Genomic DNA, 57671 nt, shown 5'->3' on the forward strand with positions numbered 1-57671 from the left:
CGGAGGTTGCGCCTTATTGGACATTTTTTTGTTGGTGCGAATCAAATCGGTGGTGGTTGACAACTCTTCGGCACTTTGCGACAAATTGATGCGTCCGCCAGAGAGCTCATACAAATGCTCAAAAATCACTTGATCGGTGACGGTATCTTTGTTCCAACTCAAATACGATTTTTTCATATGGTTGGCGATAACCATGATCAAAGCACTTTTGAGTTCACCCTCTTCCCACGAATTGGCTACATCGATCATTGAGGTGATGTTATTGCCATAAAAGCGGTACTTAGGATTCTTCTGGGGATACGGCAGCGGATCGGGCTTGAGGTTAATGACTTCGCGCGTGGGGATAGGATAAGGCGAATCGACATCCAATTGAAAATCGGACATGATAAAAATTTGATCCCACAATTTGTGTTGAAAATCGGGCACATCGCGCAAATGCGGGTTTAAGGTCCCCATCACGTTGATCACATACCGTGCGGCGCGGTTTCGTTCGTCACGGTCTTGAATAGCGACTACGTGATCGATTAATTTTTGCAAATGACGGCCGTATTCGGGAATGAATAAAGGCGATCGTTCGGCGTTGTATTCGAGGTGTTGCACGGTATCGTGTGCATTTTCCTTGATGTATTTTGGTACCATACTAAAGGGATATAATGCCTTCAACGGTAGAAACTTCTAAGTATTTCGCAATCACAGCGTCGGGAGATTCCATGACGACATTGACCGAAATACTGGTGAAATTACCGTTTTTAGACTGTTGGGTTTTAATGACGGCTCCGAGGTTGTCGAAGGCGTTCTCTACCGCCTGAATTTTTTGGGTATCGGTAGGGACAATAAATTTGTATAAATACACACTCGGCCAAGTAGAAGTGGTTTGCAATTCCTCTTTGAGGCGAATGTAAAAAGCTTCCGTTTTTTTATCCATCATCATTAAATAAGGGCAAATATACGCTATTTGAGGTTAGTTTTTCAATGCTTTTCGAGGGAATTACACCTCTTTATATAAGGCCAAAAAAATCTTTTTTTATCCCTTTGTTCTCGCTGCGTGAGGGATGGAGGGATTGTTGAAGCTCGCCCGAGGAACGAGGGCAGCGACTCCCGACAGCCCGGTCCCGACGGTAGGTATCCCGAAAAATCGCACGAATCGTTCCTTCGGGACACGCCCAAAACAACCTTATCTACAACGAAAATTTGATGTTTTTCGTATGCAAATGCGAGGACAATTCGATACATTTGCGGCTTATTTTGTGTAAAAAAATGAAACCTCAACTTATTGTCATCACGGGTGGGCCGGGCACTGGAAAAACAACCATTATTGAGCACATGGTCGCCGATGGGCATTGTTGTTACCCTGAAATATCGCGTCAAATTACGTTGGAGGCGCGTGAACAAGGGATTGAGCAACTGTTTTTGGAGCAGCCTTTGTTGTTTAGCGAATTGTTGCTTGAGGGTAGAAAAAAACAATACGTTTCGGCTCAGGAGGAAACGCAAACCCCTATTTTCCTCGACCGTGGGATTCCTGATATTTTGGCGTACATGCATTATATTGGGGACAGTTACCCGGCTTTTTTTGAGGAGGCTTGTGCGGGACACCGGTATGATAAAGTGTTTATTTTACCGCCGTGGGAAGCCATTTATGTAAGTGATGAAGCGCGCTACGAAAATTTTGAACAGGCGCAGTTGATTTACCGTCATTTAGAAGAAACCTACCGCCATTTTGGATACAGTCCGATTGAAGTTCCCGTGGGTCCTGTAGCCGACCGGGTGGCATTTATCCTGAATGCATTGTAATATTCCTGTATCTTTGTGTTGCTCGTTTGCAAAATGATCCATGAGTAACCTACATGATATTCTAAAACACTATTGGAATTACGAGGCGTTTCGCGAACCGCAGGAGGCGATTATTGAATCGGTTTTGGCGGGTCGAGATACGTTTGCGTTATTGCCGACGGGCGGAGGAAAATCGTTGTGTTACCAACTGCCTGCGTTGGTCCGTGAGGGGATTGTCTTGGTGATTTCGCCTTTGGTTGCATTGATGAAAGACCAAGTGCAGCAGTTACAAATGCGCAACATCAAAGCGATGGCGTTAACGGGGGGCATTCCCACAGAAGAACTTATTGATGTGCTGGACAATGCACAATTTGGAGGATACAAACTTGTGTATTTATCGCCCGAGCGGCTGCAAAATGAAATCGTCCTTTCGCGGCTAAAAACTTTACCTATTCACCTGATTGCCATTGACGAGGCGCATTGTGTATCGCAATGGGGTCATGATTTTCGTCCTGCCTATTTAAAGATTGCGGACTTGCGAATTCATTTTCCCAAAGTTCCATTTTTGGCGCTAACGGCAACCGCAACGGCGCGGGTACAAGCCGATATCATAACGCAATTGGCTTTGGAGCAACCGAATGTCTTTTCAAAGTCCTTTGCCCGAGAGAATTTGGCCTACATGGTCTATGCACCAGAGGACAAATTGCAGTTTGCCAAAAACGTATTGTTAAAATATCCTGGGCCTTCCTTGGTGTATGTTTCCAACCGAAAATCGTGTTTGCACACGGCGCAGCAGTTGGAAGCTATGGGCATCTCGGCGACGTTTTACCACGGGGGATTATCGCCGGCCGAAAAAGAACGGCAAATGGGTTGGTGGATGGAAGAAAAAAAACAGGTCATGGTGGCCACAAATGCCTTTGGAATGGGCATTGATAAGGCAAATGTTCGTACTGTTTTTCATTTTAACCTACCGCCCAATTTAGAGAATTATTACCAAGAAGCGGGGCGTGCAGGGCGCAATGGTTCGAAAGCCTATGCCATTTTGTTGGCTAATGCCTCCGATCGATTGCAGGCAACGCAACAATTTTTGGGTGTCTTACCCGACAAACCGTTTTTATCGCAAGTCTACCAAAAGTTATGTGCCGACTTGCAAATTGCTTACGGAGAAGGCTTAGACGAAACGTTTGGTTTTAATTTACACCGTTTTTGTGTCAAATACAATTTACCCGTAGCGCGCACGTATCAAGCACTACAATTTTTGGATCGGCAGGGCATTTTGAATCTTTCCCAGGAATTTTCAGAGAAGCTAACCCTACAATTTATCGTTCCTTCCAAAGAGGTGATACGCTATAGTAGTTTGCATCCTGAACAAGAGACGATTATCGTCACTCTTTTGCGCACGCATCCCGGGGTGTATGATCAAATGACTGCCATCAATTTATCGGTGGTGGCGCGAAAATCGGGCGTTACAGAAACCAACGTATTGGCGGTATTGCATCAGCTTCAGTTGCAAGGATTGGCGACGGTACATTCGAAAACCAATGATGCCCAACTTACCTTTACGACCATTCGAGAGGATGCGCATACGATAAATCGCGTGAGTAAATATTTAATTGCGCAAAACGAATTAAAGGCATCCCAGTTAAAATCGGTGTTGGCCTATGCAGAAAACACGAGCCAATGCAATCAACGCTTATTATTGGACTACTTTGGTGAAAAAGAAGCGGCCGATTGCGGACACTGTTCGACCTGCATTGCGCCCCGAAAAAAGACCCTGGAATTGGGCGATCTCCCTGAGGCCTTATTGCGATTGTTGCAACAACGCCCGTTTAGTTCAAGAGAATTACAAGAAATACTTTCACAACCCGAAGAGGCGCTTATCTTTGCACTTCAATCGTTGTTGGAAGCCGAGCGCATCCGTTTACTTCCCGACAACACTTATTCATTGCGCAACTAATGGAATCATTACGAATCGTATTTATGGGAACGCCCGAATTTGCCGTCGGGATCTTGGAGGCTATCGTTGAACACGGATTGCAGGTCGTGGGGGTGGTTACTGCTGCCGACAAACCTGCAGGTCGTGGACAACAGCTTAAATTTTCGGCAGTCAAAACCTATGCCCTGGCGCAAGGGCTGCCTTTGTTGCAACCTACCAACTTAAAAGACCCCGATTTTATTGCGGCGTTGGAGGCTTGGGAGGCAAATGTGCAAATCGTGGTGGCGTTTCGTATGTTGCCTGAGGTTGTATGGCGTTTGCCGAAATGGGGCACCTTTAATTTGCATGCCTCGTTATTACCACAATACCGGGGAGCGGCGCCGATCCATTGGGCTATTATCAATGGGGAGACCGAAACGGGAGTGACGACCTTTTTTATCGATGATAAAATAGATACGGGAGCCATGATACTGTCGAAAAAAACAGCGATTGGTCCCGAGGAGAACACAGGAAGTTTACACGACCGCTTGATGGTATTGGGAAAAGAGGCGGTGCTAGAAACCTTGGAGCGCATTGCACAAGGCGATGTGGCCACAGTTCCCCAGAAGGAAACGGGTGATCTAAAGACTGCTTACAAGTTGAATAAAGAAAACTGTCTCTTGGATTTTCATAAAAAAGGAAAAGAGTTGTACAACCAAATCCGAGGGTTATCGCCCTTCCCTACTGCTTGGTGTCATGTGATTGATGGGGAAATGCGTTGGGCCGTTAAACTATATGAAGCGGTTTTTGTTGAAACCCCACACAATGAAAGGATTGGACAGTGGAAAACAAGCAAAAAGGAAATTGAAATTGTGGTAACTGATGGGTACTTAAAAATAAAAGTCCTGCAATTTCCAGGCAAGAAAAAAATGACCGCCCAAGAGGTATTGAATGGCATGCAATTTAGTTCGGAATGCCGTGTGGAGTAATTGGGAGACCCTATAAACACTAGATTCGGATGCTTTTGGCGGCTGTTTATCAACAAATAAATTGAGTTATCAACAAATTAATCGAAAATACGTGTAATCAGTTGCATGCTGTGGATTTTCTACTAAATTTGTTATGATTAACAATTAAGTTTAACCAACAATTAATAACTATTATTATGAACAAGTCAGAATTAATCGATGCAATTGCTGCTGATGCTGGAATTTCCAAAGCAGCTGCTAAATTAGCTTTAGAGTCATTTTTAGGAAATGTAGGGGCTACTTTGAAAAAAGGTGGAAGAGTTTCATTGGTAGGTTTCGGTTCTTGGTCTGTATCTAAAAGAGCAGCTCGTGAAGGAAGAAACCCTCAAACCGGTAAAACAATCAAAATTGCTGCTAAAAATGTAGTGAAGTTTAAAGCAGGTGCTGAATTAGAAGGTTCTGTAAACTAATTTCTGTTACCCGATATCATCAAAAATCACGGTTTCGACCGTGATTTTTTTTTGAATAACCATTGACATGCCAAATATTTTTGTACTTTTAGTTAAAATTGCTTAATAATGTCAACCGAAAGCCTACAAAAAGGACAGTTATTAATTGCAGAGCCTTCCATCATTGGGGATCTTTCCTTCAATCGGTCGGTTATTCTGTTGGCAGATCATAATCCTGAGGGATCGGTGGGTTTTATTCTTAACAAACCCCTGACGTACGCTTTACACGATTTAATCCCTGACATTTCGGCTTCGTTCACGATATATAATGGTGGGCCAGTAGAGCAAGACAATCTTTATTTTATTCACAACATACCCGATTTGTTACCCAATAGTATTGAAATTTCTGAGGGGATTTATTGGGGAGGTGACTTTGAACGTACCAAAGCCTTGCTTAATGATGGTACCATCCAAAAAGACAACATTCGCTTTTTCTTGGGGTACACCGGCTGGGGGGCACAACAATTGGAGCAGGAACTCGAATCGCAGTCCTGGATAGTTTGTGCTAATAGTTACAAGCAAACTATTTTAAGTAAGTCCTCCCGTGATTTTTGGAAAGAAAAAATTTTGGAACTCGGAGGAGACTACGTATTATGGTCCAATGCGCCTGAAAATCCTATTCTAAACTAACTGATTTAGTTGTAACGTCCATGCTTGTGCTTGCGTGGTCACAAACTCTTTTTTACGGTAATGGGTTATAGATCGAATACCTTGAATGGCATTGGTGTAGAACAATTCGTCGGCATTTTGTAATTCAAAAGGGGATATCGGAGCTTCTTCCACTTCCCATTCGGGTTGGGCCTTTACCATTTTTAGCACTTGTTTTCGTAGAATACCATTTAAACAGCCTTCACTGAGCGGCGGGGTAATTAATTTTTTCCCTTGGAGCATGAAAAGATTTCCATTCAACACTTCAGCCACCCGCTTTTGCTCGTTGAGTACTATACATGTATCTAACTCGTTCTCTTGTGCATAAACGGCTCCAACAATATTTAATAACCGGTTGGTTGTTTTTAGTGTGGACAATAAGTGGTTGGGAACATGAAAATCTTTAAACAAATCGGCGGTACAGGGCGTTTCCTCATGAATAAAATGAGCGGTAGCTAAAGGCGTGGCTTCAATCCAAAACGAAACCGCATTGGTTGTAGGAGTGTAATAACCGCCTTCATTACGATACACCGTCAGGCGCACCCGAAAAGCACCTTCTGGAGCAACGACACTTTTCAACTGCGATTCAAGATATTCCATGGTAAAGGTGCTGGGAATGCGCATTCGTAAAATACGCATAGAAGCCATCAAACGAAAGTAATGATCTTCCCAAAAACAAGGAATTCCGTCAACGACCCGAAGGGTTTCAAACAAAGCATCACCGTATAAAAATGCACGATTAGAAGATGAAAAAACGGTGGTATGATCGACTAAAGTTCCGTTGAAATTAAGCATAAAAAATCCCTCTTTTTTGGAGGGACAAATATAGGAAGTAAAAGACAATTACACCGAACCAATTACATGCTTCAAATCGGAAACTTGATTTTCCCACAATTGTTTGGACTCATCGACCTCATCTTCTTCGGCAAAGTCGACTACCATCAGGGAAACGTCTTTGGTGATTTCATCTTCCAAGATACGTAACTCAAAAAAATACTCGGTATCTTTCTTTTGTTCATCTACCCATTTAAAGCGAACCTTCTCTCCCGTTTTTTTGGAAGCCAATCGGGCATGTTCTTCGGTATCTTCCCAGTGAAACGTAAAAAATTCACCCCGCGAATTCACGGTATCGGCAAACCATTCCTGTAATCCAGAAGGGGTTGAAATATACTGATAAAGTAACTGAGGTGAGGAATTTATGGGGAACTCAATCTCGTAGCGTACTTTTTGTGCCATAATCTATTTTTTTTTTTTCGAAATATATAATTAATTTGAGAAATTTCACTTTAAAAAAAATATTTTTTTTTGAAAGGAATAATTTGCAGACATTCATATTAATTATATATTTGCACCCGCATTGACAAACGGGTTAATGCACGTCCTGGCGAGGTAGCTCAGTCGGTTAGAGCGCAGGATTCATAACCCTGAGGTCGGGAGTTCAAATCTCCCTCTCGCTACAAAAATGAAAGTAATGAAATCAACGGTTTAGGTACTCTAAACCGTTTTTTTTATGTCTAAAATATTTTTACATTTACAAAAAGTACACGATTTAGTACACGATTTAGAACACTATTCCCCAATTAATCAATCGAAAAACTTGTTGAAACAAAAAGACTTTACTGCTCCAAAAATCTTTACAGGCGGTGTAAATATTCTGTTATGGAATCAACTTAGTGAGTCAGAAAAAGCAAAAGCTTTGTCAAAAAGTTGGTACATATATTATAGTTTCAGAGATGCAGAAACTGGCAAACTAAAAAGAATGCCAAACATCAAAGGCAATGTAAATAAGCTAAAAACTAAAAAAGAAAGAGTTGAATACTTGAATGCAATGAGTGTTGCACTAGAATTTTTACTTGAAAAAGGTTTCAATCCTAACACAAACAATAATATTGAAGAGCTACTTAATAAAAAGCAGTCCGAAGCTTCAAAAGGAAACAATACTAGCATTGCAATTCCCAAAGAAAACATTGCAATTCCCAGCAAAACCATTGCAATACCTGCTGAAAACATTGCAATAACAAATAAAACCATTGCAATACCTCAAGAAAATATTGCAATTCCCGAAACTCTAACAATTAAAGAAGCTTTTGAATTTGCATTAAACTTAAAGAAGAACACAATTAGAGATACTTCATATAAAAACTTTGAATTAAGAGTTAGAAAATTCAGAAAGTCTTTGGATGAAAATAAACCGATAACTTTCATAACCAAAAAAGTTATTAATGATTACCTGAATGACGTATTGGTAAATTCAAGTGCAAGAAACAGAAACAATACAAGAGCAGATTTAAGTTCGTTGTTTCAAGTTTTAGAGGACAATGAAATAATTGCCGATAACGTAGTCAAAAAAATAAATGTGTTAAAGTCAAATCCTGAAAGAAATAAGACTTACACCTCTGAAATGCAGAAAGACATTTATTCTTTTCTTGAAGAAAATGATAAGTTACTTTTACTATTTATAAAATTTGTGTCATATAACTTTTTAAGACCTATTGAAGTTTGTGAATTGAAAATTAAGGACATTGATTTGATAGGTAAAAGACTTTATTTGAGAACCAAAAACAAAGCAGTAAAAATCAAAATTATACCAGAAATTTTGCTGAATGATTTACCCGATTTATCAAATTTTGTCCCTGAAAGTTTTCTCTTCACTCCTACTGGCTTTGGCCAAGATTGGGTTACAGAACCAAACAATAAAAGAGACTATTTCTCAAAACGATTTAAAGAAGTTGTAAAAACACACTTTAACCTGAATAAAGATTACGGAATGTACAGTTTTAGGCACACTTTCATCACTAAACTGTATAGAGAAATGCGAAAAACTAGCTCTCAATTTGAAACTAAAAGCAAATTAATGTTAGTTACTGGGCATTCTACAATGACCGCTCTTGAAAAATATTTAAGAGATATTGATGCAGAATTACCAGAGGATTATTCAAACTTACTTCGATAAGTAATTTGCTAAATTCTTACTAAAATCATAGTATTTTTCTATTATATTTACAGTTCAATATTAAATAAGAGCCTTTAATGGAATTTAAGTTAGAAAACCTTAATTATCAAGACATCGCAATACAATCAGTAGTCAAAATTTTTGATGGTACTGATAAAAATAATTTTGATAATTCTTGTATTGAGGGCATTCGTTCAAACACAACAAAACTTACAACTGTTGATATTGAAAATAACATTAAAAGTGTATTACTAGAAAACGGTATTTCAGAGGAAATTGCAAAGCTTTCAAATGAACGAGATATTTGTGTTGAAATGGAAACAGGAACAGGTAAAACACTTGTTTACATCAAAACTATTTTTGAACTCTTTAAAGAATACGGTTTTACAAAGTTTATAATCTTAGTTCCATCTGTTGCCATTCGTCAAAATATTATTGGAACGTTCAAAGCGTTTGAAAAACAACTAGAAAGCATTTACGGTTTTAAACCCGATGCCTTTGAATATGACAGCAAAAAACTTCAAAAAGTTAGTCAGTTCATCGAGGAACAATATCCTCAAGTAATGATAATGACTTTGGCTTCATTCAATTCAGAGGATAAAATTTTGAACCAAGCACAAAGAGAGGATTTATTCAATAATATTCCTTTTATTGAAGCCATTGGAAAAACCAATCCTATAATTATAATGGATGAACCTCAAGAGGGAATGGATACTGATAATTCCATAACTCAAATTGCAAAACTTAATCCATTGTATAAAATTCGTTATTCGGCTACTCACAAAGTTGTTAAGAATTTAATTTATAGACTAACCCCTTATGATAGTTACAAAGAGGGTTTAGTTAAGAAAATTGAAGTTTTGACAGTAACCGAAAAAAACGATGAAGCAACTTTAAAAATAGAGTTGGTAGACATACAATTTGGAAAGGGAGACCCAAAAGTAAAACTGAAAGCTTGGCATTTGAGCAAAACATCAAACAAAATTGAATTTAAAGTTAGTGGTTGGCTTTGCAATGGAGATAATTTGGGAGAAAAAACAAATAATCCTAGTTATCTGAATTATTCAATTTCTAACATCAACAAAAGTTTAAAAACTGGAAAATGGACTGTTACCTTTTCTAATGGTGCAGAAATTTTAGAAAAACAAATTTCAGGCACTTTAGAGAATATTTGGGCTTTGCAAATAGAGTGGTTAATTCACAGACATTTTGCAAAATCACAAAAATTAGCTCCAAAAGAAATTAAATGCCTATCCTTAATATTCATTGATAGGGTTGCAAACTACATTGGAGAGAAACCAGTAATCAAAAATCTTTTTATTGAAAAATATAAAGCGGTTTATCCCGAATATCACAATGGAAACACTCCAACTGATGAACATATACAAAGCGTTCAAGGCTATTATTTTGCGCAAAAATCAAGTGGCGAATTTGCAGACAATGAGGGCGGAGTAAAAGAACAAGCCAAAATTTATGAATTGATATTAAGAGGTAAAGAAGAACTTCTTACTTTATCAAATCCTGTTCAATTTGTGTTTTCTCACTCGGCTTTGGGAGTTGGTTGGGATAATCCAAATGTTTTCAACATTGCAACGCTTAATAATTCCTATTCAGAAACTAAAAAACGTCAGGAAATTGGTAGAGGATTGCGTATTTGTGTAAATCAAAAAGGGCAACGGGTATATGATGCGATTGATGTTGAAGATAGTGAGCGTATAAACCAACTTACGGTTATTCCAAATGAAACCTATGAGACATTTGTAACACAATATCAAGAAGAAATTAAATCGGTTTATGGCACTACGAATGCAGGTGCAGGAATGACACACAACCATAAAGGAACTCAAACCGATGAAGTAAAATTCAAACGAAATACAAATGAGACTATTGACAAAGCTTTCAAAAAATATTGGACTGCTTTAGCTAAAAAAACAGAATACACAGTCAATTTTGATGAAGAGCGTTTGATTAATACCGCTGTTGAAGAGATAAATAAAATTACAATCCCTGATTTTGTCATTGAAGCATCTAGCTTTTTAATTGATTCTATCAATGAAGAGGGCAAACAAGACACATTTCAAGGTTCAGAAAATGTAAAACAAAAAACAAATTTCACTCCACTAGATTTAATTGAAGAGTTAAGTGAAAATACAGGATTGAGTTATGCTTCAATGTTCAAAATATTTGAACAATTGACCAATCTTAAAGAAGTGGTTAAAAATCCACCTAGATTTATTCACGAAGCTTCCGCAATCATTCGCAATGCTGAATTAGATGAAATGATTAGAGGATTAAACTATGAATTAACAGGAGATAGTTTCCCATTTGAATTTAATGACTTTGTAAAAAACATATCAGACAAAGGGTATGTTGCAACCCCTAACAAAGGAGTATTCGACAAAATGCTAATTGATAGTGATGTAGAAAAAAAGTTTTCATTGGATGCTGATAAAGATGTGGAAGTAGTTTGTTTTCTGAAACTTCCAAGTTGGTATAAAATAAAAACACCGATTGGAGATTATGAGCCTGATTTTGGTTTAGTAATGAAGCGTAAAAACCTTAAAGACGGCAATGAAAATGAGTTTTATTTTGTGATTGAAACCAAAGGAACGAATGACATCAATGACAAAAAAGCTTTAAAAGAAAGCGAGATTTACAAAATAAGATGTGCTATAAAGCATTTTGAAAAATTGGGATTAGAGGTACAATACAAAGCTCCAGTAAAAGAGTATAGTTACTTCAAAACAGAAGCAGATAAAACAATAAATTCTATTATATAAAAACACCATTTTCCCGACATCAGGAAAATGATAAAAATATATTTTAACTAAAACTTTTGTAATTATGAAAAGTGAAGAAATTATGGCGTTGTTCCAACAATTTGAAGCAGTTGCATCTGAATTGGAGGGTATCGAATGTTGGAGTGCAAGAGAATTGCAAAAGCTTTTAGGATATAGTAAATGGGAAAACTTTGAAAACGTTATCCAAAAAGCAAAAGATGCTTGCAATAATGCAGGCGAAGATATAAACAACCATTTTCCCGACATCAAGAAAATGGTTTCTATTGGTTCTGAAACCGAAAGAGCCATTGACGATATTGCTTTAACTCGTTATGCTTGTTATTTAATTGCTCAAAATGGAGATAGTAGAAAAGAAGAAATTGCTTTTGCTCAAAACTATTTTGCGGTTCAAACTCGTAGAGCAGAAATTATCGAGCAACGTTTACTTGAATTTGAAAGAGTTAAAGCGAGAGAAAAACTAACTCAAACCGAAAAACAACTTTCAGGAATTTTATTTGAACGTGGAGTTGACAGCAAAGGTTTTGGATTAATTCGTTCCAAAGGAGACCAAGCATTATTCAAATTGTCAACCATTCAATTGAAAAAGAAAATGGGAGTTCCTGACAATAGACCTGTTGCAGACTTTCTTCCTACTATTAGCATAAAAGCGAAAGACCTAGCGGCTGAAATGACTGGATTAAATGTGCAAAGCAAGGACTTGAAAGGGATAACGAAAATAGAAAACGAACACGTCGAAAATAACAAGGCGGTTAGAAAAATGCTGACACAAAGAGGAATTGTTCCAGAGAATTTGCCACCTGCCGAAGATGTTAAAAAGATTCAACGCAAGTTAGATGGCGATGACAAAAAGATATTGAAAGATTCAAAGAAACCAAAAAAATAAATGGAAAGCATAAACGACTTCATGCCAAATAGCAACGATTGGAATAGCGAACGTTTGCAAACCCTAAAACACCTATACCCTGATTGGTTTACTAATGAGGGCAATTTGAATATTGATGAAATTAAAAAAGCAGTCAATCCAAGTTTGATTAATGAAACTGAACGCTATGAATTTCGTTGGTTTGGTAAAAGCCAAGCCAAACGCAATGCTTTCACGCCTAGTAATGCAACGTTAGTGTTTGATGAAGACCGAAGTATCAACCCAGATAATAGTGAAAACCTAATTATTGAAGGCGAAAATCTTGAAGTTTTAAAGCTATTAAGTCAAAGCTATCGTGAAAAAATAAAGTGTATTTACATTGACCCACCATACAATAAAGATAAGGATTTTGTATATTCTGATGTGTTCTCTCAAGATAAAAAGAGCTATTGGGAAGATTCCCAGTATATGGAAAACGGGGTAATAATTGATACAAATTCTGAAACAGATGGCAGATTTCATAGTAATTGGCTGAACATGATGTATAGTCGTTTACTAATTAGTCGGCAACTATTAAAAAATGATGGTGTAATATTTATTTCATTAGACAATAGTGAGATACATCACTTGAGAAAATTATGTGATGAAGTTTTTGGAGAAGAGAATTTCATAGAATGCATAACTTGGAATAAAAGAGTTCCAAAAAACGATAAAGGTATTGGTAATATACACGAATATATCTTAATCTATGTTAAAGATGCTTTGATAAAGCATGAATTTACAATGCGAAAAGGAGGTTTAGACGATGTTACAAATCTTATTTCAAAATTGAAAAAACAAAAGATTGCAATTCCTGAAGCAGAAAGTCAAATTAAGAAGCTATATAAAAAAAATGATTTTGATAGAGGGATAACTTTATATAATTCTCTTGATGATAATTATAGATTGTGGGGTAAAATAAATATGAGTTGGCCAAACGCTGATACTTTTGGCCCTAGATATGATGTTATACATCCAAAAACAGGAATGATTGTAAAAGTGCCTGATAGAGGTTGGAGATGGAAAAAGGAAACATTTGATGAAGCAGCAAATTTTAAAGATGGAAAATATCAAAATGTAATTGAATTACATGATGGTAGTTACATGTGTGGTAAAATTTGGTTTAGTAAAGACGAAAATACTCAACCAAGTTCAATAACATATTTTGATGAAGTAGAGAGTTTTTTATTGAGGTCAATTATTTCAATGAAAAGCGATGGAGGCATTGAACTAGAAAAAATATTCGATGGGAAAAGCTATTTTTCCTACCCTAAGCCTAGTTCTTTAATACAGTTATTAATTGGCTCTATTAAATCTGATGACAACGATATTTTTCTTGATTATTTTGGAGGTTCAGGAACTACAGGTCATGCAATTTTTAAATTAAATTCTGAAGAGAACTCTAATAGAAAATTTATACTAATCCAAATGCCTGAAGCAACCTCCGAAAAAAGCGAGGCATATAAAGCAGGTTACAAGAAAATTAGCGATATAACTATAGAACGGAACAAAAGAGTTATTCAAAACATCATTAAAGAAAAAGAAAGCAAACAACCTGATTTATTTACAGGCGACAAAAAAGAAGATGCCTTGCAAGGATTAGGTTTTAAAGTGTTCAAATTGCAAAAGTCAAATTTCCCTAGAGTAGATTTTGCACCTGACCCTGAAAAGACAGAAGAAGAAAATATTGAATTACTCAAAACCTACATTGCAAATAAGGAATTGCAATTAGTCAATGCGTTCAACAAACCAGAACTTTTAACCGAGATATTACTGAAAAACGGTTATAATCTTAATCACAAACTGGTTTTGCAAACCCAGTTTGCAAGCAATGAGGTACAACTTGCAAGCGATAACGAAAAAGAAACTTTGATTTGCCTTGACGTGGTTATTAATCCTGAAACAGTTGACTATTTCAAAACCAATACTGATAAGAAATTCATTTGTTTGGAACGTGCGTTAGATACCACCAAAAAATACAACTTGAAACATTATTTAGGAGATAAATTTAATGCGTTTTAAGTGTGGAAAATGAAATTACAATTTATTTCGATGAACCAAAAAAATTTGAAGCTTCAAACATTAGACCTTTAAATGGTTTAGCTGGATTGTATTTTATTTTTAGTAAGTCAATTGATATTCAATACCCTTTTGCAAAATCCAAATTACTATATATCGGAATGAGCGAAAAAAAAACAAACAGCATCGGGAGTAGGTTACTTAGTCATTTTGAAGGCAAATCAAAGAATGTTGGATTAATAAATTATAGAAAAATTGAACCATTATATTTTACATACATAAATTTTGAAATATTGCAAAATGTATGGAAATTCAGAATTGAAGATTTGGAAAGCCACTTCATATCAAATTTTGTTGAAAATTATGGTGTTTACCCTATTTGCAATAACAAAACTGGACTTACAGTTTTAGACAAAAAGCAGTCAGGTAATTTAAAAATAGATTGGAAATATTTTAAATAAAAAAGTATGGAAGAGAATGTAAAATCAGGGGAAGAGATTGTTAATGATTTTTTTAGTTCAATTGAAGAGATTAAGGGTGTTGATGTAAATATTGCAAAGATGTTGGCAACACTTTATAAAGATGGAAAATTGACTGATGTAAATGTAAAAAACGAACTTCAAAAATTAAGAGAGCAAGATGGCAACAAAGATTAATGAAATTAGTTTAAAGGGGATTCGAGGTGCAAAAGACACATTGAAACTTCCTCTAAATGGAAAGTCTGCCCTATTATATGGAGATAACGGAACTGGAAAAAGTAGTATTTCAGATTCGTTGGAATGGTTTTTTACAGATAAAGTTGATCATTTAAACAGTCTTGAGATTGACTTAAAAGAAGCTTTGAGAAATGCGAAGATTGATGCTTCGGAAACATCCGAAGTAAAATTATCTTTCACAAAAAACAAAGTTGATGCTACAAAAAGCATTTATTATAAAAAAACCAAACTAGTTTCTGAATTTAATAATACATCCGAAGATTTTAATAAATTCTATACAAACACGAAAAATGAGAACCTTATTTTGAGGTTCAAAAAACTAACCAATTTTGTTGACAACACAAAGACTGAAAAACTAAAATATCTTTCTGAAATTATAGGATTTTCGGAAGTGTCTAAAAAGAAAGAAGTTTTACAAAAGTGTTACAACGCAGTAAAATCAGAAATAACAAAGCAAAACTTTGAGGGTCAAAAAAGTAATTTGCAGAGAGTTTTGATTGAAAAAATTGGTGCGTCAATAAGTCAGGAACAAAACTTTATTGATAAACTTAATGAAAAAATAAAGCCCCTAAATGTTGGTTTTGAAATAAAAACTTTAGAGGATATTGACAAAGTATTAACTCATCTTACTAGTCCTGAAAACAATAAACTCAATTTAGAATTAGCTTTTTTAGAGAGCATTCAAAATAGTTTGACCCTCTTAAAGTCTGAAATTGGATTTATTAATTCCGAATATGGCAAGTATTATTTAGAGTTTGAAAAAATTGCATTAGATGTGCAGAGCATCATGCAAACATTTTTTAAAGAGTTACTCAATTCTGGTAAAAATGTCATTGCTAAATATCACAAAGAAGATAGTTGTCCATTATGTTTGCAACCTAAAAATATTGAAGAGTTACAATCTGAATTAAGTAAAAGGTTAGAAGAAATTGAGGAATCTTCAAAGAAGTTAAATGATTTTAATAAATCTAAAACTTTAGTTTCTGAAATTGCATTGGAAAGAGCCAAAAGAATAGATGTTCTATTACTAAATCCCGATATAAACAATAAAGAAAATGAAGTATTAAAAATTGAAGTTCAGAAAATCAAAGACAAAATAGGTGCTTTCCAAATTGCCAGTACAATTAAAGTAACTTCTGGAGAAAAAATATCTGAACCTGAAAAAATTAACCTAGTCGAAAGCGATTTTGATTTTCAAGCAAAAATTTCGGAAAGGATAATCAAATTAAAAGAAGCATTAAAAAACAATTCAACTATTCTCTATAATGAAATTTCATCTTCAAAAGAAGCATTTTTGAATATTCGTTTAATTGAAAAGCAAAAAAGCATCCTTGAAAATCAGCAAAATTCATTGAAAATTATTTATGATGAATTTATAAAAAAGCAAAAGGAAGGACTTGAAAATTTTATAACTACATTTTCGGGAAAAATAAATGAATTTTATCAATTTATGAATCCCAACGAACCTTTTCAAGAGATAAAAATTGTTACAATTGGCGAAGACGATGAATTAAATGGTTTGACCATTGAATACAAGTATGAAGGGAACTGGGTATCTCCACCTCAAAAATATTTTAGCGAATCACACCTCAATTGTTTTGGTTTGTCATTCTTTTTAGCTTCAGTAATTGCATTTAACAAAGAAAGCAAGTTTGTAGTTCTCGATGATGTTATTTCAAGTTTTGATTCAACTCACAGAAAAAAGTTTGCTGATTTGATTATCGAAAAATTTAATGATTACCAATTTATTGTATTAACGCATGAAAGAGAATGGTTTGAAAATATGATTAAACCATTGGCAAAAAAGAAAGGTTGGTATATCAATGAAATAAAATGGTCTGAGGATAAAGGAACTCATTTTGACGAAACACCAAGTGAATTAAAAGATTTCATTGAGCATAATTTATCTCAAGGAATATCTAATGGAATGGGTAATCCTATTAGAAGGTATATGGAGCAAAAACTAAAAGATATTGCATCAAATACAGATACTAAAATGGTTTTTAGATTCAATGAAATTAATGAGCATAGAATGTGTTATGAATTAATTACTAGCTTGAAATCTACAATAAAAATTACTAATAAGGATTTATTAGTTACTTATCCAGTAATCGATAGAATAGAAAATTCTGCTCAAATCGGTAATACATTATCACATGATAATCCACTTGATTCAAAAATTGGAGATTTAAAAGCTATATGGTCAGATATTTTAGAGTTTGAAAAAATATTCTATTGTCAAGAAACAGAATGCAAAAAGCCTAAAGTTTCATTAAAAAATTATGACCCCGTTTTAAAAACAATTAGATGTGGTTGTGGAAAAACAAGTTACAATTGGAAAGTATAAATTTTCTAATGGGAAACCCTATTTTATAGTTGAAAATGTCTGAACTGAACTCAAAATATAATGAATTGATTAATGAGATATTTAGAAATTTTATATTCTACCTACCCCTATCAATTCTTGATATGGAAGCGTTTAAAACACTTCCAGAGGAGAGCCAATCAGTTTTTAATAGGATAACATACATTGATGATGATATGAATTTCATTTATGAAAACAGTCTTGATTTACCAACATTACTAATAAAGTCCGGCAAGTTAAGAACCAATTGTTTTAAGCTACTTGAGTATAAAGAGGAACTAAGTGAAAGTAGCTTCAATTTCTTATCTGAAAACTACCTAAAACAATTAGAAACTTATACTTTCCTTTCAAATCAATTATCGTTTTACTTTGATAAAAACTCCCCAGTTAAAGATTCTAGCACCAAAGCGTTGTTTAATTGTCAAAATCTAAACTTTAATAATCATCTAGCTGAATTTGAAAAAATAACTGGTCTCAAAGCTCAAACTTTCAATCAACAAATTTTCATTCAAGAAGTAAAGGAAACACCTGTATTTAAAAAGTTTTCAGTTAGTATCCCTCAAAAGGAAAAACATTTTAGGGATTTTATTTCTCACGAAAAAAACACAGAAATTGAAATAGCCATTTTAAAGAAGTACCCAACTTTTAAGGGTAAAAAATTGAGGTATATCATAGAATTTCTAATTGAAAAGAAATTGCTAACTATTACTTACGGTACGCAAACTGAATTATATGATGCTTTAAAAAGAACATTTAATTGCAATATCGGTACTTACCCCTCTATTTTTGGCTATAAAATAAATGAAAATAAAGATTCTGATTATTCGAGAATAACGAATGAATTAGAAACAATACTCAATAAATACTTTTAAGTTCTGTAAACTTCTTTAAACTTTTGTAAAGTGTTGTAATTCCATTACTTTCAAGCGTTAAGATTAAATTCCTACTCACATACCACAATAGATTTGCAAAAAAATCTATGTGTTATGAATGATAATCTCGATAATTTTAAAGAAGAAATAAAGAAAGAATTAGCTTCTGATTCCAACTCTATTTTTGAAATAAAATCTGCAAATCAATTTATTGAAATTGCTAAAAACAGACCAATCCCCAAAATGTTATTTGGCGAATTTTGGTTTGAGGGAGAAATATGTATTTTATTTGCCGACACTAATTTAGGCAAGTCCATTTTGGCGGTTCAGATTGCTAACAGTATCAGTACTGGAATTTCCACTTGTGGTTTAAAATTAGAATGCCCACCTACTCCAATTATCTACTTTGATTTTGAACTTTCAGACAAACAGTTTGAAAACAGATATTCTGAAAACTTCACAAATCATTTTTCATTTAGTCCAAACTTTTTGAGAGCCGAAATTAATCCCGATTATTTTGAAGATAAACGATTTAAAACCTTTGAAGAGTTTCTATTCTATTCACTTGAAAAATCTATCATTGATTTTGGTGTCAAGGTTTTAATTGTTGACAATATCACGTATTTGAAGAGTGATAATGAAAAAGCAAAAGATGCTTTGCCTTTGATGAAATTTTTAAAGGACTTAAAAAACAAATATGGACTATCGATTTTAGTTCTAGCGCACACGCCAAAAATTGACACTTGCAAACCTATAACCAAAAACCATTTATCAGGAAGCAAAATGTTAATGAACTTTTGCGATAGCAGTTTTGCAATTGGAGAAAGTCATCAAGAAATTGGATTAAGATATATTAAGCAAATCAAGCAACGTAACTGTGAACAGATTTACGATTCTGAAAATATTATCGTTTGCAGAATTGAAAAAGTTAATAGCTTTTTACAATTCAGTTTCAACGGTTATGATTCAGAAAATGAGCATTTAAAAAAATTAAATGTTGGGGATGCAAATGAGCGTAATTCAAAAATACTGGAACTGTTTGAAAATGGTATTTCAAAATCTGAAATTGGAAGACAATTAGGCATTTCAGAAGGTACAGTAAGAATCATTTTAAAGAAAAATAATCTTTAAAATGACTGCCAATACAGTATATGAAGTTTTTCTAGCACTTTCCCCAGAGGAGAGGGAGAAATTTATTGTATTGGTCAAAGGACAAGAAGAAAAACCCAAATACGACTTTAGGAAGAAAAGAAGAAAAAAAGTCAAATTTACTAAAGAGGATGCTATTGAATATTTACTAGCAACCGTTTTCAAACCCAAAAACTAACCTCGTAATTCTCGTAATGGTCGTAAATACTTCGACTACTACGAGGATTACGAATATTACGAATAGATATGAATGAGTATAAATATTCATTAGATAAGTCGAGTAAAAAGTTTGTTTGCCCTAAATGTGGTAAGAGAAGATTTGTTAGGTATCTAAATCAAATTTCAAACGAGTATCTCGAAGAAACTTTCGGAAGATGCGACAGAGAAACAAGTTGTGGCTATCATAATAATCCAAAACAAAATGAGTGTATTGCAATAGTAAATATTGAGAGAATAAATTTAATTCCTGATTTTATTGACCCTCTACTAGTAAAGCAATCTTTAAAAAAATATGGCAATAACAATTTTGCAAAATTCCTTCACAAGAATTTTGCAAAAGATGAAGTTGAAAATTGCATCGCAAAATATAACATAGGAACTTCAAAACATTGGGAGGGTGCAACCGTATTTTGGCAAATCAATCAAACTCAAAAAGTTCACACCGGAAAAATAATTTTATTTGATGAAGATACAGGTAAAAGAGTTAAAAATCCTTTCCCACATATTAATTGGGTTCATAAGAAAATCAAAAAGGATAAATTCAACCTCAAACAATGTCTATTTGGGTTGCATCTCAATAAAACTAGGGTTGCAACAACGTTGCAATATCATTGCAATACAATTGCAATTGTGGAATCTGAAAAAACTGCAATCATAATGAGCCTATTTATTCCCGAATATTTATGGATGGCAACAGGAAGCAAACAAAATTTAAAATTGCAATTGTTAGAACCAATCAAAAACGAAAATATTGTGGTTTATCCAGATAAAGGAGAATTTAACGACTGGAATATAAAAGTAACCGAATTGCAAAGACAAGGTTTTAAAATCAAATGTAGTTCCGTAGTTGAAAATTCAGATTTTGAAACAGGAACAGATTTAGCGGATATTTATTTTGCAATGAAAAAGAATACACCCAAAAATAACATTGCAATCGTATCATCAGATACTGAAAAGAAAATCCAAAGACTGTCAAAAATAAATCCCTCTATAATTTCACTCATTGAAACTTTTGACCTAATTGATGAAAAAGGAAATGGGATATTTTGCAGGATTATGGAGTATTAATAAACATTCGTTGATATTCCTGAGGATTCTAACGCCTATTCAGGTTGCTTTGAGAGGCGTAGCAAGGCTTCTGCGGTTGAGATTTAGCGTTGATGAGACACTTGTCCATTTTGCAAATAGCGTTGATTAACCAAAAATAATATTGCAATCCGCCCAATAAGTATTAACTATCTAAAAATGTTCATTTCCTCATTGTAAATTGGACTTTGTATATTTAAGAAATTTAAAACACTGTGAAAAACATAATTCTGCGACACTGTTTTATTAGGTTTCAGTTGCTTAGAACCGTCAGATACCCAAACAATAAAAGGAATATCATATTGTTCCTTAGGTGCAATACTTATGGGTAAACCATGCATGTATAGATTATTTTCACCTAAAGATTCCCCATGGTCTGAAACAAAAATCATAGCGCTATTATAATCAGGTAGTTGCTTTAAATTTTTAATTAATTCGGATAAAATATAATCGGTGTAGACAATAGTATTGTCATAAGCATTGATTAATTCCGTTTGCGAACAATTTCCTAATTCAACACTATTGCAAACGGGTTTAAAAGACTCAAATTGAGGTGGATATTTCTTGCTGTATGTAGGTCCATGACTTGTACTTGTATGCAATACTATCAATATTTTATTTTTTGTACTTGCAAGTATTTGTTCTTTTAGTCCTGTCAGAAGAATTTCATCATAGTTACAACCTTCTCCTTTACAGTTTGGTTTTAAAGCATCCCTGTTTTGATAATTTTTTATATGGACTGGCGGTTCTCCCCAATTGGTGGTTCGCCAAATAACGGCTACATTATTTCTGTATAAGTAATTCGGTAAAATCTCATATAATTTATTAGAATCAGTGTGTTCTAAAATACATTTTACCCCTGCGGTGGTATAAGTAGCACAGGATGTAGCGTTGAAATGAAATAAGTTAGATGTTTTGGAAAGCAGTGGATTTGTGTTTTTATTATATCCATATAAAGAAAAATTTTCGCTCCTTGCTGACTCTCCGATTACTAATACTACAACCGATTTCTTGTTATCTTTTATCGTAGCATTTGGTAATAAAATTTCTTTTTCATTTGCTTTATGTTTATGAATATAAAAAAGAGAAATGTTTACCGTATAAGACCAAGGCATTGCAAGCCCACCTAATTTTTTTGAATTTTTATCAATCCATAACCAATTGCTTCCATTAGCAAAAACTAAGGTTAGAATAAATAAAAGGGCAAGCGAAGAAGTGATTAAAAATCTCCTTAGAGTTACATTTATAATTTTGACCTTAATGATATAAACGCCAGGAATGACACCCAAAAGAATTATGTATAAGATTAATTTAATAGAAAAAAAGCTACTGGACTCATGATAGTTGGTATTGAGTATATTTCCTATCATACTTTCGTCTATTATTACCCCGTAGGTATTAATAAAGTAAACTGCAATTGCGTTGATAATAAAGAATAAGACTAATAGAAATTTCCCAACAACACGCGATAGAAAAAAAATCAAGTAAAAGACAAATGCATTTAAAAGCAGCATTAGAATCATTAAACTGACAATAATAATAATGCCGTTCCAACTTTTATAATCGAGATTAGTAAAAACAAAAGCGTAAAAAGGATAGTGAAACAATAAAACATTAAGCAAACTCAATAGTAAAGCGAAGTGTGTTATTGTCCGTTGATTTTTTAACTTAATCATTTTAGGCAGTTTATTTTTAAAATGTTTTCATAAAGCCAATTCCCAATTGCTTACCATTATAAAAAGGCGCAATAGCTGACACACTATTTTTTTCTTTGGTTTTGAATATTTTTTCTTGTACCCATGGATTTATCCAATAGGCAACTTTTGTGCTTAAAATTCCAATTCCAGCTCCAGCTACTACATCAGTTAACCAATGTTTGTCGTTGTAAATTCTGAATGCTCCTGTACCAGTAGCTACAATGTATCCCGAAATACCATACCAAATGGAAACATCTTTGTATTCTTGCCAAAGGAATTCAGCTCCTGCAAATGCTGTAGCTGTATGTCCGGATGGGAAAGAGTTGAAAGCGGAACCGTCAGGGCGTTCTACTTTTGTAATGGATTTCAAACTTAGTACAGAAGCTGACATTAGTAAATATGAAGTTCCCAAAATGATAGTTCTGTCTTTAAGGTTATGTTTACCTTTTATTCCAAAAGCATTAAGACCATAAACTGATAAAGCTGGTGCATATTGCGAGAAATCGTCAATGGTTATTTTTTCATCAATGTTTTCATTAACTTCTTCTTTTATTTCAGTATTGAAAAGTTTTAATTGATCACTTTCAATACCAATTACTCCATATCCTATCAAAACGGATGGAATGATAAGTTGTTTGAATTTGAATTTATGCGTGCTGTCTATTTTCGGAATAGTATCTGTATCAATTTTCTTCTCTTGCGCACTTTCAATCTGGTTCTGTGCATGTAATGTAGCTATGCTTAATAATGAAAATAAAATGGTTTTAAACATGGTAAATAATTTAAAGGGTTACACGTAGTTTTATACCATTATGATTTCATTGTTAAGATTAGTATTCCGCCAATAATCATCAAGCCACCTACAGCGATACGCCAAGTAAATTGCTCATTTAGAAATATAAAAGAAAGTACTAGTGTGATAATTATACTTCCTTTATCGATTAATGCCACTTCAGAGACTGTTCCTATTTTTATTGCTCTATAATAAAAGACCCAAGAAATGGTAGTTGTTAGCGCAGAAACACCCAACAACAAAATATCTTTCTGGGTAAGATTAGAGAAATCTTTATAATTGTTAAAAACAATGATGTTAAACCAAATAAATACAAATACGAATGAGGTTCTAATTGCTAAACCTGTGTCGGAAGCAACATTTTTTAATCCTGCTTTGGCAACTACTGAAGTTAATCCAGCGAATACCATTGCAATTATGGCAAAAATCTGGTACTGTTTCATTTACGGTCATTTTAAAACATAGAAATCAAAATTTCAGTCCTTTAATCATTTATTATCTTGTCTTCAAACCTTGATTAAATTTTATTTGAGTAATTTATTGGTGAATAAATAATCGGCTGTTTGATACCAAGAAATTGTTTCGTCAAGAAATTTCTTGTTCATTGGTAATGGTTTTAAACTATTGTCTACTTTATTCCATTTATAAAATGCTTGTTTTTTCTGGTCGGATAGAATCATTACCTGGTCTTTTTTCATTAGGACTAATTTTCTATAGGTTCCTAACAAAGCTCGTTCTTCGAAATTTGATTGTAATACATCTTTTCCAAAGAAGTCACTTTGATAACTCCAATTCATTAATGAGAAAAATGTTGGGAAAAGGTCTATTTGAGAACATAGTTTATTTACTTTTTGGTTACTATGTTCGGGAAAATTTACTATAAATGCCGGGATGTGATAATTGGCAACATCTATTTCATCTTTACCAGCACTACTGGCGCAATGGTCGGCAATAATAATAAATACCGTATTTTGGTACCAAGGTTTATTTTTTGCTTTTTCAAACATTCTTTTCAAAGCATAATCAGTGTATTTTACTGCACCTTCACGACCAGTTCCTGATGGAATATCTATTGCATTGTCAGGATAAGTATAAGGACGGTGGTTGGAAGTTGTCATTACAAAATTGAAAAATGGTTTATTGTTTTTATAGTGTTCATCAGCCACTTTTAGCATTTTAGTGTAAATGTCTTCATCACAAATACCCCAAGCATTTTCGAAGGTTACTTCATCATCATTTATATTGCTCCTTGTTGTCTTAATTTTATCACTCAAGACACTACCGCGACCACGATCATAAATTGTAAATCCGTTTCCACCGAAATAGGCGTTCATATTATCAAAATAACCATCGCCACCATAAAAGAAATTAGAGTTATATCCTTTGCTTTTGAAAACATTGGAAACGGTGTATAGGTTTTGATTTTCGGGACGTTTCACGATACTTTGCCCTGGTGTTGGTGGAATGCAAAGTGTCATTGCCTCCATACCTCGAACAGTTCTTGTGCCTGTTGCGTATAAGTTATCAAAGAAGATACTTTTTTGAGCTAAACTGTCTAAAAATGGTGTTATGTTTTCTTTATTACCAAACTCTTTCATAAAGCTACCACTTAAACTTTCAACCAAAATGAAGACTACATTTTTCTTACTCGGTTCTTGTTTTGAGGTGTCTGTAATTGTTCTGTGAATGGAGAACCCTTCGGATTTGTATTTACTGTTTTTATCACTTAATTTATTTCTGATAATATCAAAAGCTACTTTATTATTAATAGATGTATAAAACTCATTATAAGCCATTTGATTGTTTCTGAACGCTGCAAAAAAAGAATAAATACCCGATTTTGATATTTCGGCATTGTATCTATTTTTAGACCATTCTGCTTGATTGTTTGTGATGAAAAAACTAAAAAATAATGCAATTATAATAGTAGTTACTAACACAATTGTCCTGCCTTTTATAGTTGCTTTAAAATGGAAGGTGTTTTTAATAATTTTAAGCTTATAGAAAACAAAAAGTATCATTGCGGTTATGGCTAAAACTCCAAAAATAAGAACCGGCAATGGATATGACTCTTGAATATTGGATATTACCTCATGCGTATATATTAAATAATCTACTGCGATAAAGTTAAACCTTGTTTTGAACTCGTCCCAAAATGTAATTTCTGCAAAAAATGTAAAAACTAATATGAAAATGGTTAACGATGTGAAAAACCAAACCAAGGTTTTATCGAGCCATGAGCCAATCCATTTATTGGGAAAAACAAAGTAATATAGTGCTGAAGGAATTGCAATAAAACTTATTGTGCCTATGTCATAAAATAGTCCTGTAAGCAATGTTCCAAGGATTGTAAATAGATTGAATGAAACTTCATCATACTGCCAAATGATAAAGATTACACGTAACATGAATGAGAATGTTAGAAACCATGATATGAATGCCAAAAGCAAGCTGTAGCGGTTAGAAATATTGATTTTTTTGAACATAATGTATTGGTTAAGTTGGTTAAAACAAAAGAGCATCCACACCAAAGTGCAAATGCTCAAAACATGAAAATTTTAATTGAGTTTTGTTGATTTTATTATTAATATTGATTTTGTCATCACGACTATTTTTTAAATTATAGTCAAAAGTGAAAACCAATTTTGTAGAAATTTTGAATTAGTAGGTTACTTTGTAAAAAATGTTTTTTAGAATTTATAATTGTAACCTGCTCTAATTACTTGTGTTTCGTAATAATCGTTACTAGTGTAACTAAAATCTTGTCCTTGAATTTCTTTTTTGATTACTAATGTATTTAGTAGGTCAGTTGCATTTATAAAAAATTCTCCTTTACCATTTTGAACTGATTTTTTCAATCCTAAATCAATAGAAAATCTAGATTTAATTTTGCCTTGCGGAATAATATCTGGTGCTAAATAAATAGCCGTTAGTTGCGCATCCACTTTTTTAGTTAAGTGCAATGTGTTGTTCCACTTGATATTTCCAGATAAAACATCTTGTTTTGCTGCTGAAAACGTATTGGGCTCGGGATATAAATTTTGAACTGTAAACGCACCGATTTGATTGTAATAGGCATTAAGATTCAGATTGGATGAATACCAATTTGCTATATCCTGTGAAATGACCATTTCAACACCTGTATTTGAACTTTTATTTACGTTTTGAAAAATGGCATAAATTAGATTACTACTCGGAACTGTTGAAGCTATTCTTGTTATTGTAGCATTGGCAAAACGATGGTAGATAGCGGAATATAAATAGCCTTTTTTCAAATTTCTTTTGAAACCTAATTCCACTAAATTGGTGAACTGTGGTCTTAGTGCGGGATTACCAACTTTAATAATTTCGGCATCGTCGTACTTTGGAAATATTCTAATATCTACTTCGTTTGGTCGGTCTATTCTGCGATTGTAAAATAATGATATTTTGTTATCATTATTGATTTTATAGGAAAAACGGAAGTTTGGAAATGGTTCGAAATACGAATATCCATCAGTTCTATAGGTTGGATGGTTTGGATTCACTTCGTATTCTAAATCTAAGTATTCTAATCGTAAACCAATTTCTGCTTCGATTTTATTAGTCTCGTATATGTAGTTTCCATAAACTGCTGGAATAATTTCTTCATAGGTTGCTTTACCACCTGCGCTTGCGTCTATGGGTGAATTGTTACCTGGAAAAAATTGCATATTGGTTGGAATAATTCGGTTACGGAATTTGAGTCCTGTTTCAATGCGACCATATTTTAATGGCTTTATGTAATCGATATTTATATCTACTACACTTTCATCTGATAATAATTTGAAAGAATCTTTACTCGAAGAGCTTGGCAAAATGTTATCGAAGAAATATTTTTCGTCTTCTCTGTGAAACGTATAATTGAACCCCACATTAAACAAATGTCCGGCTTGCTTAAATTTATGCTGATAGATTGCAGTTCCCATTACTGTTGTTTTTAATTCATCTTCTAAAAATTGCCAAAGTCGCAATCGCTCTGAATAATCAGAATTAAAAAAAGGTTGGTCTCCGTTATCGATAATTTTTTCTGAGCCAAATAACCCCGAAACAGTTAGCGTATTATAGTCATCAATAGTCCAATCTATCCCTGATTTGATTGTGGTGAAATGAGTGTTACGGTTTCTTTTTAATTGTTGGTTAATTATGGTTCCGTCATTGTATGTTCGTGTTACAAATTCATTCTTATTTAAGGTTTCTGTATATAGATAATCGCCCTGAAAAAAAGCATTAATTTTATTTTTACGGTAATTGAGTGATAGCGTAGGATTTATTTTTGGTGTTAGTGTGTATTGTGGTCGTATTGTAGGCAGATTTTCTTTTCGTTCCCACAAAGCACCTAAACCCGACGTAATGCCCACTTTCCCATTAAATCCTTCTTTTTTATTTTTCTTGTAGATAATATTTATAATTCCAGCATTACCATTGGCATCGTATTTTGCAGATGGATTATTAATGATTTCGATTTTTTCTATTGCTGAAGCCGGAATATTATCTAAACCTGATTGATTTCCGAAGCCTGTTAAAGCGGTTTGCTTACCATCAATTAATACGGTCACTTTATCATTACCTCTAATTTGGACTTTACCGTCTTGGACTGTAACACCAGGTAAGTTTTGCATAGATTGTAAAACCGAACCACCGCTTTGACTGATATTGTCAGCCATAGAAAACGTTTTTTTATCCATTTTATCGCTGACGGTATTTGTTTTAGATACTACTACCACTTCTTGTAATGTCGTAGCATCCTCTTCCAGTTCAATAGTTCCTTGATCTAAAAATTCAGAAAGTGAACCAACATAAACTGATTGGGTTTTAGTTTTGTAACCAATGTATGAGAATTCCAAAATATAGTTCCCTGATTTGTTAGTGGATAATGAAAATCTTCCTTCTTCATTCGTAATTGTTACAGTTATTAAAGTAGCATCAGCTGAAGATTTTAAAGAAACATTTACAAATGGTAATGCGAGTTTAGTCGCTTTATCTTTTGTTATACCCGATACTGTTACTGATTTATTTTGGCCTCTTAGATTTGCAACTGATACTAGTAGCATTATTAATAATAGAAAGCTTTTAATTCGCATGATACTTTTTCCTTTTAATTTTTGGACAAAGTTCTAACTGGAATTTGAAGAAATATTGAATTTTAGAAAACTATTTCAAAAGTGTGCATTCTGTTTGTGAAATTATAATTTATAGTCCAGTGGTTCGTGTCAACAATTTTTTTAATGATTGATAATCCTAAACCATTACCTTGAGAGGATGGATTGGACTTAGAAAAACGCTCAAACATTTTTTCAGTTTGTAAAGGTAAAAGTGAACCAGTATTTGAGAATAACAACTTATCATTAGTCAGTTTTATAGTAATCTGACCATCGAGAACATTGTGATTTATAGTATTTAAAAATAAGTTACTGATTAGCATTTCTGCAAGAAAATGATTTGAACTGACTACAACATTTTCCTCTATTTCGGTAGTAATACTTATTTTTTTTGAAAGTGACTGTTCACTAAAAAAGGTTAGTTGATTATTGATGATTTCGTGAAGATTTATTTTTTCAATCTCATAGTATGAATTGCTATCAATTTTTGATAATACTAATAAATTTTTATTAAGCTTGACCAATCTTGTAGTAGTATTGTTTAGGTCATCAATTAATTTGAACTGCTCAGAGTTTAAGTCTTTTCGTTGTAAAATATTTTCTAATTTTCCTTTAAAAATAGCTATGGGTGTTTGCAATTCGTGTGCTGCATTTTCTATAAATTCTTTTTGACTTTGATAGATACTACTATTCTTTTGGATTAAATTGTTGATGGTATTATTTAATCGGTTGAACTCTTCAATGTCGTTTGCTATTAATTTTGGATTAGAAGTTTTATCAATTTCAAATTGTTCAATTTGTTTTAAAGTTTCGTAAAACGGCTTCCATAATGTAATTGATAATCTTCGCGTTATGATAAATAGTCCTATTAGTAGTATAAGAATAATTACTGTAAAAACAGCTAAAGTAATAAGAGCTAATTCATAATCATCAACAAGATTGGCTCTAACTGAAAAGATATATGACTTATTGTTGATAGTAACAGGTGATCTCAATATCCGGAAAGGTTCATTTTCCTTGTCCATGTGATTATAGAAATTTCTTTCGAAAATAGTGTCTTTCACAATACCTTCATTATTCTTTTCTATATGTAAATCACTGTTTAGTTTATTAAATATTGCAATTTCATTCTCTTTTATTTGAGGAACAAAAAATTTCACAAACTCTTCTTTTTTTACTTGTAAAGCTTCGTCAGCCTCATGTAAATAGAGCCACTGATTAATAAAGAAGAATAACGGAACACCTAGTAGCATTACTACAAGTGAGAATATAATATAATATCTAAGTGTTTTTTGAAGTAATTTTTTATTCATCTTCCCATTTATATCCAGTGCCATAAACTGATTTTAAATAATCTGCTGCGCCCATTTCTTTGAGCTTTTTTTTCATGTTTTTTATATGTGCATATACAAAATCATGATTGTCTAACATATCTGCCATATCACCCGATAAATGCTCGGCAATAGCACTTTTGGACAATACTTTATTCTTATTACCAATCAAAAACAACAATAAATCCATTTCTTTCTTGGTAAACTCGATTTTATTTCCTTTGATTTTTACCGACTTGCTTATCGTGTCTATTTCTATTTCATTAAAAGTAATTACATTGTTTCCATTGAATTGTTTTCGTCTAACTAATGCTTGAATGCGAACTAATAATTCTGATAAATGAAATGGTTTTGTGAGGTAATCATCGGCACCAAGTGTTAGCCCTTCAATCTTAGTTTCTAGAGTGTCTTTGGCGGATATTATAATTACGCCATCGGTTTTATTTTGACTTTTAAGTATTTCTAATATTTTAAATCCATCACCATCTGTCAACATTAAATCTAAAAGAATGCAATCATAGGAGTATAAATCTATTTTTTCTATTGCTAGTTTTAGTGTACTTGCCAATTCACAAACAAAATCGTTACTACTCAAATAATTTTTGATACTTGTAGCAATTTCAATTTCGTCTTCTATTATTAAAATTTTCATAATACAAAGAAACTAATCAATTTTGAATGAATGTTGAATTTTAATAAAATATCAAATTCAATTTAATTCCACTTCCTATTCATGTAAACCATTTTTATATTCTTTTGTTTATCCTTGTTCTCATTAAACTTAAATGCAACTCACAATATTTATAATAAAGATGAGCAGGTAATATAATTTCAATTATTGAAACTTTTGACCATATTGAAGAAAAGGAAATAGAACTAGAATCATTTAAAAAAATGATTATATTGCGTTTCAATTTGAGTACACGAAACGGTACACGATTTTTTACTTATCAATAATATAAAGGGCTTATTTTCGATAAAATTTGAAATTCATAACCCTGAGGTCACGGGTTCAACTCCCGTCCTCGCTACTTAGTAAAAAACAGTCTGATTTTCATCGGGCTGTTTTTTTTTGCCTCTTATTCAGGTAATCTTCACATTCTTATTCACCTTTTTACACAAAAAGTTAATTAACAACAAGGACTTGTTTTGTAAGAATTATTTTCTATATATTTGCAATAAATGCATTTCATCGATTATTTATGCTTTTTGTCGATTATTTTTAAAGTCCGTTTCTATATTTGTGGTGTCAAATCAAATGAAAACAAAAAAACAAAAACTAAATGTTATGAAAGCTATAACCCTAAAGCTACAATTCATAGTATTGATAACACTCTTTACGCAAGTATTAAATGCACAATGTACAGGATGCAACTTAACTATTACAGTTCCTACTAGCAGTTCGTTCAACTTAACGCCGGGACAAACTGTTTGTATTGTTGGCACGGGTAACTTTACCGGTACACTTAACAGCTTTAGCGGCAATACATTATGCATTGGATCTGGTGTAAACTACAATCCCTCATCACCCCCTAACTATAATGGCAATTGGACTATTATAAACAATGGAACCTTTTCGAATACGGGAAATCTCAATTTTAATTCTGGCACCTCTTTTACTAACGGTCCAACGGGAAGTATCAACTTGACCAATTCCGTATCAATTAATTCGGGGACTACATTCAATAACTTTGGCACAATGCAACTCAATAGCCTGACCATTAATGGTGGTGGTTCTGTTCAATTGGGGGGAACAACTACTATTTCAGGTGCTTTAAATAATAATGGGAATTTAACTGTACACGGTTTCATTTCAGCATCGTCAATTACGAATAATAGTGGCGCTTCCATTACAGGAGGTAGTTCAACGTCTTGTAATTATTTAACAACCTCGGGGACTTTTACCAATAACGGATCTATTGGTGGAACAGGGAATGCTTTAATAATAGGGGCTACTTTAAGTGGTTCGGGTACTATTTCTTCACCTGCTTCTACTGCTATTTCAACACCCTCATCACAACCTACTAGTTTGAACTTGACCTTCAATGGAACATCTGTTAACGGTACATTTAATCAAGCTTCTTCATCGGTTGGCGGCTATATCATTCTTCGTGCTACAAATACTATAAACACTCCTCCTGCTACTACAAATCCAACAAATTATAGAAATCTAACCGTGGGACAAACACTTGGTTTATGGGAAATTGTGGCTTTTAATAACGGACAAAACAACACCACCTTTTCCGATAATGTGAGTTCATTATGTAACTTCATTCATTATCGCATTTTATCATACAACCTATCGGGCAACTGTCGCGTTTATAATACATCAAGTCCCTTAACTAACTTTATTGATATACGTCCCACAATTACGAGTACTTCACCAGGAACTTTATCTGGCGCTGGAAGTGTTGTTTTGGGGGCAACTGCAAGTTCAGGTATCGTGAATTGGTATGCTACTTCCAGTGGTGGTTCTATTCTTGGTACAGGAAATACATTTAATACACCCTCCATCAGTACAACAACTAATTATTTTGCTGAAGCAGTCAACGGCTCTTGCATTTCGAGTACCCGAACACAAGTCACCGCGACGATTGTTTACCCTGAAATTGAAATTCGTGGAAACGGTTTCTTGATTTCAAGTGGTGACACAACACCTTCCACAACTGACTTTACAATTTTGGGAACAACTGATGTGACTTATGGCAGCATTACGCGTACTTTCCAAATCCGAAACTTGGCTTCTACAGGGGTATTAAACATTGGTGGAATCACATTTACAGGGGCTAATGCTTCCGATTTTTCTATCGGAACACCGCCACCGTCAACAATTGCTACCAATGGTACATCGACGTTTACGATTGTGTTTAATCCAAGTGGCTTAGGAACACGAAACGCCACCATAAATATCCCAAACAACGACCAAAATGAAAACCCATACACCTTTGCTATCAGCGGCACAGGTATAGACGATGTTGATGGTGATTTGGTTGATGCAAATGTTGATTTGGATAACGATAATGATGGCATCCGTGACAATGATGAGTGCAGAACCTGTACCTTCGACCCTTTCCAAAATGGGAGTTTTGAATCACCATCAATTCCTACAGGAACGATGGCATTTCTACCCACAGCAAGTGTAACAGGATGGCAAACCAGTGCAGAAAATGTTATTGAAATATGGAATAGTGGATTCAATGGAGTTACCGCTGCAGCTGGAAATCAATTTGCCGAATTAAATGCGAATGTCCCAGGTGTACTATACCAAACTTTTTGTTTGAATGGTGCAGGAGGAACCATTAACTGGTCAATTCGTCACCGTGGTCGTAGCGGAACTGATACCGCTTTCGTGAAATTTGGCTCTTCATTGGCCAATGCGTTAGCCTCAACTCCAATTGTCACAATGGTTTCAGGTAATACGTCTTGGGCATCATACTCGGGTACATATACTATTCCAACGGGTATGCGTCAAATTGTACTTACATTTCAAGCCGGACCTACCGCTTCTGGAGATCAATCCGTAGGAAACTTTATTGATGACATTCAAATCACCATCAACCAAAGTTGTATTGATAGCGACGGAGATGGGGTTGCCGATGTGAATGACCTTGATTCTGATAATGATGGAATTCCCGATATTGAAGAAAATGGATTCCGTAATTTAAGTAACCAAACCGGTACATTTGACAAAACCAATTCAGCATTATGGGCTGATACCAATAACAACGGATACAATGATTACATTGAAGCGATGATTTCAGGCGGAACGTATGTCATACTTAATACCGATGGAGATGCTGTTCCAAATTACATTGACCTTGATAGTGATAACGATTCATTATTTGACACCGATGAAGCAGGCATTCTTTTTGGAGATGGAGACATTGACGGAAACGGAACTGGAGATTATGCTGATACTGACGGGGATGGAATCATGAACATTCATGATAATCTTACTGGATTTGGCGTCACTGCCAAAGCCTATGCCCAAGACACAGATACTAACGGTGTTGGCGACTATTTACAATTGGATGCCAATGCAGACGGAACCTTTGATATTAGAAGCGGACTTTATGCTACGTTAGACGCTAACAATGATGGACGAATAGATGGATCGGCTGATGCAGATACTGATGGCTTATTGGATAGCTTTGACAGTAATACCAGTCTTTGGGGTTCACCCCGAAATTTAGATCAAAAGCTTTACCTTTCTTTTGATGGTAGAAATGATTTTGCACAAGACACGCCCATTTTAGGGGGGCTATCTACCCTAACCTTAATGGCATGGATATCTTTAAATCCTGCGTTCACAGGAACAGGGGTAGTTGTGGGTCAAAACAACTGTTACATTCGAGTGAGTGGTACCCGACAATTACAAGTAATCATCAATGGCAATGCCTATGCCTACACCAACATTACTGCATTAGAAAGGAGTCGTTGGTACCATGTAGGGATTACATTGGGGGCAGGAACATTGACTATTTTTGTGAATGGCGACCCTCAAACCTTCAGTGTTTCGGGTGCAATCAATGCCGACGCCAGCAATTTAACCTTGGGCCGAAATCCTGGCGGAAACAATATGTTCTTTTTCGGAAAAATGGATGAAGTTCGGGTGTTTAATACCAACCTTTCGCCCGCCCAATTTCAACGCATCATCAACCAAGAAATTTTCAACAATAGCGCACAAGTCCGCGGTACTTTTGTCCCTCTAAATGTGGGTTCACTCAACTATGCTACTTTGTTGCGTTACTATCGAATGGATGCCTACCGTGGAGACATTGCCGACAATTTCACCACACCAACCATCGATACTGGATCAGGCTTGCGATTGTTCAATGTAAAAGCTATTGCCCCTCAAGAAGCTCCAATGCCCTTCGTCACCGTACGAGCAGGAAGCTTGGCAACTGCTGTTGACGACCCCTCTCGCGATATTCATGGTAATGATGTACTCAATTTTGATTGGAATATCATCGATGTACGTCATAATATTACTGAAACTACCAACAGCACCGACCTTGGAATGGTTATCAATCCTGGAGTACGAGTAACGATGAACAACGATACACGTATGCAAAATGGCTGGTATTTAAAAATTGATGGTGTTTTGGATTTACAAGGGCGCTCGCAACTCATTCAAACCAATGCTAGTGAACTTGATGTAACCAGTGCTGGAGCTATCGAACGCGATCAACAAGGGACAAGCAATCGATTTAATTACAACTATTGGAGCTCTCCCGTGAGTGCTATCAATACTACCATCAACAATGGAACGTTTACGGTAAACAGTGTTTTAAAAGACGGAACCACCGCTACGCCACAAAATATTACGTGGACCAACGGCTTGAATGGTTCGCCAACGGCACCAATTACACTAAGCAACTACTGGATTTTCAAATTTCAAAATTTAACCAATAGTTATGCCAACTGGCAATCGGTAGGTGCCAACGGATCGTTGAATACTGGAGAAGGATTCACGTTAAAAGGAAGTGGTGCCGCAACGGCCAATCAAAACCTAACCTTTGTGGGTAAACCCAATAATGGAACGATTACCATTCCTATCGCTGCGAATAATTTAAATCTAACCGGAAATCCGTATCCTTCGGCTATAGATGCCAACTTATTCATCAGTCTCAACAGCGGCAGTACGACAGGAACACTTTACTTCTGGGAACATGCTAGCAGCAACAATACCCATAATTTAACGGGGTATCAAGGAGGATATTCCGCACGTAATTTGACGGGAGGTGTGGGTCCAACTGCCCCAGCCGGAATTAATGGTGTAGGAACGAGTACCAAAATTCCAGGACGATACATTCCTGTGGGACAAGGTTTCTTCGTGGTTGGGTCAACAACCGGTGGAAATATTACTTTCCAAAATAGTCACCGTACCTTCGTAAGAGAGGATAATGCAGGCTCCAATACGCTATTCCGTCTTGGAAATACTACACAAAACTATGTTGGAAATAATGAAGAAGACCCCGTAGTCACCGATCAATATGCACGCTTGCGTTTGGGAATGACGTCCAAAGACAATTACCACCGCAACATCTTATTAGGATTTATGGAAGATTTGGCTTCTCATGACTACGATTATGGATATGATGCCGAAACCATTGACAACCAAAACAACGATGTATACTTTGTAGCCAATAACAAACGAATGGTGATTCAAGGCGTCGATTATTTTGACATCAATACGATGTATCCGATTGGCGTAAAGGCTTATGTAACGGGTGAAATCAAATTCACTATGGATGAAGTGGAAAACCTACCCTCAACACAACGGTATTACATTTTAGACCAACAAGATGGGATTTTCCATGACATCACCGACCAACCTTTTGTTGTAGAGGTGCCCCAAGGAAATACCGATAATCGCTTTGTACTAGCCTTCAAAAACACGACGGCTTTAAATACCGATGATCACGCCCTTCAAAATGGAGTGCAAATGGTGTACACTCAATCCAATACACAGTTAACAATAAAAAATTATGTAGCAGACGCTACGATAAATACAGTGGTCCTTTACAATATGCTGGGACAAGAAGTAATGACGTACAAGGTGACGGGGCAAGATCAAACCCAAATCCAAATTCCTGTTCGCGGAATAAGCGCGGGAACGTACATTGCCAAAGCGATCTCAGACCAAGGAACCACCTCGAAAAAGATTGTTTTTAATTAGGGTTTAAACAATTTTTGATTTGACGACGCGAAAAGCCACACCTGATCAGTGTGGCTTTTCCATTTTTATTCCATAAAAAAATCACGTGATACCAACGTGATTTTTAATTTACTCGTACAAAGATTATAATGCCATAAGTTGCTCCCATGAACAGGCTAAGACTTCTCCAGTGGCCAAATTTTTAACCGAATATACTTCCTGTTCAATCGATCGGATGACAAAAGGAACTCCGCGCTTTTCGGCATATTTAAATTGCTTATCCCAATTCGCTGCATCGGGATAAAGCTCAGCGCTAATTCCTTGTCGACGTAAAGCCGTAATCGCCTGCATCGCCACTTCGGCCTCGTTGTATCCAAGATTTAAAAACAAAAATTGGGGAGCGGTTCGCAACGTTTCAGGAAAAAGATTGAGTTCCTCTAAAACCAAATAAATGCGGTCTAACCCGAATGAAATTCCAACGCCACTTACATTTTTCAATCCGAAAATTCCAGTCAAATCATCATAACGCCCACCACCGCCGATGGATCCCATTTGAACTCCTTTGGGAGCGGCCACCTCGACAATAGCACCCGTATAGTAGTTCAAGCCGCGCGCCAAGGTTACGTCCAACTCCAACGTGGCTTGCTGTAATCCTAACTTTTCCACTTGTGCGCCAATAAATCGCAACTCCTCTACTCCTTTTAACCCTATTTCTGAAGTGTGTAATAGCGTTTCCAATTGGGTCAATTTCTGTGAAAACGAACCCGAGAATGAGAACAGCGGTTGCACTTTTTCGAGCGCAGCAGCAGGAATCCCTTTGGCCAACATCTCGTCTTTCACTCCCGCCTCTCCTATTTTATCAAGTTTATCTAAAGCTACTGTAAAATCAATTAATTTATCGGAAGCACCGATTACTTCGGCAATACCCGACAATACTTTACGGTTGTTGAGTTTTAAGGTTACGCCATGCAAGCCCAAATCGTGAAACACTGCATCATACAGTTGCAACAACTCTACTTCTTGCCACAAAGAGGTCGATCCTACTACATCGGCATCGCATTGGTAAAACTCGCGAAAACGTCCTTTTTGCGGTTTATCGGCACGCCATACCGGTTGCATTTGGTAGCGTTTGAAGGGTAATGCCAACTCATTTTGGTGCATAACCACATAGCGCGCAAAAGGCACCGTTAAGTCGTAACGCAAGGCTTTATCCGAAATTTTGGCGGTAAACCGATTGAGTTCTACCCGTTGTTCGAGCGAAATGGTCTCGGCCGAGTGGGTAAGCAATGCTTCTAACGAGTCGGGAAGTTGAATTCGATTTTTATCGTAGAAATAATTCCCACTATTTAGGATTTTAAAAATCAAGCGATCGCCTTCATCACCGTATTTACCCATGAGGGTAGATGCATTTTCAAATGAAGGTGTTTCAATTGGTTGGTATCCAAAACATTCAAAATGACGTCGCATGACATTCATAATGTAATTGCGTTTGGTCACTTCATGGGATGAAAGATCGCGTGTTCCCGTGGGAAGTCCAGGTTTTTGTGCCATAAGGGTGGTGTGTTTTCATTGAAACCGTTGCAAATATCGGACATTTCACAAACGTAAACCAAGGACTGTTTCAACATTTTTGGGGCGTTGTAACGGAGCACCGATGCGTTAGGGATTGCGGCAATGTTGGAGCTCGCCCGAGGTGACGAGGGCAGCGACTGCCAAAAGCCCGGCCAACGCCCAAAAAATCTACGTCCAAGTTGTAACAAAATAGCGGTCGGGTCTACTTATGCAATACCATGAATGGAGTTTTTCGCGAAAATATAAAAATTGCATTGGGGGCTATTCGCTCGCAATTGTTGCGCACCGTACTGACAATTTTGATCATTGCCTTGGGAATTATGGCTTTGGTGGGCATTTTGACGGTGGTGGCCGCTTTGGACAATACGTTGAATTCGAAATTTGCCGCCATGGGATCGAATACGTTCAACATCAACCAATACGAATTTACCTCGCGACGACGGGGCGGCGGTGAAATCGAGAAAATAAATCCGATCATCTCCTATCCCGATGCCAAAGCATTTAAAGAGAAATATGATTATCCTGCTACCCAAACCGCGATTTATTTTACGGCGACTGCCAAGGCGGAGGTGAAATATGAAAACGAAAAAACCGAGCCTGCTATTTCGGTCTTGGGTGTGGATGAGTTTTACGTTCCCAACACGGGGTCGGAAGTGATTCAGGGTCGGAATTTCAATGTTTTTGACATTTCCAACAATGCGTATGTTTGTTTGTTGGGTAATGATTTTATAAAAGAAGGGTTGCTGAAAGACGTGACCAATCCGATTGATAAAATCATAACGATTCGTGGGGCTAAGTTCCGCGTTATTGGAATACTCAAAGAAAAAGGATCGACGTTTGGCAACAATCAAGACCAACGGGTAATGATCCCGATACAGATTGCGCGATCGTTGTTTTCGGCGCCCAATATCAATTATACCCTTAGTACGATGGTGATGCGCCAAGAAATATTGGATGCAGCCATAGATCATGCGCGTTTAACGATGCGTCGGGTGCGTCATTTGAATCCGGTAGAGGACAATAATTTTGGTATTTCGCGCAGTGATGATTTGGTGCAACGGATTGCAGAGACCACAGGAACTCTGAATATTTCAGCGTTTGTGATTGGTTTGGTGACCATTTTGGGGTCGTCAATCGCCTTAATGAATATTATGATTGTTTCGGTCACAGAGCGTACGCGTGAAATTGGCGTTCGGAAATCGTTGGGAGCCAAACGAAGTACCATTGCGTGGCAATTTTTTATGGAAACCCTTGTCATTGGGCAGTTGGGTGGATTAGTCGGGATGCTTTTGGGGATAGGAATTGGGTATCTTTTTGCTTCCTTCTTTGAGTTTGCCTTTACGATTCCATGGATGGCTATGATTGCCGCCTTTATCACCAGTTTTATTGTCGCAATTGTTTCGGGATTGTACCCCGCTTTGAAAGCGTCCAAACTGGACCCGGTGGAGGCACTACGTTACGAATAGTTAGCGTTCACACCGCAGCATCCGATCGTTTCCAAACAAATCTTTGCGCAAAATCACCGTTGAAAATCCGAGTTGCTCCATCAATTGCTGGGTTTCGGCGCCCAAGTATTGATTGATTTCAAAGTACAACTTCCCTCCTTTTTTCAAATGGTTAAGCGCAAACTGTCCAATATGACGGTAAAATAACAGCGCATCTTCATCATCGACAAACAAGGCCAAATGGGGTTCGTGTTCCAAAACATTGGGTTGAATTTCGTGTTTCTCCAATTTTCGCACATAGGGAGGATTGGAGACGATACAGTCAAAAAATTGTTGGGTGAAACGAACCTCCATCGCGGGCGCATCCAAAGCATTTTCTTGTATAAATTTTACCTGCACTCCATTGCGTTGAGCATTGCGTTGGGCCACGGCTAAGGCATCAGCCGCAACATCGATCGCTGTGACCGAAGCTTGGGGGCAATTTTTGGCAATCGCAATGGGAATACAGCCACTCCCAGTCCCGATATCGAGTAGGGTCCCGTTGGTATTGGGAAAATCGTGGAGTATCCAAGCCACTAACTCTTCTGTTTCCGGGCGTGGAATTAAGGTGGCGGGGGTCACTTCGAAGGGTAAGTCATAAAAATAGGTACTTCCGATAATATATTGTATGGGTACAAACCGTTGTAGGGCTTCGAGTGCCGCGTGCCAACGTTCGGGTTGCGGGGTCGTTATATCGGGGGTAAGCACCAAATCGATACGCTTTTTGTGCTCAAAAGCGTCGAGTAGCAATTCAAAAAAACGACGCGCTTCCTCGGAATCATACAAGGGACTCAGTTGCTGTTCAAAATGCGCTTTCAGTTGTCGTAGTTCCATAATTAAAGTGATTTTATCATCCATACGGGGCAACTGGTATGACCGGTACTTCCCATAGGAGCATCCAAATAGGTAAATCCCATTTTGTGGTACACATGTTGGGCGGCTTTCATTTGGGGCAGCGTTTCCAAATAACAGTGGTGGTAGCCGAATTGCACTGCCGCTGTAAGACATTGTTGAATCAATTGTTGGCCCACGCCTTTACCGCGCACATCGGGCAGAAAATACATTTTTTGCAATTCGCAGGTTGCCGTATCCCCTTTATCGAGGGGCGCTATGCCACCACCGCCCAGGATACGACCTTCCATTTCAACAACGAAGTACAGCGACTTGGGGGCTTGGTAGGTTTCGTAAAGGGAATCCAACTGTGGATCGGCGTAGGCGGTTCCGGTGCGTGGGTAACCTTCCTGTTCAAAAACGGTTCGAATCACTTGAGCAATGGCCGCATTATCACCGGGTTGAATTTTACGTATCGAAATGGATTTCATTGGCGGGGTAATCGTATTTTTGTGGGGTGAAGATACATGAAAAATACATGCAACGGTGCTTGCAATTGGCAGAAAATGGCTTCGGGACAACCTATCCTAATCCGATGGTGGGCAGCGTGATTGTGCACAACTACAGGATTATTGGCGAAGGTTGGCATCGCAAAGCGGGGGAACCCCATGCCGAAGTTAGGGCTGTGCGGTCGGTTACGAATCCTGAACTCCTGAAAGAGGCTACCCTGTATGTGAGTTTGGAACCGTGCAGTCACTTTGGAAAAACGCCTCCTTGTAGTGATTTAATTTTGGAAAAAGGGATTCCGAATATCGTGGTAGGAACCGTTGATCCTTTTGCGGCGGTGGCGGGAAAGGGCATTCAAAAACTCCGTGAAGCAGGACGAACTGTGGTGGTGGGGGTGCTGGAACGCGAGTGCCAAGAACTGAATCGACGTTTTTTTACGTTTCACAACAAGCAGCGTCCTTATATTATACTTAAGTGGGCTCAAACGGCCGATGGGTTTATCGCCCCTTTGAAAAAAGAGACCCAAAAACCCGTTTGGATTTCCAATACTTATGCCCGTCAAAAAGTGCATCAATGGCGTAGTGAAGAGCAGGCAATTTTGGTAGGAACCAAAACGGTATTGGACGATAATCCGCAGTTGAACACCCGTGATTGGTATGGAAATGCTCCCGTTCGCATCGTTTTGGATCGCGAGGGAAAAATCGACCACACTTATCGCGTTTTGGATGGCACACAACCTACCCTGGTGATTACGGAGGCTAAAAAAAAGGGATCTGACGAACGAGTTGTGTATCAAAATTGTATATTTGATAGTTCACTCCCGCAACAAATTGCGCGAATTTTACACCAAAAAGGACTACAATCGGTGATTATCGAAGGTGGGGCAAAAACCTTGCAACTGTTTATTGATGCGGGGTTATGGGATGAAGCTCGGGTTTTTGAAAGTGCGGAACAATGGGGACAAGGAATTCATGCCCCACGGCTTGAAGCCCTTTGTGTTCGGAGTGAAAAAATTGAAAACAACAACCTAACTTGGTATTACCACTATGATTAACGCAATCATTTTTGACTTTGGCGATATCTTCATCAATTTGGAGAAAGAAGCACAGATTGAAGCTTTTAAAAAATTGGGATTAGACGGTCCTAACGACGACTTAATAGCACAAAATGATTTGTTTGAAAAAGGGAAAATTACCGAACAGCAGTTTTTGGAATCCTTTCAGCGCTATATCCCTAAAGCCACTTTGTTGGAAATTCGAGAGGCTTGGAATACCATTATTGGGGAGTTTCCTCTGGAGCGTTTGGAATTTTTACAGATGATTTCAAAAAAGTACCGTCTGTTTTTGTTGACCAATACCGATGAAATTCACATCAGTCGGTTTGAGCATAAAGTGGGCATGTCGTTTTACACCGATTTTTATAATTGTTTTGAAAAGGTGTTCTACTCCTACGAAATGCGAATGCGCAAACCCGAACCCGAAATATTTACGCATATCCTAAACAAATACGACCTGTCGCCCAAACGCACCTTATTTATTGACGACAAAAAAGTCAACACCGACGCCGCTGAAGCCTTGGGATTGTATGTCTGGAACTTACAAGTAGGCCAAGAAGACGTAACTGAGTTGTTTCAGCATAAGGAGTTTCCGTTGTAGAAGTTGGTTGTTGGTTGTTGGTTGCTGGATTTTGGGATTTTGGGATTTGAAATCCTGCTTCTTCTGAACTATTTACACGCATTCCGCTATCTCTATTTTTACACTTTTACACTTTTACACTTCGACACATCGACACATCGCCACATTGACTCATTGCCTCATTGTCTCATTGCCGCGTTAGGGATTGAGGGATTGTTGGAGCTCGCCCGAGGCACGAGGGCAGCGACTCCCGAAAGCCCGGGCCGAAGGTAACGCCCGAATTCGAAATAAACTTTTTATTTTTGTGGTCTTAACTTATTGTGCCTTGAAGGATACGTATCGTACAATTGCTGCACCGACGGCACCGGTTCTTTTTAAAGAAAAACAAAGTAAGTTTTTAGGCTATGCCTTTCCTGTAGCTTTGGAGGCGGATGTTAAAACACATTTGGAACAGCTGCGAAAGGAGCATGTGGGTGCGGTTCATTTTTGTTATGCCTATCAATTGGGCGCCGAGAAAAAGCAGTATCGGGCCAACGACGATGGAGAACCTTCAAACTCCGCTGGTATGCCTATTTATGGACAATTGTTGTCGTTTGATCTCACCAATGTAGTCGTGGTGGTGGTGCGGTACTACGGCGGGATTAAATTGGGCGTTGGGGGACTCATAGCAGCGTATCGAACCACTGCGCAACTCACCTTAGAATCGGCACACATTGAAGAACGAACGATTGACGTTGCGTTTAAAATAGGCTTCGACTACCCTATGCTCAATAAAGTAATGCGTTTGGTAAAAGAACACCAACTCACCATTATGCATCAATCGCATGCTTTGCGCTGTGAGATGCTGGTAGCTACTCGCAAAAAAAATGCTGAAAAGCTACAAGGAGTACTTGCGACTTGGCACGAAATTACATGGGAATTGATGGATTAAGAAACGGAGTCAATAATGGCTAAAACTTCGGCAGGTGGAACGATGGGTCGCCCTGTTTTTACATCGACAAAAACAAGGATAAAATGCGCAGTTGTTAATAACTCATCGGATTCACTGCGGATTTCGCAATCAAATTCAATCTTAACGCCTTTATATTGTTGTAATCGCGTTGTGACCGTGAGAAGATCGTCGTAGCGGGCGGGTTTTTTGTAATTGATATGCATGGAAACAATGGGCAACGCCACACCGCTCTCTTCCAGCGCCTTATAAGAAATCCCTTGATTTCTAAGCCATTCCACGCGTCCGATTTCAAAATAAGGGACATAACTCCCGTGATATACGACTCCCATTTGATCGGTTTCGCTGTAGCGAACGCGAATTTGTACTTCGTTTAATTTCATCTATATTTTTATGCTGTTAATCTATGATTTCAATTTTCTTTACAACAATATTTTCAAAAAATCAATAGGGTTTAATTTTTTTTTAACCAAAATTGTTCACATATTTGTTAACCCAAAATCAGGGATTTTTTTCCCACTTTTCCTCAGCAACAGAACCTTTAACTAAAGTATTAATTTTAACAGATTTATGAGTAAAACTGCGCAATCAGTATGGGAAAATTGTCTGTCTTTTATCAAGGACAATATTCAAGAGCAAGCTTACAAAACTTGGTTTGAACCAATCAAATCCGTTGAACTTACTGATAATGCGTTGTACATTCAAGTGCCTAGTAAATTCTTTTACGAATGGCTTGAAGAACACTATGTAAAACTGTTAAAAGTTGCCCTTACCCGCGAGCTTGGGAAAAATGCAAAGTTACTGTATAAAATTAAGATGGAAAACACGTACGGCAACAAACAGCCGTTTACGGAACAGTTGCCAAGCGCTCACCGCAGTCCGATCAAATCACAGAATGTGGATGCTCCTTACAAGAACTTGAATCCTGAACTCAAAAATCCGTTTGTAATTCCTGGCATTCGCAACGTTAAAATCGAGTCGCAGTTAAATCCGAATTACAGTTTTGACAACTTTTTGGAGGGTGATTCCAATCGTTTGGCGCGCTCGGCAGGTTTGGCAGTAGCCAACAAACCGGGGGGAACCTCATTTAATCCCTTATTAATTTTTGGGGGTGTTGGATTGGGAAAAACGCACTTAGCGCATGCGATTGGGGTAGAAATTAAAGATAAATATCCTGAAAAAACGGTGTTGTACATTTCAGCTGAAGTGTTCACCCAACAATATATTGATTCGGTAAAAAAGAACAACCGCAATGATTTTATTCATTTTTATCAATTGATTGATGTTTTGATCATTGATGATGTTCAATTTTTATCGGGGAAATCTGGAACGCAAGATGTGTTCTTCCATATTTTCAACTACTTGCACCAAAATGGCAAGCAAGTGATTTTAACCTCCGACAAAGCGCCTGTAGACATGCAGGACATTGAACAACGTTTGTTGTCGCGCTTTAAATGGGGACTCTCAGCAGAGCTTCACCAACCCGATTATGAAACACGCGTTTCGATTTTACGCAACATTTTGTACCGTGACGGCGTAGAAATGCCCAATGAGATCGTGGAATATGTTGCTCAAAACATTAAATCCAACGTACGTGAATTGGAAGGTGCCATCATTTCACTAATTGCACAATCGTCTTTCAACAAAAAAGAGGTTACCCTCGATTTGGCAAAGAGCATTGTAGAAAAGTTTGTGAAAAATGTAAAACGCGAGATTTCTATCGACTACATCCAAAAAGTGGTTTCCGATTATTTCCAACTAGACATAGACACTTTACAATCTAAAACGCGTAAACGTCATGTGGTACAAGCGCGTCAATTGGCCATGTTTTTTGCCAAAAAATTCACCAAGGCTTCTTTGGCTAATATTGGAGCTCAAATTGGAGATCGCGATCACGCTACGGTTTTACATGCGTGTAAAACAGTCGACAACCTTGTAGCTACCGACAAACAGTTTAAAAAGTTTGTGGAAGATATCAACAAAAAGTTGTCGTTGTAGTTGGGTTTCGTACTTTTGTGCGAATTTTTTAGCCTAGTATCATGCCCGTAAAAATTTTGATGGTTTGCTTAGGAAACATCTGTCGTTCTCCATTGGCAGAGGGTCTTTTAGCATCTAAATTACCGCAAGACAAATTTCTCGTAGACTCGGCCGGTACTGGAAATTACCATGTGGGCCGTCAACCGGATGCGCGTTCTATTGCAACAGCAGAGAAAAACGGCCTTTCCATTGCGCAACAACGCGCCCGACAATTTACCCCTCGTGATTTCGACGCCTTTGATTATATCTACGTCATGGACAATTCCAATTATGACGATGTAATTGCTTTGGCAAAAAACGAATCCCACAAACAAAAAGTCGATTTAATTCTTAACGCCTTATTCCCCGGCGACAATGTTGATGTTCCCGACCCCTACTACGGTTTGCAAAATGGATTCGATATGGTGTATGAAATGCTCGACGAAGCCACCGATATTATTGCACAACGTTTACTGGAAAAATCGAGTTGATGGCATCAAATCCCAAAGGCAAGCTTTACCTCATCCCTATTCCACTGGGTGATAACGACCCCATGGAAGTTTTACCCTTCACGGTGCAACGGGCTATTGAATCCTTGGATCATTATGTGGTTGAAAATGAGAAAACTGCCCGTCGATTTATCAAAAAAATTGCTCCCGAAAAACCGCAACCCTCTTTACACCTTCGCACGTTAAACAAACATACCGAATTGCAGGAACACCGCAGTATGATTCAACCTTGCTTGGAAGGAATATCAGTAGGCTTGATGAGTGAAGCCGGCTGTCCTGGCGTTGCCGATCCGGGAGCAGTTATTGTGAAATTAGCCCACGAACTGGGCATTCAAGTGATTCCTTTGGTAGGACCCTCTTCAATTTTATTGGCGTTAATGGCTAGCGGGATGAATGGCCAAAGTTTTGCCTTCAACGGATATTTACCGATTGATAAAAGTGAAAAAAAAGCTACCCTAAAATATTGGGAACGTCTTTCGCTTGAACGCAATCAGTCGCAGTTATTTATCGAAACGCCGTATCGAAACAACAAACTCATGGACGATTTGATGCAAACCTTGCATCCCAACACCTTACTCTGTGTGGCGGCCGATATTACGCTTCCCACCGAATACATCAAAACCTTACGCATTGCCGACTGGAAACGAAATAAAGTAGATTTAGACAAGCGCCCTACCTTGTTTATCCTTCATAAAAACGCATAAAAAAACCTCCCATTTAGGAGGTTAATTTTTTTAGTTTACTTTCGGATTTTTCTCGGCTTTAATCTGGTGGGTTTCGTAGCCCCCAAACCTTTTCATGTAGGTCTTCACCGAAGTACCATAGCCATCATGGCATTTGCGTTTTCCTTGCGACTCTAAGAAACGGCGCACCGATCCTGGTCCACCCAAATGAGCTGCTGCTAAAATACCCGACTCGGTAACATACACGCCATCAATGGTTTTCCCACGGTAACGCTTAATTTCGTCCTGTAATATCCATTTGTGTTTTTTCAACAAAGCCATAAAAGCTTTTTCCTGCATTTCAGGACTACGCATAAAAGCAGAAGGATTATGAACGCCTACAGAAGCTAAGGTTTGTGTGCCAAATTGGTACTTCCCCATAAATCCTTTGGTGTTCACTTTACGGTAATTGCCTTGCGATTCCTTAAAAGCAAGTGCTTCACGGAAACCGATAAAATATTTTCCGGTAAAAGGAATGGCATTGTGGGTGTAATCTGAGGGGTTTAAAGAAGGATATTGATACAACAACTCCTCATCTTCACTAATGTGAAACCAATCGTGTTCTTCGACATCGAGTGGTTTGAATGCGGAACTAATAAATCCGATAACAAGTAAAATGGTAAGGTAATACGTCCATTTTCTGATCATAAAGTGTGTTTTCCAAGTCCTGTCACTACTTGATTAGCGGGGGCAAATATACGACCTTTTTTGATATAAAACTTGAATATCAGGCAGTTAATTAATTCTTAAAAGTAAATCCAATGTCCAATCCACTTTCCGGAGGCTTGATATTCAAGGGTTGGCGCCGGAATTTTCACCACATTAAAAACAGAAAAAAGGGTTTTTAAAAGCCTATTATTTGTACGTATTTTCGTTAGATTTATATCCAAGCTAAGATAAAACTGTCGCTGGCGTGTGTACTTGTTCGCTTCTAAAAGTGCCGCTGACTCACTTCGTCCGGCGAGCATACCATCGGCACCATACCCAAAAGCAACACTTAACCAAGGTGGAATTTTGGAAGATTTAAAAAAATCGGCCAAGGTAAACGACAACCAATACGTTTGTCCATTGTAATCTTTAAGCAGTTGTTCCTGAAAACTTGCGCCCAAAACATTGGGACGTTGCGGCGCAAAACGGGTTTGTTGAAAAGAAAATTTGGGTACAATTCGTTGCTCCTTCCACAGCAATTCTTGTCCCACATACAAAGCTGTCCCGGAAGTATTGGCAATAATATCACCCCAAGAGGCACCCCATTCGGCTGAAAATCCATCAAAAACTTCAACGGCAGTCATAAAAGCTAAAGCAGAGGCCGATCCATAGAGCAACTGACTTTTGGTCGACATCCCTGCCCAGCGAAACGATTCGGCTCCCAACCGGCTTAAATGGTAACAGGAAAATACATGTCCCGCTTTGTCCATTTGGAACCATTCGTTATTGTCATTTATAAAATGAAATGACGATTGGGGATAGTCTTTATACCATAATTGATGAAGACCGACCAATGCCGACGATGCCAATCCAGCAGTGGAGTATACCACGGCATTTCTTCGGGGAAGATGTAAGGTATCGGATGGTTTTAAAAACGAATACGGTTCCTGTTGTGCCTGCAAACTCTCCGCAAAGAGTATGACAAATAAAAGCAACCCCCGAAACATGGTTATCGCGTTGTACCCGTTGAATTAATCCAATCGGCGTAGCGTTTTGCATTGACTTGATGTTCGGCATAAGAGGACGCAAACTCATGGTACCCAAACCGATCAACGCTTGCACAGAAAAAAATAAAATTGTGCTTTTCTGGATTTAAAACGGCATCTATGGCAGAAATATCGGGCATGGCAATAGGGCCTGGAGGCAAGCCTGCATAGACATAAGTGTTGTAGGGAGAGTTTATGGATAAATCGGCATACAATACCCTTTTGATTACTTGTTTAAAATCGTTCGATTGTAGCTTTAAGGCATAAATCACCGTGGGATCCGCCTGAAGAGAGATTCCTTGAGCTAAACGGTTTAAATAAGCGCCGGCCACCCGAGGGCGTTCGTCTTTCTTCACGGTTTCTTTATGCACAATGGAGGCTAATGTAATCACTTCAACAGGGGACATTCCTAATTTTTCAGCCTTAGCCAACCGATCAGCATTCCAAAAACGCTTGTATTCTTGGAGCATTTTATCGCGAAATTTCTCCGCTGAAACATTCCAATAAAATTCATACGAATTGGGAATAAACATCGCAATCACATTTTCTTTGGAAAAACCATTTTCTTTTAAAAATACACTATCCCGAAACACGTTCATGAGTTGGGTCGTATCGGGTTCAATCTGTTGACTAAACCGCACACACAAATCTTCTAAACGCTCTTGGTTGTTGAAGGTTAGCTTAACGGGACGGTTGTGACGTAAGGCGGCTACCAAACCAAAGTTCCCCATTCCTTTTTCCAATAAAAAACGACCGGGTTTCACATTTTTATCGTAACGACGTAGCGCCGCCATATTTTCAAAACCGCCCATACCGTTGATGTAGGGCGCCATTATTTTTTTAACGTCTTCAAAGGTTGACCCTGTGGGAATAGTAACCCATTTTTCATTTTCATTAAAGGTAGTGTTGGATGCAAAAAAACGCAGGTAACCCGCAATTCCGACAAGCAAAGCCAACCCCCCAAGGATATAAAGTAGTTTTTTCTTATTCGCGAACATGTTCGTTGTTTTTGTTTTGAATCAATTGATAAAGTGCTTCGTCAAAATATTGCCCGTTTCGATAAATCCAATCTTTTTTTAGGCCAATTTTTTGAAAGCCAAATGTAGTAAAAAGAGCTATGCTCGCGGAATTTTCAGCACCAATATTTGCATAGACTTGATGCAATTGTAAGTGATGAAAAGCATACTTAATCAGTAACTCCAAGGCTTCTTTCCCTAAGCCCTTTCCGCGATCATCTTCATTTTGGATAAGGATGCCGACTCCTGCGCGTCGGTGAACTGGGTCAAAATCGAAAAGATCAATCAAACCAATCGCCGTGGTGGATTCTTGTAAACAAATGGCTAAGCGCAATTGCTTGGCTTCAAAAATATCTTGGTGCGCGTTTTCGAGGTATTGCCGTATCAAAAACCGACTGTAGGGCGTGAGGGTATGACTTACTTCCCAAATGGATTCGTCATTTTCTATAGCATATAAAAATTCCAAATCCTCAGGTTCTAAGGCACGAAGATAAACCGAATGACCGCGTAATGTTTGCCTCATAGTTCTATTTTCCCTTCAAATACAAATGTTGCGGGTCCGATTAAATGCACCTGGGTATATTTTCCATTCACCACTGAAAAGGAAACCTGTAGCTTCCCTCCTTCTACCTCTAAATCAATCCTAGTTGCATCGGTTTTCCCTAGCGCCTGCATGGCAATGGCAACGGCTGTAGCACCCGTTCCGCACGACAGCGTTTCATCTTCTACGCCCCGTTCATAGGTTCGCAATCGAAAATGATTACCCCCCAAAGGTTGCACAAAATTGACATTACTGCCTGCCTGTCCGTACAAATTTGAATACCGAATGGCTGCCCCTTCTTTTTTCACATCGAACTGATTCAAATCGTCGACCATAGTTACATGATGCGGCGAACCCGTATTGAGGAAAACATAATCCGGTTGAAAAGAAATTTCGTGTACATCTATCATTTGTAGGGAAACCAAATCCGTATCGGAAATTGTAGCATGATGCAAGCCATCAACTGCCATAAAAGTGGCTTTTTCATGGATGATGCCCAACTTTTTGGCAAAAGCAGTTAAACAACGTCCTCCGTTTCCACACATGCTGCTTTCTTGACCGTCGGCATTGTAATACACCATTTTAAAATCGATCTTTCCGGCAGACAAGTCGGTCAAATTGTCATTTTCCAACAATATCAATCCATCAGCACCAATGCCAAAGCGTCGGTCGCATAAAAACTGAATGGTTTTGGTATCATTTTTGGGAAAAATGAGATGACGATTATCGACCATCACAAAGTCGTTTCCTGTACCGTGGTATTTGTAAAAGGGTATAGTCATTGTAATACAAACCTAAAGTACAAAGTTACAAATATTACGGGCACGCCAAACAATGTTAAACGAGCGTTAAAGGAAAAATGACCGGGTAATAATTTTATAATTTTGAGGTTGAATAGTAGATAAAAATTAGCAATATGAAACGATATAGTGCATTATTATTTATAGCCTTTTTCAGTGGAGCAACCACGTTGGTAGGGTATAAACTGTTTTTTGAATCCCATCGCAATGGAAATTCAATTGTGACCATGGCACCCCAGTATAACGCACGCAATGTGGCCTTGGGTGCAGAAAATATTGATTTCACTGCGGCTGCCGATCAAGCCGTACACACTGTAGTTCACGTGAAAAATGTTTCGGTTCGTACGGTTTACGACCCGATTCGTGAATTTTTCTATGGCGCCCGTGGTGGAATTCAGCAAGAGCAAATCGGAACTGGTTCGGGCGTGATTATTTCGCAAGACGGCTATATTGTGACCAATAACCACGTAATAAAAGATGCCAACCAACTTGAAGTTACCTTAAACAACAAAAAAGTGTATAAGGCAAAGTTGATTGGAACTGATTCGAAAATGGATATTGCTTTATTAAAAATTGACGCCGATGAAAAACTCCCCTATGCGACCTTTGCCGACTCTGATCAAGTTCGCGTTGGAGAATGGGTATTGGCGGTAGGTAATCCGTACAATCTAACCTCAACAGTAACTGCGGGTATAGTATCGGCAAAGGCGCGTAATTTGGACACCAATGGGATTCAATCGTTCATCCAAACGGATGCAGCGGTCAATCCAGGAAATAGCGGTGGTGCCTTGGTCAATACGCGTGGCGAGTTGATCGGAATTAACACCATGATTTCGTCACCTACGGGTAGTTATGCAGGCTATTCTTTTGCCGTGCCTTCCAACATTACCCGAAAAATCATTGAAGATATCATGGAATTTGGGAATGTACAACGGGGTGTTTTGGGCGCTGTTGGAAATGAATTGAACGGGGTTCGTGCGAAAGAACTGGGCATCAAGCAAACGGAGGGGTATTACATTACGAATGTGATTGAAAATTCGGGAGCGGCCAAAGCAGGCATCAAAAAAGGAGATGTCATTGTAAAATTGGACAACCAAAAGATAACTACCTATCCTGAATTGACGGGGTATTTAAACACCAAACGTCCCAACGACCGAATTAATGTGACAGTAATCCGTGATGGGCAAACGAAAGTAATACCCGTAACCTTGGTCAAGAACGATGTGATTAATACAGAATTTAGAGGCTTAGAATTGGAAAATCTTTCGGCAGCCGACAAAAAACGATACAATATTGAATCGGGAGTACGGATTAAAAATGTGACTAATGAGCGATTACTCCCCTACAAAGAGGAATTGGTGGGGAGCATCATACTAAGCATTGACAACACCAATGCGGCGGATGTGGAAGCGGTTTCCAAAATGCTCGGAAACAAAGATGACCGCGAGGGTGCAAGTGTTCGTCTACTTACCAAAAACGGTCAGATTTTGCGTTTCATTATCTAACAAAAAATATACAAATCAATACTAGCCACTCGACTATACGGGTGGCTATTTTTTTTGAAAAAAATGTTTCAAATAATTTTACGAAAACGTTATAGTTGATTACTTTTGCACCAAATTTATAAACACAACTCCACCTTAAGATTTAATCATGACAACAAACCAACAGTACGAAAAGGAACTTGCTTTTCAAGTTGACCGAAGAAAAGCAGCCATCGACATCATCAAAATTGTAAGTGATTTATGGTATGACAAATCCATAGAGTTAATCTTTTTCCGCAATCCATTGTTGAATCGAAATGTTAGCGATGTAATGAACTTGCATGAGTATGCGGGGGAATTCATTCAAAAGCCAATTAATGTTTTTGATACTGTTGAAATAGCCAAAGCCTTGTCAAATCTTGATTTACCGCCCTCACGTATTGATATAGGAAAACTGACTTACGAATTCCACATGGATACCAATGCGGTACACGATCCGCGTGCTTTTGTGATTGATCGATTGAAAGATTCCAAAAAATCGCAAGAAATCAAACCCAAAGATGTGGTGTTATACGGTTTTGGACGAATTGGTCGTTTGCTCGCTCGTGAAATGATGAGTAAAATTGGAAAAGGCGAGCAATTGCGTTTACGCGCTATTGTAACCCGTGATCGCAACGATGCACAATCCTTGGAAAAAAGAGCTTCCTTGTTGCGTTATGACTCCGTACATGGCGATTTTGAAGGCTCTGTTTCGGCCGATGTTGACAATAATGCGTTGATCATCAATGGAACAACGGTACATATCATTACCGCTGCCGGCCCTGAAGAAATTGACTATACCCAATACGGCATTGAAGAGGCGTTAGTCATTGATAATACTGGGGCGTTTACCACGGAGGAAGCGTTAAAAAGACATTTGACGTCCAAAGGGGTTGAAAAAGTATTGCTTACAGCGCCTGGGAAAGGGGTTCCCAATATTGTTCACGGTGTTAATCACAACGATTATAATCCGGATGAGGTTAAAATTTACTCCGCTGCCTCCTGCACGACCAATGCGATTACACCCGTTTTAAAAGCTATTGAAGATACCCTAGGTGTTGTAAAAGGACATTTGGAAACGATTCACGCTTACACCAACGACCAAAATTTGGTTGATAACATGCACAAAAAATACCGTCGTGGTAGAGCAGCGGCGCTCAATATGGTAATTACCGAAACAGGAGCTGGTAGTGCTGTCGCTAAAGCCTTACCCAGTTTGGCTGGAAAACTAACTTCAAATGCAATTCGTGTTCCTGTGCCCAACGGTTCGTTGGTTGTTTTGAATTTGGAAGTAGGAAAAACTACTACGGTTGAGGAAGTCAATAACATTATGCGAAAATATGCCTTAGAGGGTGAACTGGTGGAGCAAATCAAATACTCACTCAACAACGAGTTGGTTTCTTCCGATATTGTAGGCACATCTGCGCCATCCATTTATGACAGTAATGCGACGATTGTTTCGGGCGATGGAAAAAATATTGTGTTATACGTTTGGTATGACAACGAGTATGGGTACAGTCATCAGGTAATACGCCTAGCGAAATACATTTCAAAAGTACGTCGCTACACGTACTATTAATAGTTATTAATTCAAGAAAAAAAGTCCGGTGCTTAAGAAGTATCGGACTTTTTTCATAAAATTATCCGAAAAATGCTAATATTCACCGAGTTATTGTATTTTATTTAAATTATTTTTTTACATTCGCCCCAAGTTAGATCCCAAACTACTTAACTATGAAACAATGCATCACTCTAATGCTGCTGTTGTTGGCTACCTTTGCATCAGCACAAAGCACTTGTAAGGAACAATGTGTCAAAACGTATCGCTACGGTTACAATGGCATGGAACTCATCGCCACCTCTCCCAAAGAGACCATAATTGTAAGTACGTACAATTCCAAATTAAGTATTAAAGAAGACATCGCCAATAAAGTATACCAATACTATTGGGATGAATTACGAAATAATGATTCGGGTCCCGTAACGGTGACTATCGATGGAGATTTTGCAAAAGTTACAGGCAAATGTATAGTAACTAAAAAAGGAAAACTAACAGCGGTTGAGTTTCACTTTGAAAAAATCGAATGGCCGAATGGTATCACCGAATTGTACCGAATGCATCAAGGGTAATCCCTGTTCTAAATCGTATTAAAACTCCTCCACACCGGGGGAGTTTTTTATTTGCCTATTTTTATATAAGTAAGAATTTTATTACTTACAAATAACAAAATTGCTTTTTATCGATTTTATTTGTATTTTATCGATATTGTTCGTACACTTGATTCAAGAAAGTAAACAAGTTCAAACAATTCAGCCCCAAATCGAATTGTAACTTAACCTACGAATCTATGCGATACATTATCATTCTTATTCTGGGGATGATAAGTATGGGACAAAGTTTTGCACAAGGTAACACAATCAAGCCTTATGCTTATGGCAAAAATGGTATGGAATATATCGTTCGGTACCAAAGTGGTCACACGGTTATTGTGAGTACGTTTCATGCTCGAGCAGACTTGGTAGAATCCATTTCCAAAGCGATGTTTCAATACTTTACCCAAAACAAACCCATTTCTGGCGCATGGATTACGCTTGAAGTTGAGGGTGCTAAAGTATCGGGGAGTTGTATCATCAAAGAAGTCGATCGGTTGACCTCAGTAGAATTTTATTATGATACCGTAGTGCGGAGTAATGGAATAACTGAGATTTACAGACCCGTTCGTCCCGACGTCCCCACAAGCACTGCGCAAAGTGCTATTGCCATTGAAGAATAATGCTCATATTATATTTTGTTTTAGGTTATTACGAAAAACGCCCCTTGTGCAAGGGGCGTTTTTTTATTGCAAATGTATTACTAACCGTTTAGGCTTTCCCAGCGGCAGCAATAAGATTCAAGGCAGAACCCGCTTTAAACCATTCGATTTGACCCTCATTGTAACTGTGATTTGCCAAAATCGTCTCTTTTGAGCCATCGGCGTGAATCACTTCAATCGTTAAGGGTTTTCCTGGCGCGAATGCTGTCAAGTCCACAAAGTTGAATGTATCGTCTTCTTGGATTTTATCGTAATCGGCTTCATTAGCAAACGTTAATGCCAACATCCCTTGCTTTTTAAGATTGGTTTCGTGAATACGCGCAAATGATTTTACCAAAACAGCAGAAACACCTAAGTGTCTTGGTTCCATAGCCGCATGTTCACGCGACGATCCTTCTCCATAGTTTTGGTCTCCTACTACAATAGATGGTACACCCGCCGCTTTATACGCTCGTTGAACTTTCGGCACTTCATCGTAGGTGCCTGTCAACTGATTTTTCACTGAATTTGCTTTACCATTGAAAGCATTTTCAGCACCAATCAACATATTTTTGGAAATATTATCCAAGTGACCACGGAAACGCAACCATGGACCTGCCATCGAAATGTGGTCAGTGGTACATTTTCCAAAGGCTTTGATCAACAATTTAGCGCCTGTAATGTTTTGTCCGTTCCAAGGAGTAAATGGATCTAATAATTGTAAACGCTCTGATGTAGGGGAAACCACCACTTCAACAGCACTTCCGTCAGCAGCAGGAGCTTGATATCCTGCATCCTCTACATCAAAACCTCGGTTGGGTAATTCATCACCTACAGGAGGATTTAATTTAATGGCTTCACCGTTATCATTCAAAAGCGTATCAGTTATCGGATTAAAGTCCAAACGCCCTGAAATCGCCAAAGCCGCCACCATCTCAGGAGAGGTTACGAAAGCATGGGTATTTGGATTTCCATCGGCTCGTTTCGAAAAGTTTCGATTGAACGAATGCACAATAGTATTTTTCTCGCCTTTATCAGCACCTTCACGATCCCACTGACCAATACAAGGTCCGCAGGCATTGGTGAATACTTTGGTTCCCATTTTTTCAAAAGCAGCCAAAATACCATCACGCTCGATGGTATAACGAATTTGCTCTGAACCTGGATTAATACCAAATTCCGCTTTAGGAGTAATATTATTCGCTACAGCTTGTTCCACAATAGAAACTGCCCGCGACATATCTTCATAGGAAGAGTTAGTACAAGAACCAATCAACCCCCACTCTACTTTCAACGGCCAACCATTTTTAGCCGCTTCATCTTTCATCTTAGAAACAGGTGTTCCGCGATCGGGTGTAAAGGGTCCGTTGATATGAGGCTCCAATTCTGAAAGATTGATTTCAATCAATTGGTCGAAATAGGTTTCAGGATTTGCATAGACTTCTGGATCGGCAGTCAAATACGAAGCCACTTGATCGGCTGCATCAACCACATCTTGACGCCCTGTAGCAATTAAGTAACGACGCATAGAATCATCATACCCAAATGTTGAAGTTGTCGCTCCAATTTCGGCACCCATATTACAAATGGTTCCTTTACCAGTACATGACATGGCTATCGCACCTTCCCCAAAGTATTCTACGATAGCTCCCGTTCCTCCTTTTACCGTTAGAATATCGGCTACCTTTAAAATTACATCTTTGGGAGCAGTCCAACCGTTCAATTTACCGGTTAGTTTAACCCCAATCAGTTTAGGGAACTTCAATTCCCAAGACATCCCAGACATTACGTCAACGGCATCTGCACCGCCAACACCTATCGCGAGCATACCTAAACCTCCTGCATTTACCGTATGCGAATCCGTACCTATCATCATACCGCCTGGAAAAGCATAATTTTCTAAAACGATTTGGTGGATAATTCCCGACCCGGGCTTCCAGAATCCGATACCGTATTTATTTGAAACGGAGGATAAAAAGTCAAAAACTTCTTTCGACTGTGAATTGGCCACCGCTAAATCGGTTTTTGCCCCCACTTTGGCTTGAATCAAGTGGTCACAGTGAACGGTTGTAGGAACGGCTACTTTTGATTTCCCTGCGTGCATGAATTGCAACAAGGCCATTTGTGCCGTTGCATCTTGACAGGCAACACGGTCTGGAGCAAAATCAACATAATCTTTTCCTCTTGAAAAAGATTGTGAGGGTGTGCCTTCCCATAAGTGAGCATATAAAATCTTTTCTGAAAGTGTAAGCGGACGACCCACCAATTCACGTGCTTTATCCACACGTTGTGGCATGTTGGCGTACACCTTTCTGATCGTTTCAATATCAAAAGCCATATATAAAGGTTTATTTGTTTGCAACGCAAATTTACGAAATCGATATTCTTTAAAAAATTTTTAATCAAATATCTTTATCAGAAGAAATAATTTGCAAAAACCATAGTATTGCTATATGATTTTTATTAAAAAGGGAAAAATTGAAAGAAAAATTAAAATAAGTTGATTTTTTTAACTAAAAATAACAAACTATAGAAGAAACCCTAGAAATCCATTTACTTTTTTAGGGCTTTAAACACTAGGAAAAGAC

General features: G+C 37.4%; 50 protein-coding genes and 1 tRNA gene (2 of these 51 running past the window's edge). 29 read left to right on the top strand and 22 right to left on the bottom strand.

All coding sequences use genetic code 11. The annotated features are described in order from the left end of the window. On the bottom strand, window positions 1-639 hold the 5' portion of the coding sequence (locus tag BUC17_RS08245) for a DUF4290 domain-containing protein (protein WP_073363275.1). It extends 81 nt beyond the left edge of the window; the window shows 639 of its 720 coding nt (coding positions 1-639); the start codon lies at window positions 637-639; the stop codon falls past the left edge of the window. Between the two features lies 1 nt (window position 640). Further along, window positions 641-925: a DUF493 family protein gene (locus BUC17_RS08250; RefSeq protein ID WP_143161760.1), complete on the bottom strand. Its 285-nt coding sequence runs from the start codon at window positions 923-925 to the stop codon at window positions 641-643. Window positions 926-1257: 332 nt separating this feature from the next. Here BUC17_RS08250 and BUC17_RS08260 point away from each other — a divergent pair, with 332 nt between their 5' ends. The 5 genes from BUC17_RS08260 to BUC17_RS08280 all read left to right on the top strand — a co-directional run bounded on the left by BUC17_RS08260 (window position 1258) and on the right by BUC17_RS08280 (window position 5792). Further along, a complete protein-coding gene (locus tag BUC17_RS08260; protein ID WP_073363280.1) occupies window positions 1258-1791 on the top strand; it encodes an AAA family ATPase in 534 nt (177 codons plus the stop codon). Window positions 1792-1831: 40 nt separating this feature from the next. Next, on the top strand, window positions 1832-3727 hold the full coding sequence (locus BUC17_RS08265; RefSeq protein WP_073363281.1) for a RecQ family ATP-dependent DNA helicase: 1896 nt from the start codon (window positions 1832-1834) through the stop codon (window positions 3725-3727). Continuing rightward, the gene (gene fmt / locus BUC17_RS08270) at window positions 3727-4674 is read left to right on the top strand and encodes a methionyl-tRNA formyltransferase (RefSeq protein WP_073363283.1); all 948 of its coding nucleotides are present in this window, start codon (window positions 3727-3729) and stop codon (window positions 4672-4674) included. The genes BUC17_RS08265 and fmt overlap by 1 nt, the downstream gene beginning before the upstream one ends. A gap of 176 nt (window positions 4675-4850) precedes the next feature. Beyond that, on the top strand, window positions 4851-5123 hold the full coding sequence (locus BUC17_RS08275; protein ID WP_073363284.1) for an HU family DNA-binding protein: 273 nt from the start codon (window positions 4851-4853) through the stop codon (window positions 5121-5123). A gap of 108 nt (window positions 5124-5231) precedes the next feature. Then, window positions 5232-5792 carry a YqgE/AlgH family protein gene (locus BUC17_RS08280; protein ID WP_073363286.1) on the top strand — a complete coding sequence of 187 codons (561 nt, stop codon included), beginning with the start codon at window positions 5232-5234 and terminating at the stop codon, window positions 5790-5792. Here BUC17_RS08280 and BUC17_RS08285 read toward each other — a convergent pair. Together BUC17_RS08285 and BUC17_RS08290 are read right to left on the bottom strand one after the other, a co-directional pair. Then, a complete protein-coding gene (locus tag BUC17_RS08285; protein ID WP_073363371.1) occupies window positions 5784-6605 on the bottom strand; it encodes an aminotransferase class IV in 822 nt (273 codons plus the stop codon). The genes BUC17_RS08280 and BUC17_RS08285 overlap by 9 nt on opposite strands. Before the next feature lie 48 nt (window positions 6606-6653). Further along, complete coding sequence (locus tag BUC17_RS08290) at window positions 6654-7046, bottom strand: START-like domain-containing protein (protein ID WP_073363287.1); 393 nt, start codon at window positions 7044-7046, stop codon at window positions 6654-6656. A 147-nt stretch (window positions 7047-7193) separates the two neighbouring features. On the opposite strand from BUC17_RS08290, the gene BUC17_RS08295 reads away from it, so the two are divergent. From BUC17_RS08295 to BUC17_RS08350, 12 genes are all read left to right on the top strand, one after another. Beyond that, a tRNA-Met gene (locus BUC17_RS08295) sits at window positions 7194-7267 on the top strand. Window positions 7268-7320: 53 nt separating this feature from the next. Further along, window positions 7321-8763, top strand: a complete 1443-nt coding sequence (locus tag BUC17_RS08300) for a tyrosine-type recombinase/integrase (RefSeq protein WP_073363289.1) — start codon at window positions 7321-7323, stop codon at window positions 8761-8763. A gap of 77 nt (window positions 8764-8840) precedes the next feature. Further along, window positions 8841-11543, top strand: coding sequence for a restriction endonuclease (locus tag BUC17_RS08305; protein ID WP_073363290.1), 2703 nt, complete (start codon window positions 8841-8843; stop codon window positions 11541-11543). 64 nt (window positions 11544-11607) lie between these two features. After that, entirely contained in the window at window positions 11608-12447 is an 840-nt protein-coding gene (gene dinD, locus BUC17_RS08310; RefSeq protein WP_073363292.1) for a DNA damage-inducible protein D, read from the top strand. Further along, window positions 12448-14487 carry a site-specific DNA-methyltransferase gene (locus BUC17_RS08315; protein WP_073363294.1) on the top strand — a complete coding sequence of 680 codons (2040 nt, stop codon included), beginning with the start codon at window positions 12448-12450 and terminating at the stop codon, window positions 14485-14487. A gap of 2 nt (window positions 14488-14489) precedes the next feature. Beyond that, window positions 14490-14945, top strand: a complete 456-nt coding sequence (locus tag BUC17_RS08320) for a hypothetical protein (RefSeq protein ID WP_073363295.1) — start codon at window positions 14490-14492, stop codon at window positions 14943-14945. A gap of 6 nt (window positions 14946-14951) precedes the next feature. After that, a complete protein-coding gene (locus tag BUC17_RS08325; RefSeq protein ID WP_073363297.1) occupies window positions 14952-15140 on the top strand; it encodes a hypothetical protein in 189 nt (62 codons plus the stop codon). Then, window positions 15124-17547: a coiled-coil domain-containing protein gene (locus BUC17_RS08330; protein WP_073363298.1), complete on the top strand. Its 2424-nt coding sequence runs from the start codon at window positions 15124-15126 to the stop codon at window positions 17545-17547. The genes BUC17_RS08325 and BUC17_RS08330 overlap by 17 nt, the downstream gene beginning before the upstream one ends. A 122-nt stretch (window positions 17548-17669) precedes the next feature. Further along, on the top strand, window positions 17670-18437 hold the full coding sequence (locus BUC17_RS08335; RefSeq protein WP_143161761.1) for a hypothetical protein: 768 nt from the start codon (window positions 17670-17672) through the stop codon (window positions 18435-18437). Window positions 18438-18551: 114 nt separating this feature from the next. After that, window positions 18552-19568: an AAA family ATPase gene (locus tag BUC17_RS08340; protein ID WP_073363305.1), complete on the top strand. Its 1017-nt coding sequence runs from the start codon at window positions 18552-18554 to the stop codon at window positions 19566-19568. Between the two features lies 1 nt (window position 19569). Next, window positions 19570-19764: a hypothetical protein gene (locus BUC17_RS08345; protein ID WP_073363307.1), complete on the top strand. Its 195-nt coding sequence runs from the start codon at window positions 19570-19572 to the stop codon at window positions 19762-19764. A gap of 68 nt (window positions 19765-19832) precedes the next feature. Then, window positions 19833-20873: a DUF6371 domain-containing protein gene (locus BUC17_RS08350; RefSeq protein ID WP_073363309.1), complete on the top strand. Its 1041-nt coding sequence runs from the start codon at window positions 19833-19835 to the stop codon at window positions 20871-20873. Window positions 20874-21040: 167 nt separating this feature from the next. Here BUC17_RS08350 and eptA read toward each other — a convergent pair whose 3' ends face one another. The 7 genes from eptA to BUC17_RS08385 form a co-directional block, all read right to left on the bottom strand. Further along, window positions 21041-22567: a phosphoethanolamine--lipid A transferase EptA gene (gene eptA, locus BUC17_RS08355; RefSeq protein ID WP_073363310.1), complete on the bottom strand. Its 1527-nt coding sequence runs from the start codon at window positions 22565-22567 to the stop codon at window positions 21041-21043. A gap of 16 nt (window positions 22568-22583) precedes the next feature. After that, a complete protein-coding gene (locus BUC17_RS08360) occupies window positions 22584-23360 on the bottom strand; it encodes a phosphatase PAP2 family protein (protein ID WP_073363312.1) in 777 nt (258 codons plus the stop codon). Between the two features lie 38 nt (window positions 23361-23398). Further along, window positions 23399-23824, bottom strand: a complete 426-nt coding sequence (locus BUC17_RS08365) for an EamA family transporter (RefSeq protein ID WP_073363314.1) — start codon at window positions 23822-23824, stop codon at window positions 23399-23401. A gap of 81 nt (window positions 23825-23905) precedes the next feature. Further along, complete coding sequence (locus BUC17_RS08370; RefSeq protein ID WP_234977695.1) at window positions 23906-25789, bottom strand: LTA synthase family protein; 1884 nt, start codon at window positions 25787-25789, stop codon at window positions 23906-23908. A gap of 282 nt (window positions 25790-26071) precedes the next feature. Beyond that, window positions 26072-28483 carry a TonB-dependent receptor gene (locus BUC17_RS08375; protein WP_073363315.1) on the bottom strand — a complete coding sequence of 804 codons (2412 nt, stop codon included), beginning with the start codon at window positions 28481-28483 and terminating at the stop codon, window positions 26072-26074. Window positions 28484-28545: 62 nt separating this feature from the next. After that, window positions 28546-29838, bottom strand: coding sequence for a sensor histidine kinase (locus tag BUC17_RS08380; protein ID WP_083544824.1), 1293 nt, complete (start codon window positions 29836-29838; stop codon window positions 28546-28548). Then, window positions 29807-30484 (bottom strand): response regulator transcription factor, encoded by a 678-nt coding sequence (locus BUC17_RS08385; protein WP_073363319.1) that lies wholly within the window; start codon window positions 30482-30484, stop codon window positions 29807-29809. Before BUC17_RS08385 ends, BUC17_RS08380 begins: the two co-directional genes overlap by 32 nt. Before the next feature lie 636 nt (window positions 30485-31120). Here BUC17_RS08385 and BUC17_RS08390 point away from each other — a divergent pair. Further along, entirely contained in the window at window positions 31121-36514 is a 5394-nt protein-coding gene (locus tag BUC17_RS08390; protein WP_159433940.1) for a LamG-like jellyroll fold domain-containing protein, read from the top strand. A gap of 123 nt (window positions 36515-36637) precedes the next feature. Here the strand turns inward: BUC17_RS08390 and hisS are convergent, their stop codons facing one another. Continuing rightward, window positions 36638-38044 (bottom strand): histidine--tRNA ligase, encoded by a 1407-nt coding sequence (gene hisS / locus BUC17_RS08395; protein WP_073363322.1) that lies wholly within the window; start codon window positions 38042-38044, stop codon window positions 36638-36640. Window positions 38045-38283: 239 nt separating this feature from the next. Here hisS and BUC17_RS08400 point away from each other — a divergent pair, with 239 nt between their 5' ends. Next, entirely contained in the window at window positions 38284-39531 is a 1248-nt protein-coding gene (locus tag BUC17_RS08400; RefSeq protein WP_073363323.1) for an ABC transporter permease, read from the top strand. Here BUC17_RS08400 and prmC read toward each other — a convergent pair whose 3' ends face one another. Both prmC and BUC17_RS08410 read right to left on the bottom strand, forming a co-directional pair. Then, window positions 39532-40383, bottom strand: coding sequence for a peptide chain release factor N(5)-glutamine methyltransferase (gene prmC / locus BUC17_RS08405; protein WP_073363374.1), 852 nt, complete (start codon window positions 40381-40383; stop codon window positions 39532-39534). It abuts the gene before it with no gap. A 2-nt stretch (window positions 40384-40385) separates the two neighbouring features. After that, complete coding sequence (locus BUC17_RS08410) at window positions 40386-40871, bottom strand: GNAT family N-acetyltransferase (RefSeq protein ID WP_073363325.1); 486 nt, start codon at window positions 40869-40871, stop codon at window positions 40386-40388. Between the two features lie 47 nt (window positions 40872-40918). On the opposite strand from BUC17_RS08410, the gene ribD reads away from it, so the two are divergent. The 3 genes from ribD (at window position 40919) to BUC17_RS08425 (ending at window position 43452) form a co-directional block, all read left to right on the top strand. Next, window positions 40919-41941 carry a bifunctional diaminohydroxyphosphoribosylaminopyrimidine deaminase/5-amino-6-(5-phosphoribosylamino)uracil reductase RibD gene (gene ribD / locus BUC17_RS08415; RefSeq protein WP_073363327.1) on the top strand — a complete coding sequence of 341 codons (1023 nt, stop codon included), beginning with the start codon at window positions 40919-40921 and terminating at the stop codon, window positions 41939-41941. Then, window positions 41934-42542 carry an HAD family hydrolase gene (locus tag BUC17_RS08420; RefSeq protein ID WP_073363329.1) on the top strand — a complete coding sequence of 203 codons (609 nt, stop codon included), beginning with the start codon at window positions 41934-41936 and terminating at the stop codon, window positions 42540-42542. Before ribD ends, BUC17_RS08420 begins: the two co-directional genes overlap by 8 nt. Window positions 42543-42846: 304 nt before the next feature. Continuing rightward, the gene (locus BUC17_RS08425) at window positions 42847-43452 is read left to right on the top strand and encodes an IMPACT family protein (protein ID WP_073363375.1); all 606 of its coding nucleotides are present in this window, start codon (window positions 42847-42849) and stop codon (window positions 43450-43452) included. Here the strand turns inward: BUC17_RS08425 and BUC17_RS08430 are convergent. Next, window positions 43449-43853: an acyl-CoA thioesterase gene (locus tag BUC17_RS08430; protein WP_073363330.1), complete on the bottom strand. Its 405-nt coding sequence runs from the start codon at window positions 43851-43853 to the stop codon at window positions 43449-43451. The genes BUC17_RS08425 and BUC17_RS08430 overlap by 4 nt on opposite strands. A 187-nt stretch (window positions 43854-44040) precedes the next feature. On the opposite strand from BUC17_RS08430, the gene dnaA reads away from it, so the two are divergent. Genes dnaA through BUC17_RS08445 form a run of 3 tightly spaced genes read left to right on the top strand, consistent with a single transcriptional unit; the run spans window position 44041 to window position 46699 of the window. Then, a complete protein-coding gene (gene dnaA, locus BUC17_RS08435) occupies window positions 44041-45468 on the top strand; it encodes a chromosomal replication initiator protein DnaA (RefSeq protein ID WP_073363332.1) in 1428 nt (475 codons plus the stop codon). Window positions 45469-45509: 41 nt separating this feature from the next. Beyond that, window positions 45510-45977, top strand: a complete 468-nt coding sequence (locus BUC17_RS08440) for a low molecular weight protein-tyrosine-phosphatase (RefSeq protein ID WP_073363334.1) — start codon at window positions 45510-45512, stop codon at window positions 45975-45977. Continuing rightward, window positions 45977-46699, top strand: a complete 723-nt coding sequence (locus BUC17_RS08445) for an SAM-dependent methyltransferase (RefSeq protein ID WP_073363335.1) — start codon at window positions 45977-45979, stop codon at window positions 46697-46699. Before BUC17_RS08440 ends, BUC17_RS08445 begins: the two co-directional genes overlap by 1 nt. Before the next feature lie 30 nt (window positions 46700-46729). Here the strand turns inward: BUC17_RS08445 and BUC17_RS08450 are convergent, their stop codons facing one another. From BUC17_RS08450 to dapF, 5 genes are all read right to left on the bottom strand, one after another. Further along, entirely contained in the window at window positions 46730-47365 is a 636-nt protein-coding gene (locus tag BUC17_RS08450) for a transglycosylase family protein (RefSeq protein ID WP_073363337.1), read from the bottom strand. A gap of 98 nt (window positions 47366-47463) precedes the next feature. Further along, window positions 47464-48372 carry a DUF2279 domain-containing protein gene (locus BUC17_RS08455; protein WP_073363338.1) on the bottom strand — a complete coding sequence of 303 codons (909 nt, stop codon included), beginning with the start codon at window positions 48370-48372 and terminating at the stop codon, window positions 47464-47466. Between the two features lie 2 nt (window positions 48373-48374). Then, on the bottom strand, window positions 48375-49409 hold the full coding sequence (gene mltG, locus BUC17_RS08460; protein ID WP_073363340.1) for an endolytic transglycosylase MltG: 1035 nt from the start codon (window positions 49407-49409) through the stop codon (window positions 48375-48377). Further along, on the bottom strand, window positions 49396-49950 hold the full coding sequence (locus tag BUC17_RS08465; protein WP_073363341.1) for a GNAT family N-acetyltransferase: 555 nt from the start codon (window positions 49948-49950) through the stop codon (window positions 49396-49398). Before BUC17_RS08465 ends, mltG begins: the two co-directional genes overlap by 14 nt. After that, window positions 49947-50750, bottom strand: coding sequence for a diaminopimelate epimerase (gene dapF, locus BUC17_RS08470; RefSeq protein ID WP_073363343.1), 804 nt, complete (start codon window positions 50748-50750; stop codon window positions 49947-49949). Before dapF ends, BUC17_RS08465 begins: the two co-directional genes overlap by 4 nt. 134 nt (window positions 50751-50884) lie before the next feature. Between dapF and BUC17_RS08475 the strand changes: the two genes are divergently transcribed. From BUC17_RS08475 to BUC17_RS08490, 4 genes are all read left to right on the top strand, one after another. Beyond that, entirely contained in the window at window positions 50885-52273 is a 1389-nt protein-coding gene (locus BUC17_RS08475) for a trypsin-like peptidase domain-containing protein (protein WP_073363345.1), read from the top strand. Window positions 52274-52421: 148 nt separating this feature from the next. Then, window positions 52422-53870 carry a glyceraldehyde-3-phosphate dehydrogenase gene (locus BUC17_RS08480; protein WP_073363347.1) on the top strand — a complete coding sequence of 483 codons (1449 nt, stop codon included), beginning with the start codon at window positions 52422-52424 and terminating at the stop codon, window positions 53868-53870. 155 nt (window positions 53871-54025) lie between these two features. Further along, on the top strand, window positions 54026-54421 hold the full coding sequence (locus tag BUC17_RS08485) for a hypothetical protein (RefSeq protein WP_073363348.1): 396 nt from the start codon (window positions 54026-54028) through the stop codon (window positions 54419-54421). A gap of 218 nt (window positions 54422-54639) precedes the next feature. After that, complete coding sequence (locus BUC17_RS08490; RefSeq protein ID WP_143161763.1) at window positions 54640-55065, top strand: hypothetical protein; 426 nt, start codon at window positions 54640-54642, stop codon at window positions 55063-55065. 88 nt (window positions 55066-55153) lie between these two features. Here the strand turns inward: BUC17_RS08490 and BUC17_RS08495 are convergent, their stop codons facing one another. Then, complete coding sequence (locus tag BUC17_RS08495) at window positions 55154-57421, bottom strand: aconitate hydratase (RefSeq protein ID WP_073363352.1); 2268 nt, start codon at window positions 57419-57421, stop codon at window positions 55154-55156. Window positions 57422-57636: 215 nt separating this feature from the next. After that, a protein-coding gene (locus BUC17_RS08500) for a hypothetical protein (protein WP_073363353.1) crosses the window boundary here: on the bottom strand, window positions 57637-57671 show its final stretch. 310 nt of this gene lie beyond the right edge of the window; the window shows 35 of its 345 coding nt (coding positions 311-345); the start codon falls outside the window, past its right edge; its stop codon occupies window positions 57637-57639.

It is taken from the genome of Flavobacterium fontis, from assembly GCF_900129405.1.
GTDB lineage: Bacteria > Bacteroidota > Bacteroidia > Flavobacteriales > Flavobacteriaceae > Flavobacterium > Flavobacterium fontis.

What these genes read in the sequence shown, in the direction of transcription:
- BUC17_RS08335 (WP_143161761.1), top strand. Translation starts at nt 17,670, where the DNA reads ATGGAAGCGTTTAAAACACTTCCAGAGGAGAGCCAATCAGTTTTTAAT.
- BUC17_RS08465 (WP_073363341.1), bottom strand. Translation starts at nt 49,950, where the DNA reads ATGAGGCAAACATTACGCGGTCATTCGGTTTATCTTCGTGCCTTAGAA.
- BUC17_RS08360 (WP_073363312.1), bottom strand. Translation starts at nt 23,360, where the DNA reads ATGTTTAAAACCATTTTATTTTCATTATTAAGCATAGCTACATTACAT.
- BUC17_RS08445 (WP_073363335.1), top strand. Translation starts at nt 45,977, where the DNA reads ATGGCATCAAATCCCAAAGGCAAGCTTTACCTCATCCCTATTCCACTG.
- BUC17_RS08450 (WP_073363337.1), bottom strand. Translation starts at nt 47,365, where the DNA reads ATGATCAGAAAATGGACGTATTACCTTACCATTTTACTTGTTATCGGA.
- BUC17_RS08380 (WP_083544824.1), bottom strand. Translation starts at nt 29,838, where the DNA reads ATGGCACTGGATATAAATGGGAAGATGAATAAAAAATTACTTCAAAAA.
- BUC17_RS08430 (WP_073363330.1), bottom strand. Translation starts at nt 43,853, where the DNA reads ATGAAATTAAACGAAGTACAAATTCGCGTTCGCTACAGCGAAACCGAT.
- prmC (WP_073363374.1), bottom strand. Translation starts at nt 40,383, where the DNA reads ATGGAACTACGACAACTGAAAGCGCATTTTGAACAGCAACTGAGTCCC.
- BUC17_RS08250 (WP_143161760.1), bottom strand. Translation starts at nt 925, where the DNA reads ATGGATAAAAAAACGGAAGCTTTTTACATTCGCCTCAAAGAGGAATTG.
- BUC17_RS08495 (WP_073363352.1), bottom strand. Translation starts at nt 57,421, where the DNA reads ATGGCTTTTGATATTGAAACGATCAGAAAGGTGTACGCCAACATGCCA.
- BUC17_RS08325 (WP_073363297.1), top strand. Translation starts at nt 14,952, where the DNA reads ATGGAAGAGAATGTAAAATCAGGGGAAGAGATTGTTAATGATTTTTTT.
- BUC17_RS08280 (WP_073363286.1), top strand. Translation starts at nt 5,232, where the DNA reads ATGTCAACCGAAAGCCTACAAAAAGGACAGTTATTAATTGCAGAGCCT.
- BUC17_RS08275 (WP_073363284.1), top strand. Translation starts at nt 4,851, where the DNA reads ATGAACAAGTCAGAATTAATCGATGCAATTGCTGCTGATGCTGGAATT.
- BUC17_RS08315 (WP_073363294.1), top strand. Translation starts at nt 12,448, where the DNA reads ATGGAAAGCATAAACGACTTCATGCCAAATAGCAACGATTGGAATAGC.
- BUC17_RS08305 (WP_073363290.1), top strand. Translation starts at nt 8,841, where the DNA reads ATGGAATTTAAGTTAGAAAACCTTAATTATCAAGACATCGCAATACAA.
- BUC17_RS08485 (WP_073363348.1), top strand. Translation starts at nt 54,026, where the DNA reads ATGAAACAATGCATCACTCTAATGCTGCTGTTGTTGGCTACCTTTGCA.
- BUC17_RS08285 (WP_073363371.1), bottom strand. Translation starts at nt 6,605, where the DNA reads ATGCTTAATTTCAACGGAACTTTAGTCGATCATACCACCGTTTTTTCA.
- BUC17_RS08375 (WP_073363315.1), bottom strand. Translation starts at nt 28,483, where the DNA reads ATGCGAATTAAAAGCTTTCTATTATTAATAATGCTACTAGTATCAGTT.
- BUC17_RS08370 (WP_234977695.1), bottom strand. Translation starts at nt 25,789, where the DNA reads ATGTTACGTGTAATCTTTATCATTTGGCAGTATGATGAAGTTTCATTC.
- dinD (WP_073363292.1), top strand. Translation starts at nt 11,608, where the DNA reads ATGAAAAGTGAAGAAATTATGGCGTTGTTCCAACAATTTGAAGCAGTT.
- BUC17_RS08455 (WP_073363338.1), bottom strand. Translation starts at nt 48,372, where the DNA reads ATGTTTCGGGGGTTGCTTTTATTTGTCATACTCTTTGCGGAGAGTTTG.
- BUC17_RS08410 (WP_073363325.1), bottom strand. Translation starts at nt 40,871, where the DNA reads ATGAAATCCATTTCGATACGTAAAATTCAACCCGGTGATAATGCGGCC.
- BUC17_RS08260 (WP_073363280.1), top strand. Translation starts at nt 1,258, where the DNA reads ATGAAACCTCAACTTATTGTCATCACGGGTGGGCCGGGCACTGGAAAA.
- BUC17_RS08490 (WP_143161763.1), top strand. Translation starts at nt 54,640, where the DNA reads ATGCGATACATTATCATTCTTATTCTGGGGATGATAAGTATGGGACAA.
- dapF (WP_073363343.1), bottom strand. Translation starts at nt 50,750, where the DNA reads ATGACTATACCCTTTTACAAATACCACGGTACAGGAAACGACTTTGTG.
- BUC17_RS08400 (WP_073363323.1), top strand. Translation starts at nt 38,284, where the DNA reads ATGAATGGAGTTTTTCGCGAAAATATAAAAATTGCATTGGGGGCTATT.
- BUC17_RS08345 (WP_073363307.1), top strand. Translation starts at nt 19,570, where the DNA reads ATGACTGCCAATACAGTATATGAAGTTTTTCTAGCACTTTCCCCAGAG.
- ribD (WP_073363327.1), top strand. Translation starts at nt 40,919, where the DNA reads ATGCAACGGTGCTTGCAATTGGCAGAAAATGGCTTCGGGACAACCTAT.
- BUC17_RS08390 (WP_159433940.1), top strand. Translation starts at nt 31,121, where the DNA reads ATGAAAGCTATAACCCTAAAGCTACAATTCATAGTATTGATAACACTC.
- BUC17_RS08480 (WP_073363347.1), top strand. Translation starts at nt 52,422, where the DNA reads ATGACAACAAACCAACAGTACGAAAAGGAACTTGCTTTTCAAGTTGAC.
- BUC17_RS08290 (WP_073363287.1), bottom strand. Translation starts at nt 7,046, where the DNA reads ATGGCACAAAAAGTACGCTACGAGATTGAGTTCCCCATAAATTCCTCA.
- BUC17_RS08265 (WP_073363281.1), top strand. Translation starts at nt 1,832, where the DNA reads ATGAGTAACCTACATGATATTCTAAAACACTATTGGAATTACGAGGCG.
- BUC17_RS08330 (WP_073363298.1), top strand. Translation starts at nt 15,124, where the DNA reads ATGGCAACAAAGATTAATGAAATTAGTTTAAAGGGGATTCGAGGTGCA.
- mltG (WP_073363340.1), bottom strand. Translation starts at nt 49,409, where the DNA reads ATGTTCGCGAATAAGAAAAAACTACTTTATATCCTTGGGGGGTTGGCT.
- hisS (WP_073363322.1), bottom strand. Translation starts at nt 38,044, where the DNA reads ATGGCACAAAAACCTGGACTTCCCACGGGAACACGCGATCTTTCATCC.
- BUC17_RS08475 (WP_073363345.1), top strand. Translation starts at nt 50,885, where the DNA reads ATGAAACGATATAGTGCATTATTATTTATAGCCTTTTTCAGTGGAGCA.
- BUC17_RS08440 (WP_073363334.1), top strand. Translation starts at nt 45,510, where the DNA reads ATGCCCGTAAAAATTTTGATGGTTTGCTTAGGAAACATCTGTCGTTCT.
- BUC17_RS08385 (WP_073363319.1), bottom strand. Translation starts at nt 30,484, where the DNA reads ATGAAAATTTTAATAATAGAAGACGAAATTGAAATTGCTACAAGTATC.
- BUC17_RS08350 (WP_073363309.1), top strand. Translation starts at nt 19,833, where the DNA reads ATGAATGAGTATAAATATTCATTAGATAAGTCGAGTAAAAAGTTTGTT.
- BUC17_RS08420 (WP_073363329.1), top strand. Translation starts at nt 41,934, where the DNA reads ATGATTAACGCAATCATTTTTGACTTTGGCGATATCTTCATCAATTTG.
- BUC17_RS08340 (WP_073363305.1), top strand. Translation starts at nt 18,552, where the DNA reads ATGAATGATAATCTCGATAATTTTAAAGAAGAAATAAAGAAAGAATTA.
- fmt (WP_073363283.1), top strand. Translation starts at nt 3,727, where the DNA reads ATGGAATCATTACGAATCGTATTTATGGGAACGCCCGAATTTGCCGTC.
- dnaA (WP_073363332.1), top strand. Translation starts at nt 44,041, where the DNA reads ATGAGTAAAACTGCGCAATCAGTATGGGAAAATTGTCTGTCTTTTATC.
- BUC17_RS08365 (WP_073363314.1), bottom strand. Translation starts at nt 23,824, where the DNA reads ATGAAACAGTACCAGATTTTTGCCATAATTGCAATGGTATTCGCTGGA.
- eptA (WP_073363310.1), bottom strand. Translation starts at nt 22,567, where the DNA reads ATGATTAAGTTAAAAAATCAACGGACAATAACACACTTCGCTTTACTA.
- BUC17_RS08300 (WP_073363289.1), top strand. Translation starts at nt 7,321, where the DNA reads ATGTCTAAAATATTTTTACATTTACAAAAAGTACACGATTTAGTACAC.